The sequence below is a fragment of the Streptomyces sp. NPDC002784 genome (assembly GCF_053592135.1).
Genome location: NZ_JBSFVD010000011.1, coordinates 168,013 through 216,856, shown reverse-complemented (window position 1 = coordinate 216,856; position 48,844 = coordinate 168,013). Strand labels below are relative to the sequence as shown.

Sequence of the window (48,844 nt, the reverse complement as noted above, 5' to 3'; positions counted from 1 at the left end):
CTGTCGAAGCAGATGGTCCTGGTCCGCCGGCTCGTGGAGCTGGGCCGTGCCACGCGCGCGGAGTCGGGGGTCAAGACGCGTCAGCCGCTGCGGCGCGCGCTGATCGCGGCGACCGGCTTCGGTGCCCTCAACCCCGAGCTGCACACGCAGATCACCGAGGAGCTGAACGTCGAGGCGCTGGCGTCCCTCTCCGAGGTCGGCGGCAGCCTGGTGGACACGACCGCGAAGGCCAACTTCCGGGCCCTGGGCAAGCGGTTCGGCAAGCGCGTCCAGGACGTGGCGAAGGCCGTCGCGAACGCCGACGCGGCCGCGCTCTCCCTGGCCCTGCGCGAGGGCACGGCGTCGGTCGAGGTCGACGGTGAGACGATCACCCTCGCCCCGGACGAGGTGATCATCACCGAGACCCCGCGCGAGGGCTGGTCGGTGGCGTCCGACTCGGGCGCGACGGTCGCCCTGGACCTGGAGATCACCGAGGAGCTGCGCCGCGCGGGCCTGGCCCGTGACGCGATCCGCCTGATCCAGGAGGCCCGCAAGAACAGCGGCCTCGACGTGGCCGACCGGATCGCCCTGCGCTGGACGGCGACGGACCCGGCGACGGTCGCGGCCCTGTCGGAGCACGCGGACCTCATCGCCGACGAGGTCCTGTCGACGGACTTCGCCCAGGGCGAGGCGGACGCCGGCTACGGCTCCCCCTTCACCGACGAGGGGCTGTCCCTGACGTTCCGCCTGCGCAAGGCGTAACCGGCACGCAAGGGCCCGGTCTCCCGAGCGGAGGCCGGGCCCTTGGTCGTGCGCCTCGGCCGGCCGTCAACGCGAGTAAAAGGGGCGAGCCCCGGACCGGAGTCCGGGGCTCGCCCCTTTGAACGCTGCCGACGCCTGAGGCGTACTACTGGCCGTCAGTTGTCGTCCTCGTCGATCAGGAACCCGCGCATCGGCGAGGGAGCCTGACCCATCGGGGACGGACCCTGCGGACGGACCGGAGCCATCGGCTGGGTCATCGCGGGGGACATCTGCTGCTGGCTGCCGTAGGACGGGCCGGCCTGGCCCGGACCGCCGCCCATGCCCTGGTTGCCGCCGTAGGACGGGGCGCTCGCACCGGCCGGAGCCATCGACGGCGCCGGGGACGGCGGCAGCGAGGCGGTGGCCGGAGTGCGCGGCGGGGCCAGCGAGTCGTCGGCCTGGGTCTCCAGCTGACGCAGCTGCGACTCCAGGTAGGACTTCAGCCGGGTGCGGTACTCGCGCTCGAAGCCGCGCAGGTCCTCGACCTTGCGCTCCAGCGTGGCGCGAGCGGACTCCAGGGAGCCCATCGCGACGCGGTGCTTCTCCTGCGCGTCCCGCTCCAGGGCGTCGGCCTTGGCACGGGCGTCACGCTCAAGACCCTCGGCACGCGAACGCGCCTCGCCGACGATCTTGTTGGCCTCGGAACGGGCCTCGGCGATCGCCTGGTCGGCGGTCTGCTGGGCCAGCGAGAGGACACGGGCGGCGCTGTCGCCGCCGGGGCCCTGACCGGGGCCGCCCATCGGACCGCCCATGGGGCCGCCCATCGGACCGCCCATCTGCTGCTGCATCGGGGGCTGGCCCATGGGACCGGGACCCTGGCCCATCGGACCGGGACCCTGCGGGCCACCCTGTCCGCCGGGACCGGCGGGCAGCTGCGGGGCACCGCTCGGCAGCTGGGGCGGGCCGCCCATGGGGCCGCCCATCTGCTGCTGCGGCGGGCCCGATATGCCGGCCGGCACCGGGGCGCCCGGGCCGCGCATGCCCTGCTGCGGCATACCGCCCTGCTGGGGCATGCCCTGCTGCTGCATGCCGCCCTGCTGCATACCACCCTGCTGCTGCATGCCACCCTGCTGAGGCATACCCTGCTGCTGGTCCTGCGGCTCCGGGGGCTTGCGCATGTTCTGCTGGTTCTGGGCAGCGGCGCGCGTGGCCGCGGCCAGCTTGGCGCGCAGGTCCTCGTTCTCGCGGAGCAGGCGGGTCAGTTCGGCTTCGACCTCGTCGAGGAAGGCATCGACCTCGTCCTCGTCATAGCCTTCTCGGAGGCGGACGGTCGTGAACTGCTTGTTCCGCACGTCCTCGGGGGTCAACGGCATCTCTTCACCTCAACGTAGTCGTCGGCATTCGGCAAGACGGTAGTTCACATCGCTCACAGCCGGCTCACGATCGAGATCAGGATGTAGACGATGATCATCAGTACGAAGAAGGACAGGTCGAGCGCCACGCCCCCGAGACGCAGCGGCGGAATGAACCGCCGCAGAAGCTTGAGCGGTGGATCAGTGACAGTGTAGGTGGCCTCCAGAACGACCACCATCGCCTTGCCGGGTTGCCACGAGCGGGCGAACTGGAAGACATAGTCCATGACCAACCGGAAGATCAGCACGATGAGGAAGCACATCAGCGCGATATAGACGACATCCAGGACCACGCTCATGACCCTTGCTTCCCTCTCCCCATGTTCCGTGCTGCTGCGGTACTGCGTTGTGTTGCTCTGTACTGCTGATCCGGTTGTGCGTCTCAGCTCTGGTTGAAGAACCCGCCCTCTGCGATACGGGCCTTGTCCTCCGCCGTGACATCGACGTTAGCAGGCGACAACAGGAACACCTTCTGCGTCACCCGCTCGATGCTGCCGTGAAGACCAAACACCAAACCGGCCGCAAAGTCGACAAGTCGCTTCGCGTCTGTGTCATCCATCTCAGTCAGATTCATGATCACCGGGGTGCCCTCACGGAAGTGTTCCCCGATGGTACGGGCCTCGTTGTAGGTCCGCGGGTGAAGCGTGGTGATCCGGTACGGCTCTCGTTCCGACACGACCTTGGGCATGATCACCGGCGCGTTCTTCTCCAGGCTCTGGCGTTCTTGTGTGATGGATGCCACGGGCGCGATACGCGCGGGGCGCCCGGATTCCGCGCCCAGCGAAGCGGCGTGGGACACCGGTTCGCGCTGCACGGACGGCTGCACCACTCGTACCGATTCGTCCCTTTGGGACTGATGTGAACCGTGCGGCTGGTGCGACGGTTCGTGCCGTCGGTGGTCCCGCTCGGGCTCAGGGTCGAGTTCGGGTTCGAAGTCGTCGTCGGGATCAAAACCGCGGCCGTCGTACCCATCGTCCTCCACGAGGCCGAGGTAGACCGCCATCTTGCGCATCGCGCCGGCCATTCTCTGAGTCCTCCGCTCTGTGGTGGATCGGCTGACGACTGCCAAGTGCCCGCGATCCACGAGGTCGTTCCGCCCGCTGTTCAGCGGTAATGACCATATTTTCTGCTGTGGTCCGACTTCCTGGCGACGTTACCCGAGCCTCGGGCGGACTCCGAGTACCGCGGTACCGACGCGCACATGTGTCGCTCCGGCCGCCACGGCCTGTTCGAGGTCCGCACTCATTCCTGCCGAGACCATGTTCGCAGCCGGATGAGCTCGGCGCAGGTCGGTCGACAAATCCATCAACCGCTCGAACGCCGCCAGTTCACGTCCCGCGTACTCCCCGGTCAAGGGTGCGACCGTCATCAGTCCGTCGACCCGCAGCCCCGGCGCCCCGGCGATCAGGTCGGCCAACTCCGCGACGCCGCCCGGCGCCACCCCGCCCCGCTCCCCCCGCTCGCGCTCACCGGCGTCGAGCGCGACCTGGATGAGACAGCCCACCTCGCGCTCCGCCCGTACCGCCTCCTTCGAGAGGGCCGTCACCAGCTTGGAACGGTCGACGGACTGCACGAGATCCGCGTAACCGACCACCGATCGCACCTTGTTGGTCTGCAACTGCCCCACGAAATGCCAAGTAAGCGGCAGTTCCGAGCATTCGGCGGCCTTCGGTGCCGCGTCCTGGTCCTTGTTCTCGGCGACATGGCGCACACCGAGCTGCGACAGGATCCGCACGTCGCTCGCGGGGTAGGTCTTGGTGACCACGATCAGGGTCACCTCCTCGCGCTTGCGCCCGGCGGCCGCGCACGCCGCGGCGATGCGCTCCTCCACCTTCGCCAGATTCCCGGCAAGTTCGTCCTTGCGTTCCGTCATGCCCATCAGTCCAGCCAGACATAGCCCGCGAGCCGGCCCGTGGTCCGGTCGCGGCGGTACGAGAAGTGGTCGCCCGACTCCCGCGTGCACACCGGCGACCGCTCCCGGTCGCGCACCCCGAGCCGTTCGAGCTGCGCGTGCACCCCGGCGGTCACATCCACCGCGGGCGTACCCCAGCTCGTCTCGGCATGCGCCGCCGGTTCGACGGCGGCGACCTCGGCGCGCATCTCCTCCGGCACCTCGTAGCACCGGCCGCAGACGGCGGGCCCGGTGCGGGCGACGATCCGGGACGGCTCGGCGCCCAGTTCCGTCATCGCGCGTAGCGCGGCGGGGACGACTCCGGCGACCATGCCGGGCCGGCCGGCGTGGGCCGCCGCGACCACCTTGGCGACGGGGTCGGCGAGCAGCACCGGGGTGCAGTCGGCGGTGAGAACGGCGAGGGCCAGACCCCGCTCGGCGGTGACGATCGCGTCGACCTCCGGCACCGGCCGGTCCCCCCAGGGCCGGTCGACCACCACGACGTCGTCGCCGTGCACCTGGTTCATCCAGACGACCCGGCCCGCGTCGAGTCCGAGCGACTTGGCCGCCAGCTCGCGATTGGTCCGTACGGCGCCGGGGTCGTCGCCGACCGCCCCGCCGAGGTTGAGCTCCTCGTACGGAACGGCGCTCACCCCGCCCCACCTGTCGGTGAAGGCGAAGTGCGCGCCGCTCACGGTGTCGCGCTGTCCTATCACTTCAGGAAGTCCGGCACATCCAGCTCCTCGGCCGCGCTGTCCGAGTAGGACCGGGACGGCGGGACCGGCGGGGCGGCCGGGAGGTCGGCGGCCGGCTCGGGAGCGGGCGCCGGCTCCTCCTTCGGCGTGACGCTGCCGAGCGAGCCGAAGGACGGACGGCTCTCGGTCTGCCGTACCGGAGTGGGCTCCTCGCGCTTGGCCGAGGACGAGCCGAGGACGGTGTCCCGCTTGGAGGGCGGCTGACCGCCGTCGAAGCCGGCCGCGATCACGGTGACCCGGACCTCGTCGCCGAGGGCGTCGTCGATCACCGCGCCGAAGATGATGTTGGCCTCGGGGTGGGCGGCCTCGCTGACCAGCTGGGCGGCCTCGTTGATCTCGAACAGGCCGAGGTCGGAGCCGCCGGAGATGGAGAGCAGCACGCCCCGGGCGCCGTCGATGGACGCCTCCAGCAGCGGCGAGGAGATCGCCATCTCGGCCGCGGCCACCGCGCGGTCGTCGCCGCGGGCCGAGCCGATGCCCATGAGGGCCGAACCGGCCTCGGACATGACCGACTTGACGTCGGCGAAGTCGAGGTTGATCAGACCGGGCGTGGTGATGAGGTCGGTGATGCCCTGGACACCGGAGAGCAGGACCTGGTCGGCCGACTTGAAGGCGTCGAGCACCGAGACCTGGCGGTCCGAGATGGACAGCAGCCGGTCGTTCGGGATGACGATGAGGGTGTCGACCTCTTCGCGGAGCTCGGCGATGCCGTCCTCGGCCTGGTTCGCGCGGCGCCGCCCCTCGAAGGTGAACGGGCGCGTGACCACGCCGATGGTGAGGGCACCGAGCGAGCGGGCGATGTTGGCCACGACGGGCGCGCCGCCGGTGCCGGTGCCGCCGCCTTCACCGGCCGTGACGAAGACCATGTCGGCCCCCTTGAGGACCTCCTCGATCTCCTCGCGGTGGTCCTCGGCGGCCTTGCGGCCGACGGCCGGGTTGGCTCCGGCGCCGAGTCCGCGGGTGAGTTCACGGCCGACGTCGAGCTTGACGTCGGCGTCGCTCATCAACAGCGCCTGTGCGTCAGTGTTGATGGCGATGAACTCGACGCCCTTGAGACCGACCTCGATCATCCGGTTGATGGCATTGACACCACCGCCGCCGACACCGATGACTTTGATGACTGCGAGGTAGTTCTGCGGTGCTGCCACGTCGAAGGCCTCTCGCCTCGAGTTACGTGTCGCCGCTTCGCGGTTGCCCGCGATCCGACGACTGATGCCGAATGGGACGGTCCGTAGCGCCGACCCGAACCCTAACGTTGAAGTTTAGGGTTACCAGTGTGTCCGTTCCTTGAAGTCTTCTGAACAGGACACTAAGTCGACAAGTGGCGCCCGTTCAACGAACACGCCGAACCTCCCGTTTTTCTTTTCACCCTATGTGATCAGCCGTAGCAGTGCCCAACCAGGGTGCTGGCCTGCGCTGATGTGCGTCAACTCCCTGATGACGCAGGGGCGGTGGGAACGCCCACATCGAAGTGCCGCGCATCCGGTGAGGCTTTCATCAGAGCCAGGAGTGTGCGAGCCTTCGCCCCGCCCTTCTCGGCGCTGCCCCAGTCGACGGTCCGTCCGTCGGCCAACTCCAGCGAGATGTCGTCGTAGGAACGGACCTTGAGGGTCCGGGTGTCCCGTGCGACGGTGGCCGGAACGGCGCCGGCGACCCGCACCGCCTCGCGCACGAGCCGGCCCTCCCCGAAGCGGCGCAGGCTGGCGGCGGAGGAACTGGACGGGGAGAGCGCCAATTCCAGTGCGGGAACGCCTTTCGGGGCTTCAGAAACTGTGGCGAAGCGGACACCTTTCCTGTCCACTTCGATGAAGTTCTTGCCCTTTCGCACAATCAGAACCGGGGTCCGCTCGGTCACTTTCAGCCCGATTCCATGCGGCCAGGAACGGCCCACGTCGACCGTGTCGATGCGCGGCAGTTTCCGCTTCAGCCGGTCCTCGATGGCGTCGGTGCCGACGGAGGCCAACGGCGATCCGACCGGGACGTCGGCGGCCTCGCGCACCTGCGCGGGCGTCAGCACCCGGGTCCCCGACACGCTCACCCGCTCCACGCGCAGCCAGCTCGACCCGTACAACACCCAGGCGCCGCCCGCCCCGAACAGCACGAGCGCGACGGCCAGGACGATGATCGTACGAAGCCGAGGGGGCCGCACCCGCCGGGCGGGAGGCGGGCCGGACGACTCCTGCTGACGTTCCCCGCGCTCGGCGGTCGTCGATCCGGCCACGCTTCCTGCCCTCCGTCATGCGGTCCTAGCGTCGGTGCGAGGCGATCGCCTCGTACACCATGCCGACGAGCAGGTCGTCGGCGTCCCGGCGGCCGAACTCACCGGCGGCGCGGGACATCTCGTACAGCCGGTGCGGGTCGGCGAGCACGGGCAGCACGTTGTGCTGCACCCACTCGGGCGTGAGTTCCGCGTCGTCGACCAGCAGGCCGCCGCCGGCCTTGACCACCGGCTGGGCGTTCAGCCGCTGTTCGCCGTTGCCGATGGGCAGCGGGACATAGGCGGCCGGGAGCCCGACGGCGGAGAGTTCGGCGACGGTCATCGCGCCCGCGCGGCAGAGCATCATGTCGGCCGCCGCGTACGCGAGGTCCATCCGGTCCAGGTAACTTACCGGGATGTACGGGGGCATTCCCGGCATCTGGTGCACCTGCGGCAGTTCGTTCTTCGGGCCGACCGCGTGCAGGATCTGGATCCCGGCCTGCTGCAGCCAGGGCGCGACCTGCTGGACGACCTCGTTCAGCCGCCGGGCGCCCTGGGAGCCGCCGGTGACCAGCAGGGTCGGCAGGTTCGGGTCGAGCCCGAAGGCGGCGCGGGCCTCGGGGCGTACGGCGGCCCGGTCCAGGGTGGCGATGGAGCGGCGCAGCGGGATGCCGATGTAGCGGGCGCCGCGCAGCTTGCTGTCCGGGGTGGAGACGGCGACCTGGGCGGCGTACCGCGAGCCGATCTTGTTGGCCAGGCCCGGCCGGGCGTTCGCCTCGTGGATGACGATCGGCACTCCGAGCCGCTTGGCGGCGAGGTAACCGGGCAGCGCCACATAGCCGCCGAAGCCGACGACGCAGTCCGCCTTGGTGCGCTCCAGGATCTGCTCGGCGGCCTTGATCGTGCCGCGCAGCCGGCCCGGGACGGTGATCAGCTCGGGGGTCGGCTTGCGCGGCAGCGGTACGGCCGGGATCAGCGCCAGCTCGTAACCGCGCTGGGGGACGAGCTGGGTCTCCAGACCGCGCTCCGTGCCCAGGGCCGTGATCCCCACGGTCGGGTCCTGCCTGCGCAGGGCGTCCGCGAGGGCGAGCGCGGGCTCGATGTGGCCCGCGGTTCCTCCGCCGGCGAGTACGACATGCACCGAAATTCACCGCTCTCCGGACGTACGCGCCGCCGAGGCGCGCCGTCGCATCGTGTTCCATCTCCGGGGCTCCCTGATCGCAGCAGAGCCCCCGGCACCCCGCTTTCTACCAAAGCGGGGTTGCCGCATCGAAAGCGCCGCCCGCGCAGCGGGCTCGTCGCGTGCGAAGGCGATCAGCAGCCCGATGGCGAACATGGTCGGCAGCAGGGCGGATCCTCCGTAGGAGAACAGCGGGAGAGGCACACCGGCGATCGGCAGCAGACCGAGCACCGCACCGATGTTGATCACCGCCTGAGCGGTGATCCAGGTGGTCACGCCTCCCGCGGCATACCTGACGAAGGGGTCCTCCGTGCGTCCGGCCACGCGGATACCCGCATAGCCTAGAGCCGCGAAGAGGGCGAGCACCGACAGCGTCCCCGCCAGACCCAGTTCCTCACCGGTGACGGCGAAGATGAAGTCGGTGTGGGCTTCGGGGAGTTGCCCCCATTTCTCCACACTCGCACCGAGCCCGGATCCGAAGATCCCGCCGGACGCGAGCGCGTAGATGCCGTGCACCGCCTGCCAGCAGCTGTCCCCCGGGCCCGGGTCGGTGGCGCCGATGCACTGCAGGCGGGCCATCCGGTTGGGGCTGGTCTTGATGAGGATCAGGCCGAGCAGACCGGCGATCGACAGCACCCCCACGAACAGCCGGGTGGGCGCTCCGGCCAGCCACAGCAGCCCGAACAGGATCGCCGTCAGGATGATCGCCGTACCCATGTCGCCGCCGAGCATGATCAGACCGAGCAGCATGAAGGCGACCGGGACCAGCGGCACCAGCATGTGCTTCCACTGGGTCAGCAGCTTCTTGTCCTGTTTGCGGGCCAGCAGATCGGCGCCCCACAGCACCAGGGCGAGCTTGCCGAACTCGCTGGGCTGGAGCAGGAAGGGGCCGCCGACGGAGATCCAGTTCTGGTTGCCGTTGACCGAGACTCCTATCCCCGGCACCTGCACCAGGGCCATCAGGAAGACGGCGCCCGCGATGATCGGGTAGGCCAGCGCCCGGTGCAGCTTGACCGGCATCCGGGAGGCGGCGAACAGCAGCCCGGCGCCGATGAGCGCGGCCAGCAGCTGCTTGCGGAAGAAGTACGAGCCGGGCAGCGACATCTGGAGCGCCTTGATCTGGGAGGCCGAGTAGACCATCACCAGACCCAGCACGGTGATCAGCAGACTGCCGCCGAGGATCAGGTAGTACGCCGTCAGCGGCCGGTCCCAGGCCTTCCTGGCGCGCGTGGAGAGCCGCAGGAGGGGGTTCTCGCGCGGGGGCCGGGGAGCGGCGGGTCCCCGGACGGCTCGCTGGGCCGGCGGACGGCCCGTACGGCTACTGGACATCACCGGCTCCTCGCCCGCACCCACCGAACCCGAGCCACATCCGAGTCACCGTCCCTCCAAGGGTCCCGAAGCACCCTAGGTGGCCGAGACCCCGCCGTCAGGCGCCGGCTCCGAGTTCGCGGACGGCCGCCGCGAACGCGTCACCGCGCTTGTTGTAGTTGGCGAACATGTCCATCGAGGCGCAGGCCGGGGCCAGCAGCACCGTGTCGCCCGCGGTGGCGAGCCGCCGGGCCTCCTGGACAGCCGCGAGCATCGCCCCAGTGTCGGTCCGGTCGAGGTCCACGACCGGGACTTCCGGGGCGTGTCGCGCGAGGGCTTCGCGGATCAGCGCCCGGTCGGCGCCGATCAGGACGACCCCGCGCAGCCGCTTGGCCGACTTGGTGACCAGCTCGTCGAAGGTGGCGCCCTTCGCGAGGCCGCCCGCGATCCACACGATCGACTCGTAGGCCGCCAACGAGGCTTCCGCGGCGTGGGTGTTGGTGGCCTTGGAGTCGTCGATGTACGCGACGCCGTCCACGTCCGCCACGTGCGCGATGCGGTGGGCGTCCGGGGTGAAGGCCCGCAGGCCGTCGCGTACGGCCTTGGCGGGCACGCCGAAGGCGCGCGCGAGGGCCGCCGCCGCAAGGGCGTTGGCGATGTTGTGCGGGGCCGGCGGGGTGACGTCGGAGACCTCGGCGAGCTCCTGGGCGTTCTTCTGCCGGTTCTCCACGAAGGCGCGGTCGACCAGGATGCCCTCGACGACGCCGAGTTGGGACGGGCCCGGGGTGCCGAGCGTGAAGCCGATGGCCCGGCAGCCCTCCTCCACGTCCGCCTCGCGCACCAGGTCCTCGGTCGCCTTGTCCGCGGCGTTGTAGACACAGGCGACGCGATTGCCCTCGTAGATGCGCCCCTTGTCGGCGGCGTACGCCTCCATGGAGCCGTGCCAGTCGAGGTGGTCCGGGGCGAGGTTGAGCACGGCGGCCGAGTGGGCGCGCAGGGAGGGCGCCCAGTGGAGCTGGTAGCTGGACAGCTCCACGGCGAGGACGTCGTACTCCTCGTCGCCGAGCACCGCGTCCAGCAGGGAGACGCCGATGTTGCCGACGGCGGCCGTGCGCAGGCCGGCCGCCGTCAGGATCGAGGCGAGCATCTGGACCGTCGTGGTCTTGCCGTTGGTGCCGGTGACCGCGAGCCAGGGCGCGGCGCCGGGGCCGCGCAGCCGCCAGGCGAGTTCGACGTCGCCCCACACCGGGACGCCCGCCGCGGCGGCCGCCGTGAACAGCGGCTTGTCCGGCTTCCAGCCGGGGGCGGTGACGATGAGCTCGGTGCCCTCGGGCAGGGTCGCGCCGTCGCCGAGGCGGACCGTGACGCCCAGCGCCGCCAGCTCCGCGGCCTGTTCACGCGCGCGTGCGTCGTCGCCGTCGTTGACGACGGTGACCCGCGCGCCCAGGCCGTGCAGCACCTTGGCCGCCGGGATGCCGGAGACGCCGAGCCCGGCGACGGTGACGTGCTTGCCCTGCCAGTCGAAGGACTCCGAGGAGGTCACTTTTCTGCTGCCCATCCCGCGTAGAAGAGACCCAGGCCGACGATCACACAGATGCCCTGGATAATCCAGAAACGGACCACCACGAGCACCTCGGACCAGCCCTTGAGCTCGAAGTGGTGCTGGAGTGGCGCCATCCGGAAGACCCGCTTGCCGGTGAGCCGGAACGAGCCGACCTGGATGACCACCGACATGGTGATCAGCACGAACAGGCCGCCGAGGATGGCGAGCAGCAGCTCGGTACGGGAGCAGATGGCGAGACCGGCGAGCACACCGCCGAGCGCCAGCGAACCGGTGTCACCCATGAAGATCTTGGCCGGCGAGGTGTTCCACCACAGGAAGCCCAGGCAGGCGCCCATCAGCGCGGCGGAGACCACGGCGAGGTCGAGCGGGTCGCGGACCTCGTAACAGGCGCCGGGGTTGGTCAGCGTGTTCGCGTTGGCGCAGGACTCCTGGTACTGCCAGACGCCGATGAACGTGTAGGCGCCGAAGACCAGCACGGAGGCGCCGGTGGCCAGTCCGTCCAGACCGTCGGTGAGGTTCACGCCGTTCGACATCGCGAGGATCATGAACAGCGCCCACACCACGAACAGCACCGGACCGATCGTCCAGCCGAAGTCCGTGATGAACGAAAGCTTCGTGGAGGCCGGGGTGTTGCCGCGGGCGTCGGCGAACTGGAGCGAGAGCACCGCGAAGGCGATACCGCCGAGCAGCTGTCCGGCCATCTTCGCCTTGGCCCGCAGACCCAGCGACCGCCGCTTGACGATCTTGATGTAGTCGTCCAGGAAGCCGACCAGGCCCATGCCGACCATCAGGCCGAGCACCAGCACACCGGAGTAGGTCGGCGGCTTGCCCGTGATGAGCTTCGACAGGAAGTACGCCGCGACCGTCGCCAGGATGAAGGCGATACCGCCCATGGTCGGCGTACCGCGCTTGCTGCCGTGCGTGCGCGGGCCGTCGTCCCGGATGTACTGGCCGTAGCCCTTGCGGGCGAGGAGTTTGATCAGCAGCGGGGTGCCGATCAGCGTCAGGAAGAGGCCAATGACTCCTGCGAACAGGATCTGCTTCATCATCGGGCGGAAACCTCACCCTCGGCACCGGTCTCGGCGAGCGCCTGCGCCACGCTCTCGAGGCCGACCGACCGGGACGCCTTCACGAGTACGACGTCCCCTGGGCGCAACTCGCTGCGCAACAGGTCGACCGCCGCCTGTGCGTCGGACACGTGCACCGACTCCTCACCCCACGAACCCTCGTTATATGCGCCCAGTTGCAGCCAGGACGCTTCCCTGCCCCCGACCGCGACGAGCTTGCTGACGTTGAGCCGGACGGCGAGCCGTCCGACCGCGTCGTGCTCGGCGAGCGCCTCGTCCCCCAGCTCGGCCATCTTGCCGAGCACCGCCCACGTACGACGCCCCTTGCCCATCGCCGCGAGCGCGCGCAGGGCGGCTCGCATGGACTCGGGGTTCGCGTTGTAGGCGTCGTTGACGATCGTCACGCCGTCCGGGCGCTCGGTGACCTCCATCCGCCAGCGGGAGAGGGAGCCCGCCTCGGAGAGCGCGGTGGCGATCTCTTCCGCGGACATGCCCAGCTCGTGGGCGACGGCGGCCGCGGCGAGCGCGTTCGACACGTGGTGCTCACCGTACAGGCGCATGGTCACTTCGCTTGCACCGGAGGGTGTGCGAAGCAGGAAGGCGGGCTGTCCGCTGTCCGTGACTCGCACGTTCTCGGCGCGTACGTCCGCTTCGTCGCACTCTCCGAAAAGGAGCACCTTCGCCTGTGTACGGGAGGCCATGGCCCGTACCAAGGGGTCGTCCGCGTTGAGGATCGCGGTGCCGCCGTCCTCCGCCGGCGGCAGTGCCTCCACCAGTTCGCCCTTGGCCACGGCGATCTGCTCGCGGCCGCCGAACTCGCCGATGTGGGCGGTGCCGACGTTGAGCACGAGGCCGACCTTCGGGGGCGTCAGCTCGGCGAGGTAGCGGATGTGGCCGATGCCCCGGGCGCCCATCTCCAGGACGAGGAAGCGGGTTTCCTCGGTGGCGGACAGGGCGGTCAGCGGCAGCCCGATCTCGTTGTTGAGCGAGCCGGGCGTGAACACCGTGGGCGCCTTGCGCCGGAGCACCTGGGCGATCAGGTCCTTGGTGCTGGTCTTGCCCGCGGACCCGGTGAGGGCCACGAGGGTGGCGCCGAGCCGTCGTACGACGTGCCGGGCGAGGGCGCCGAGGGCGCTCTGGACGTCGTCCACGACGATCGCGGGCACGCCGACGGGCCGGGAGGCCAGCACGGCCGCCGCGCCCGCCTCGACGACCTGGGCCGCGAAGTCGTGGCCGTCGACCCGCTCGCCGACGAAGGCGACGAAGAGGCTGCCGGGCTCCACCTCACGGGAGTCCCGGACGACCGGTCCGGTGACCAGTACCGACGGATCCGGTATGTCGTACGTCTGCCCGCCGACGACTTCTGCGATCTCGGCGAGAGAGAGGGCGATCACAAGTTCATCCCTGGGTCTGCTGGATAGCTTCGCGAAGCACCTGGCGGTCGTCGAAGGGACGCACCACCCCGGCGATGTCCTGGCCCTGCTCGTGGCCCTTGCCCGCGATCAGCACGGTGTCCCCGGGCCGGGCCCGGGCGACGGCGGCGGCGATGGCGGCGGCCCGGTCCTCGAAGACCTGGACCTCGCCGCGCTGGTGGGAGGGCACGGACGCCGCCCCCTGCAGCATGGTCGCGAGGATCGCGAGGGGGTCCTCGGAGCGGGGGTTGTCAGAAGTCAGTACGGCGGTGTCGGCGAGGCGGGCCGCGGCGGCACCCATCGGCGCCCGCTTGGTCCGGTCCCGGTCGCCGCCGCAGCCGAGCACGATGTGCAGGCGACCGCTCGTCACCTTGCGCAGGGCCCGCAGCACGGATTCGACCGCGTCGGTCTTGTGGGCGTAGTCGACGACCGCGAGATAGGGCTGGCCCGCGTCCACCCGCTCCAGCCGGCCGGGCACGCCGGGGACGGCGGAGATGCCGTCGGCGGCGGCCTGCGGGGCGAGGCCGGCGACGGCCAGGGCGGCGATCGAGGCGAGGGTGTTGGCCACGTTGAACGGGCCGGCCAGCGGCGAACGGGCGCTGATCCGCTCGCCCTTCGGGCCGATCACCGTGAACGTCGAGTCCATCGGCCCGACCTGGACGTCCTCGGCGCGCCAGTCGGCGTCGGGGTGGCCCTCGGCGGAGAAGGTGACGACGGGGACCGTGGCTTCCTTGGTGAGCCTGCGGCCGTACTCGTCGTCGAGGTTGACGACCCCGAGCCGGCTGCGCCGCGGTGTGAACAGCTGCGCCTTGGCCTGGAAGTAGTCCTCCATGTCGGAGTGGAACTCCATGTGTTCCGGGCTGAGGTTGGTGAAGACGGCGATGTCGAAGACGCAGCCGTCGACCCGGCCGAGGACCAGCGCGTGGCTGGAGACCTCCATGGCGACCGCCTCGACACCGCGTTCGCGCATCACGGCGAAGAGGGCCTGGAGGTCGGTGGCTTCGGGGGTGGTGCGCTCGGACTTGATGCGCTCGTCGCCGATGCGCATCTCGACCGTGCCGATCAGGCCGGTGGACCTGGCGGTCTTCAGGCCGCCCTCGACGAGGTAGGCGGTGGTGGTCTTGCCGGAGGTGCCGGTGATGCCGATCTGGAGCAGATCGCGGCCGGGGTGGCCGTAGATCGTGGCCGCCAGTTCGCCCATCCGGCCGCGCGGGTCGTCCACGACCAGCACGGGCAGGCCGGTGGCGGCGGCGCGTTCGGCGCCGGTCGGATCGGTGAGCACGGCGACCGCGCCGAGGCCCGCGGCCTGGGTGACGAAGTCGGCGCCGTGCAGCCGGGCGCCCGGCAGAGCGGCGTACAGGTCGCCGCGACGGACGGCGCGCGAGTCATGGGTGATGCCCGTGACCTCCGCGTCCTGACCCGGCCGCGCGGCACCCAGCTGGTCGGCGAGTTCCGCGAGGGGTGCGGCGGAGACCTGGACCGGCCTGGGCGGCCCGGGATATGTCACGGGTGCGCCCTTCTGGGTGATTTGGGACTGATCAGCGTGTGGCACGGCGGTGAGCGTACCGGGCCCACCCGCCTCGGAGCGAAGCGAGGCGGCGGAGGGTCCGTGGTTCCCGGGATCGGGGGTGATCGTTGTCACGAGGTGGTTCCTGGCTGCTCGGGGCTGATCAGGGCGTGAAGGTGACCGGGAGCTTGGCGGCCGGAGCCCCGGTCGGCGGGACCTGGAGGGTCTTCAGGGCGAACTCCATGACCTTCTTGTAGACGGGTCCGCAGATCTGGCCGCCGAAGTAGTTGCCCTCGGTGGCGTTCTGGATGGCGCAGTAGACGGTGATCCGCGGCTGGTCGGCGGGGGCGAATCCGGCGAACGACGAGGTGTAGCCGCGGTACTTGCCGGTGGCCGGATCCACACGGTTGGCCGTACCGGTCTTGCCGGCGACCCGGTAGCCGGCGATGCGGGCCTTGGTGCCCGTGCCTTCCCGGTCGTCCACCACCGACTCCAGCATCCGGGCGAGCGTCTTCGCGGTTCTGGCACTGACCACCCGTGTCTTCTCGGGCTTCTGGGCGGGGGTGAAGCGCCCGTCGGCCCCCTTGGTGCCGCGCACCAGGGTGGGCTCGACGCGTACGCCGCCGTTGGCGATGGTCGAGTAGACGGAGGCCGCCTGCATCGCGTTGATGGAGACGCCCTGGCCGAAAGGAATCGTGTACTGCTGCGAGGTCGACCACTGCTCCGGCGGGGCGAGGATGCCCTTGGTCTCGCCGGGGAAGCCGAGCCCGGTGTAGCTGCCGAGGCCGAACTTGCGCAGGTAGGAGTAGAGGACCTTGTTGGACTCCGGCTGCGTCTTGCCGAGCTGTCCGGTGGCCAGGATGGTGCCGATGTTGCTGGACTTGGCGAGCACGCCGTTGAGCGTGAGGTACCAGGTCTCGTGGTCGATGTCGTCCTTGAAGAGCCGGTCGCCGCGGTGCAGCCGGTTGGGCACGACGACATGCGTGTCCGGGGTGGCGACGCCCTCCTCCAGCACGGCGGCCATCGACATCACCTTGGCCGTGGAGCCGGGCTCGTAGGCGTCCTCCAGGCTCCAGTTGTGCAGGGAGGCCCCGTCGGCCTTGGAGAGGTCGTTGGGGTCGAAGCCGGGTGAGTTGGCCATGGCGAGGATCTCGCCGGTCCTGGTGTCCTGGACGATCACATAGCCGCGGTCGGCCTTGGACTCCTCCACCTGTTCGCTGATCGCGTTCTGCGCGGCCCACTGGATGTCGCGGTCGATGGTGAGCTCGACGTCGCTGCCGGGCACGGCGGGCGTCTCGGTGGAGCCACCGGCGGTGGGTACCTGGCGGCCGCCGGACTGGGCGTAGCGGATCTTGCCGTCCTTGCCGGCCAGCTCCTCGTCGAACTGCTGCTCGACGCCGCCGCCGCCCTTGCCGTCGTAGTTGACCCAGCCCAGTATCCCGGCGGCGAGCTCGCCGTTGGGGTACACCCGCTTGCTGCTGGCGACCGAGAAGACGCCCGCGAGGACGTTGGCGGTGCCGGGGTCGGTCTCCGCCTTGGTGGCGAGCGCGCTCTTGAGGTCCTTGATCTGCTGCCAGACCTGCGGGGTCTGCCGCCGGGACAGCAGGACGTACTGGCCCTTGGCCTTGAGCTTCTTGGTCAGCGCCGCCTGGTCCTGGCCGAGGATCGGGGCGAGCAGCGCGGCGGCCTGCTCGGGCCCGTCACCGACCTTCAGCGCCTTGCGCGTGAACAGCGTGGGGTCGGCGGTGATGTCGTACGCGTCCACGCTGGCCGCGAGGGCCACGCCGTTGCGGTCGGTGATGCCGCCGCGCTCGGCGGCCAGCGTGTAGCCGACGTACCGGTTCTTCTCGGCCTTGGCGGCGTAGGTGCCGGCGTCCACGGCCTGGACCTGGAGGAGGCGTACGACGAAGGCGATCAGGACGAGGGTCAGCGCCAGGCTGACCATGCGCAGCCGGGGCCGGGGGCTGCCCAGCCGGAGCGTCTGGGGGGCCGCGGGGCGGGACGGCGCCGGGCGGCGGGCCGGGCGGGCGCCGGGGCCCGGGACGCGTCGGCCGGCCGGGCGGCCGGGCCGTGCGGGCCCGGGCACCCGGCGGCGCGGCGGTTGCTTGCCTGAGTCGGCCACTCTTCCGTCACCTGCCGGGGATCGTGGGGGTCGGGGGCGGGGTCGCGAACGCCTCGGGGGCCAGGACCAGCGGATCCTGTACGGCCGTCTGGTGGACGTCGGCGGGGGCCGGAGCGGGGACGCCCCGGACCGTACCGTCGGGGTCGAGGAAGGCGGGGTCGCCGCCCGGCACCATGCCGAGCTCAAGAGCCCGGCGCTGGAGGGCCTCGGGGGCGGAGTAGGCGTCGACGTCCCGCTGGAGCGCCTGTTCCTCGTCGGTGAGGCTCTTGGTCTCCTTCTGGAGGTCGTCGAGCCGGAACGCGCCCTCGCTCAGGGCGGAGTTCAGCACCAGCAGTCCGATCAGCCCGCCGCCGAGCAGCAGGACGACCAGGAGGACGAAGGGGGTACGGGCGGCCTGCCCCCGTCCGGTCGGGAAGAGCCGCGCGAGCCGGGCGGCCCTGCCCCTCAGTTCGGGTTTCCTACTCACACGCCCTCCCGTGAGTACGGCTCACTCGACGTCCTTTCTGATGCGCTCCGCCCCGCGCAGCCGCGCCGGTGCCGCCCGGCGGTTCTCGGCGACCTCTTCCTCGGCGGGAAGTTCGGCACCGCGCGTGAGCAGCTTGAGCCGCGGCTGGTACCGCTCGGGGACGACGGGCAGACCGGGCGGCGCGGTGGTGGCGGCGCCGGCCGCGAAGACCTGCTTGACCAGCCGGTCCTCCAGTGAGTGGTAGGAGAGCACGGCGATCCGCCCGCCGACGTCGAGGGCCTGCACGGCGGCCGGTACGGCCCGTTCCAGCACGGAGAGCTCGCCGTTGACCTCGATGCGCAGGGCCTGGAAGGTGCGCTTGGCCGGGTTGCCGCCGGTGCGCTTGGCGGCCTGCGGCAGCGCGTCCCGGATCAGCTCCACGAGCCGTGCGCTGCGGGAGAAGGGCTCCTTCTCGCGCTCGCGCACGATGGCGGACACGATCCGCTTGGCCTGCTTCTCCTCGCCGTAGGCGCGCAGGATCCGGACCAGTTCCCCGGGGGGGTAGGTGTTGAGGACCTCGGCGGCGCTGACGCCGGTCGTCTGGTCCATGCGCATGTCCAGGGGGGCGTCCTGGGCGTAGGCGAAGCCGCGGTCGGCCTCGTCGAGCTGCATGGAGGAGACCCCGAGGTCGAACAGGACGCCCTGCACGCGCGCGAGGCCGAGCCGCTGCAGCACCTCGGGCAGTTCGTCGTACACGGCGTGCACCAGGGTGGCCCGCTCACCGAAGGGGGCGAGCCGCTCGCCGGACAGGCGCAGCGCCTCCGTGTCCCGGTCCAGGGCGACGAGGCGGGCCTCGGGGAACCGCTGGAGGAGGGCCTCGCTGTGGCCGCCGAGGCCGAGGGTGCAGTCGACGACGACGGCTCCGGGGGCCTGGAGGGCAGGGGCCAACATGTCCAGGCACCGCTGGAGCATCACCGGAACATGTCGACTCTGGCTCAAGGGGCCCTCTCAGGTCCGGCGTGGCGGTACGCACCGGGCGGGGTCCCCGCCCCTCCCCCGGTGACGGGGGGCCTGCCGGCGCCAGGAGCGTCAGCCGGCCGGGAGCGGGAGGAGGCCGAGCCGTACGTACGCGCCGCGCACGTGGGGAGAATCTCCGGCGGGCGCGCCGGGTCCTACGGGAAGTTCGGTCCAGCGGGGAGGCCTCGCCTCCCGCTTCGCGTCACTTTAGTCCACCCTGTCTCGCGGTCAATCAACCGGCCTGCGCGTCGCGGCCCGGGGTCGGCGCGAAGCGGGACGAGGGGGGAATTCACTCCTACAGGCGTGGTCGCGTGGCCCTTGTGGGTTACCTCACAACAGCTCTCATTGACGTTCTTTGTCCCCTCTCACAACGGGACGGGACCGGGGGTGACCAGTACCGTCATAGGTATGACGACTTCTGCATCGGTTCCCGCGAGTCCCCAAGGCGCCACCGCCGCCGACGGCACGGTCACGGATCGCATCGTCGAGGCGAACGAGCGGTACGCCGCCGCGTTCACCGACCCGGGCCTGGAGGCCCGGCCGGCACTGAACGTGGCCGTGGTGGCCTGCATGGACGCCCGGATCGACCTGTTCCCCTCGCTCGGCCTGGCGGTCGGCGACTGCCACACCATCCGTAACGCCGGCGGCGTGATCACGGACGACGTGATCCGCTCGCTCACCATCAGCCAGCGGGCCCTCGGCACCCGCAGCGTGGTCCTCATCCATCACACCGGCTGCGGTCTGGAGACCCTGACCGAGGAGTTCCGGCACGACCTGGAGCAGGAGGTCGGCCAGCGCCCGGTCTGGGCGGTGGAGTCCTTCCGGGACGTCGACCAGGACGTACGGCAGTCCATGCGGCGCGTGCGGACCTCGCCGTTCCTGCTGCACACCGACGATGTGCGCGGCTTCGTCTTCGATGTGAAAACCGGCCTGCTGCGCGAGATCGACCCCGCGTAACCTGCCGCTGAAGCTGTCGTTTCGCTGTTGATTTCCGGCTTGGGGCCGTCCAAAAGGCGGTAAGACCGACATAACGCGAGCAGTTGTCCACAGGCGAGTGACACGAAACGGTAACGGCAGCAAGAATGCGGGTGTGGCGTCACGCGGAACTTTTCCCGGGTGATGTCCGTGTTTCGGGGTGGGCCGGTCCGCACGCAGAGCGTCGGCCCGGAAAGAACGGGGCCGAGGAGGGCCGGGTGACGACCTATGACGATCGAGCGAGCCTCACTGATCTGACCGCCACCGTCGAGCGTGTCCGCAGTTCGGTGGAGGGAGTGATCGAGGGCAAGCCCGAGGTCGTACGGCTTTCGCTGACCGTGCTGCTCGCCGAGGGACATCTTCTGATCGAGGATGTCCCCGGCGTCGGCAAGACAATGCTGGCCAAAGCGCTGGCACGGTCGATCGACTGTTCGGTACGGCGTATCCAGTTCACCCCTGACCTGCTGCCCTCGGACATCACGGGTGTGTCCATCTGGGACCAGCAGCGCCGGGACTTCGAGTTCAAGCCGGGCGCGATCTTCGCGCAGATCGTGATCGGCGACGAGATCAACCGCGCCTCGCCCAAGACCCAGTCCGCGCTGCTGGAGTCCATGGAGGAGCGCCAGGTCACCATCGACGGGCAGACCTATGAACTGCCCAGCCCCTTCATGGTGGTGGCCACCCAGAACCCGGTCGAGATGGAGGGCACCTACCCGCTGCCCGAGGCCCAGCGCGACCGCTTCATGGCCCGGGTCTCCATCGGCTATCCGAGCCCGGAGGCCGAGCTGGAGATGCTCGACATCCACGGCGGGGTGAACCCGCTGGACGACCTGCAGCCGGTGGCGCACGCGCACGAGATCGTCAAGCTGATCGACGCCGTCCGCGGTGTGCATGTCGCCGAAGCGGTGCGGCGCTACGCCGTGGACCTGGTCGCCGCCACGCGTACCCACCCGGACCTCAGACTCGGCGCCTCCCCGCGCGCGACGCTGCATCTGCTGCGCGCGGCGAAGGCGTCCGCCGCGCTGAGCGGCCGGGAGTACGCCCTGCCGGACGATGTGCAGGCACTCGCCGTGGCCGTGCTGGCCCACCGGCTGCTGCCCACCGCCCAGGCACAGCTCAACCGCCGTACGTCGGAGCAGGTCGTCCAGGAGATCCTGCAACGCACCCCGGTGCCCGCCGCCCCGCAGCAGCAGAGCGGCTTCGGCGGCCTCGGCCGCGGCGCCCCGGCGTATCCCCAGCAGCCGCCGCGGAGGCTGTGATGAGCACCGGGGGGACGGGGCAGGCGGAGGCGGACCGGGATGAGCAGGGCGGGATGCGCACCGCGCTGTCCGGTCTGACCACCCGCGGCCGCTCCTTCCTGGCCGCCGGGGTGGCGGCCGCGGTCTGCGCGTACGTCCTCGGGCAGAGCGACCTGCTGCGGGTGGGGCTGCTGCTCGCGGTGCTGCCCCTGGTCTGCGCGACCGTGCTCTACCGCACCCGCTACCGGGTCGCCGGCAGCCGCCGGCTCTCCCCCGCGCGCGTGCCCGCCGGCAGCGAGGCCCGGGTCCATCTGCGGATGGACAACGTCTCCCGGCTGCCCACCGGCCTGCTGATGCTCCAGGACCGGGTCCCCTACGTCCTCGGCCCGCGCCCCCGCTTCGTGCTGGACCGGGTGGAGGCGGGCGGCCGCCGCGAGGTGTCCTACCGCGTCCGCTCCGACCTGCGCGGCCGCTATCCGCTCGGCCCGCTCCAGCTGCGGCTGAGCGACCCCTTCGGGATGTGCGAACTGACCCGGTCCTTCTCCACGTACGACACCCTCACGGTGATCCCGCGCGTGGAGCCGCTCCCCCCGGTACGGCTCAGCGGCGAGGCCAACGGGTACGGCGACGGACGGCAGCGCTCGCTGGCGCTGGCCGGCGAGGACGACGTGATCCCGCGCGGCTACCGCTACGGCGACGATCTGCGCCGGGTGCACTGGCGCTCCACCGCCCGCTACGGCGAGCTGATGGTGCGCCGCGAGGAGCAGCCGCAGCGCGCCCGCTGCACGGTGCTGCTGGACAGCCGGGACCTGGCCTTCCAGGGCGCGGGCCCGGACTCGGCGTTCGAGTGGGCCGTGTCCGGCGCGGCCTCCGTCCTCGTACACATGCTGGAGCGGGGCTTCTCGGTACGGCTGTTGACGGACACCGGCAGCTCGGTGCCCGGCGAGGGCGCCGACGGGTTCGCCGGTGCCAGCCAGGAGACGGCGGACGCGGCCGGGCTGATGATGGACACCCTCGCGCTGATCGACCACTCCGACGGCACCGGCCTGTCCCGGGCCTACGACGTGCTGCGCGGCGGGAACGAGGGGCTGCTGGTGGCGTTCTTCGGCGACCTCGACGAGGAGCAGGCGGCGGTGGCCGCCCGGATGCGCCGGCGCAGCGGGGGTGCGGTCGCCTTCCTGCTGGACAGCGACACCTGGGTGCGGGAACCGGCCGGCGTGGCCGGTGCGCCGGACCAGGGCGGGGAGCGGCTGCGGATGCTGCGCGAGGCGGGCTGGACGGCCCTGAGCGTGCCGCGGGGCGCTTCGCTGGAGGAGCTGTGGCGGCAGGCGGACCGTGAGCGCACGGGCGTGGTCGTCGCGAGTGGTGGGGAGGGACCGGTATGAGCGGGCGGGCACGACTGGCGCTGTGCGCCGCCGTGGCCACACTGGCCGCGGCCTGCGCCCTGCTGCCGCTCGTCGAGGAGCCCACCTGGCTCTTCCAGGCCCTCTTCCTGCTGGCCGTGCAGACCGGCGTGGGCATGGCGGCCCGCCGGGTGCCGCTGGCCCGGGCGCTGACCGTCGCCGCGCAGGCCCTGGTGACCCTGCTGCTGCTGACCCTGGCCTTCGCCCGCGAGCAGGCCCTGTTCGGGCTGGTGCCGGGCCCCGGGGCCTTCGCGCACTTCGGCGATCTGCTCCAGACGGGCACGGACGACGTCGGGCGGTACGCCATCCCGGCGCCGCTGTCCGACGGCATCCGGCTGCTGCTCGTGGGCGGTGTGCTGGTCATCGGGCTCGCGGTGGACATCCTCGCGGTGACCTTCCGCAGCGCGGCCCCGGCCGGGCTGCCGCTGCTCGCGCTGTACTCGGTCGCGGCGGGCCTGTCCGACGGCGGCGCCGACTGGCTGTGGTTCCTGGTCGCGGCGGCCGGCTATCTGATGCTGCTGCTGGCCGAGGGCCGGGAACGGCTCGCGCAGTGGGGCCGGATCTTCGGCGGCACCCCGCGCACGCCGGGCGGCGCCGTCGCGCCGGTGCGCGCCGGGCGGCGGATCGGCGTGGTGGCCCTCGGCATCGCCCTGGTGGTGCCGCTCGGGCTGCCCGCGATGAATGGCGGCCTGCTGGACGGCGCCGGGACCGGGGTGGGCTCCGGGCCCGGGGGCGGCGGCACCATCTCCGCGGTGAACCCGCTGGTGTCGCTGCGCGACAGCCTGAACGTGGACGAGGACCGCCAGGTCCTCTCCCTGCGCACCAGCACCGACGACCTGTCCAACATGTACTTGCGGATCGTCTCCCTGGACGACTTCGACGGCACCACCTGGAAGCCGTCCAAGCGGAACATCACCTCGGTGCCGCGGGAGTTCCCCACCCCCATGGGGCTCGGCCCGGACACCGAGCGCGCGGAGATCGAGACCCGGATCTCGGCCGCGAACTGGTACGCCCAGGACTGGCTCCCGATGCCCTACCCGCCGAGCGGCGTGGACATCGAGGGCAACTGGCGCTACGAACCGCTCGGCATGACCCTCGTCGGCGACCACGGCCAGAACACCCGCGGGCTGACCTACACGGTGCGCAGCCTCGACGTGCAGCCGACCGCGGAGCAGCTCGCCGACGCGCCGGAGCCGTCGGCGGCCATCAAGCGGGAGTTCACCGAGCTGCCCTCGTCGCTGCCGGAGGAGGTGGCGCGGACCGCGCGGGAGGTCACCGACGGCGCGGCCGGCCCCTACGAGCAGGCGGTCCGGCTCCAGGAGTACTTCGCCGTCACTGGCGGCTTCCAGTACGACACCGAGGTGCAGGTCGGCAGCGGCTCCTCCGCGATCGTCCGGTTCCTGCGGGACAAGCAGGGCTTCTGCGTCCACTTCTCCTTCTCGATGGCGGCGATGGCCCGCTCGCTGGGCATACCCGCCCGGGTGGCGGTGGGCTTCGCGCCCGGCACCCCGCAGGGCGACGACACGGTGTCGGTGGGCCTGAAGGACGCCCACGCCTGGCCCGAGCTGTACTTCGAGGGCGTGGGCTGGACCCGCTTCGAGCCGACCCCGACCCGGGGCTCGGTGCCGTCGTACACCCAGACGGAGGCGCCCGGCAGCACCCTGCCGGACGTGGGGCGGCCGACCCGGTCGGCTAGCTCGGCCCCCAGCGCGGCGCCCTCGGAGAGCGAGAGCTGCGCGGCGGGCGGCAACCCCGAGCTGTGCGCGGGCGAGGCCCCGCAGGCCGCGCTGGCCAAGGACGACGACGGCCCGAAGTGGTACGTCGCCCTGGCCTGGTCCCTCGCCGGACTCGCGGCCCTGCTGATCCCGCTCGCGCCGCTGCTGTGGCGGCTGCGCACCCGGGCGGTACGGCTCGGAGCGCACGGCCGCGGCGAGGCGGACACGGCGCCGCACGTCCTGGCGGTCTGGCAGGAGCTGACCGACACGGCATGGGACTACGGGATCGCGCCGGACGAATCGCAGACCCCGCGCAAGGCGGCGGCGCGGATCGTCCGGCTGGGACACCTCGACCCGGAGGCCGCGGCCGCGGTGCACCGGGTGGCCTACGCCGTGGAGCAGGTGCTGTACGCGCCGCGGCCGACTCCGGTGGCGGGGCTCGCGGCGGACGTCCGCCGGGTGGTCGCCGCCCTGCCGACCACGCTCAGCCGGGGCACCCGGGTTCGAGCATTGTTCCTGCCGCGTTCGACCGTGCGTGTGGTGTGGGCGGCGGCCGGATGGTGGGCCGGGGTCAAGACGCGGGCCTCCGCGGCCCGGCCGCCGGTGGGCAAGCCCTCGGGGCAGCGGGGCTGAGACCCGCGCGAGAGCGCGCGTGAGGGGGCGACCACCCTGGGGTGGTCGCCCCCTCATACGGGAGCTGCGGGTCGTAGCGCTAGTGGCCCTGTTCGTCGCGGCGCCGCTGCCAGCGCTGCTCGATACGGTCCATCATGGAGCGCTTGGTCCGGCCCTGAGGGCTGGCCTGGGGACCGCCTGCCGGCTGTTCACCCGGCTTGGGGGCCTTGCGCCAGCCGGTCACCGCGAGAACCGCACAGCCCAGCATGACCAGGAAGCCCACCACGCTGAGCCAGACCTGCTTGGCGACCATTCCAGCCATGAGGAGCGCGATACCCACGAGGAAGCCGGCCACCGCCTGGTACACCCGGCGACGGGTGTACGTGCGCAGCCCGCTTCCCTCAAGCGCTGTCGCGAACTTGGGATCTTCGGCGTACAGCGCTCGCTCCATCTGCTCGAGCATGCGCTGCTCGTGCTCCGAGAGCGGCACGGAGTCCTCCTCATCGTGCAGTCGCCGGGGCGACCCGGGGGGTCCCTTAAGGATAGGCAGGGAATCGCCCCCGTGAAACCCGCCCCTCTACGCCAATTGGCCAACCGGGATCCCGCCATGGACGTCCCGGCCCGCTGAGGTCTGCATTCCCCAGAGGCCGACCCGTCATGCCGGGCGGTCTCCCTCGATCATACGGCGCTGAGCGCCCGATCGGGGGGCCTGTGGCGTACTCCATGTGCAGCCAAGTACCTGATCAGCGGCGCGCCCCCAGGAGCCGGCTCACGCCTCGACGGTCCCTCGAGTCTCGCCGAGCACATGGAGCTGGGTGGCAACGGAGTGGAACGCGGGCAGCTCGGCCGCCGCCTCCTCCAGCTTCAGCAGCGCCTCCATGGCGCCGGGCTCGGTGTCCACCAGGACGCCGGGCACGAGGTCGGCGAAGACCCGGACGCCGTGCACGGCGCCGACGCGCAGGCCCGCTCCCTCGACCAGCGCGGTGAGCTGTTCGACGGTGAAGCGGTGCGGCATGGGATCGCCGGCGCCCCAGCGGCCGTTCGGGTCCTCCAGGGCCTGCTTGGCCTCCGTGAAGTGACCGGCGAGGGCGCGGGCGAGGACGGCGCCGCCGAGCCCGGCCGCGAGCAGGCTGAGGACGCCCTCGGGACGCAGGGCGGCCACGGCGTTGCGCACCCCTTCGGCCGGGTCGTCGACGTACTCCAGGACGCCGTGGCACAGCACCGCGTCGTAGCCGCCGCGCTCGACCACGTCGAGCAGGCCGTGGGCGTCGCCCTGGACGCCCTGGACCCGGTCGGCGACGCCGGCCTCGGCGGCGCGGCGCTCCAGGGCGAACAGGGCGTTGGGGCTGGGGTCGACGACGGTGACGCGGTGGCCGAGGCGGGCGACCTGCACGGCGAACCTGCCGCTGCCGCCGCCGGCGTCGAGGACGTCCAGCGCCTCCCGGCCCGTGGCCTTGACCTGGCGGTCGAGGGCGTCCTTGAGGACCTCCCAGACCACGGCGGTACGGAGAGAGGCGCGGGGTCGCATCGGGTCCGACACGGCTGTTGACTCCTCGGCGCGGCACCGCCTCTGGTACGGCGGAGCGATCGGGGTGCCGACCGGCCCGGAGTACCGGAGCGGGACGGCTTCAGGCGTGTCCCACCCTATTGCCTCCGGTGCCGGTCCTGGTCACCGCGGTGCCGTCACCCCGCGTCCGGAAAGCCGTGGCCCGGGGCCTCCCCCTCCTCGTGGTCGGTGTCCTGGCGGGGCTGCGGCAGGACCGGCTGGAGGACCAGCATCCGCTCGACGAGGCGCAGGAACATCGCCACGTCGCGTATCAGGTCGTCGGCGTCCCGGCGACTTGCCGCGCCCTGGATGCCCGCCTCGGCCCGGGCGCGGCGCCGGGCCCCCGAGGCGAACAGCGCGCTCCATTCGGAGAGCTCGGGCGCTATCTCGGGGAGCACTTCCCAGGCGCTCCGGATGCGGGCCCGGCGTCGGGACGTGGGCTCCGGGCGTCCGCGCGCGGCGAGGACGGCGGCGGCGGTGCGCAGGGCGGCGAGGTGGGCGGTCGCATAGCGCTCATTGGGGGTCTCCAGGACGGCGGCTTCGTCGAGTCCGGCACGGGCCTGGGCGAGCAGGTCGAGGGCGGCGGGCGGGGCCGTGGCCCGGCGGAGCACGGGGTGCACATCGCTCGCCGGGCCGGTCAGTGAGGGGGCAGGGCCGGTGGCGCGGCGCCGGCGGGCGGCGGCTGCGTGGTAGCTGGCCATGACGAACCTCCTGTCGTCGTGTAACGGCGATGGGTGCCGTATGTGCCCATCGTGAGGTATGGCACTGACAATCCGTTCTGACCTGGGCTTTTGCCTCGATCGACAGTTCGGGCTAGTTTTTGCACTGACCAGTCAGTTCAAAACCAGAGGGGTGGGGGAACCGTGGCCGGAGTCGGCGTCACGGTCCGGGGCCTCGGTCTCGAAGGGCCCCGCGGATGGGCGTTCCGCTGGGTCTCCTTCGAGGCGGAGCCGGGCTCACTGATCGCGGTGGAGGGGCCGTCCGGATCCGGGCGCACCTGTCTGCTGCTCGCGCTCACCGGACGGATGAAGCCCACCGAGGGCACCGCCACCGTGGGCGGGGCCGGGCTGCCGAAGCAGCTGTCGGCGGTACGGCGGTTCAGCGCGGTCGCCCATGTCCCGGGCGTCACCGACCTCGACCCCGCCCTCACCGTCGCCGAGCATCTGCACGAGCGGGCGCTGCTCCAGCGGCGGTTCGGCGGCCCGTTGCGCGGGCTGCTGCGCCCGCGCGCGGAGCGGGTCGCGCTGACCCGGCTGCGGATGGAGCGTGCCCTGGCCGCCGCCGGGCTCGACCGGGAGGCCCTGCCGAAGGGCTCCAGGACCGCCGTACGCGATCTGGAGCGGGTGGAGGCGCTGCGGCTGTCCGTGGCGCTGGCGCTGATCGGTGAGCCGGGGCTGCTCGGCGTCGACGACACCGACCTCAAGCTCTCCGACGCCGAACGGGCCGAGGTCTGGGCGCTGCTCAGGTCGATCGCGCAGGCCGGGACCACGGTGGTGGCGGTGTGCAGCGAGGCCCCCGAGGACGCCGTCGCGGTGTCCACCGTGCCCCGGGACGAGACGGAGGAGGTGCCCGCCGATGCGCTCGCCGAAGCTGGCCGCGCTTGAGATACGGCGCTTCGGGCGCGGGAAGCTGCCGCGTGCCGCCCTGGTCGCGCTGCTCGTGCTGCCCCTGCTGTACGGCGCCCTGTACCTGTGGTCCTTCTGGGATCCGTACGGCCGTCTGGACCGGATCCCGGTGGCTCTGGTCAACGACGACAAGGGCGCGAAGGCCGACGGGAAGAAGATCACGGCCGGCGACGACATCGTGCGGGGCCTGCACGAGAGCGAGGTCTTCGACTGGCACGAGGTGAGCGCCGAGGAGGCACGCGCGGGCGTGGAGGACGGCAGGTACTACCTGTCGCTGACCCTGCCGGCCGACTTCAGCGGGCGGATCGCGTCCAGTTCGGGCGACTCCCCGGAGACCGGCGCCCTTCAGGTGCGCACCAACGACGCCAACAACTACATCGTCGGGCAGATCTCCCGGACGGTCTTCAGCGAGGTGCGCGACGCCGCGTCGACCAAGGCCTCGCGGTCCTTCCTGGACCGGATCTACATCTCCTTCTCCGACATCCACGGCGCGACCGTGAAGGCCGCCAAGGGTGCCGACAAGCTGGAGACCGGCATCGGGAAGGCCGAGAAGGGCTCGCGGGACCTCGCCGACGGGCTCAAGGACGCCAAGAGCGGCAGCGGCAAGCTGGCCAAGGGGCTGAAGAAGCTCGACCAGGGCGCGGGCGATCTGGAGGACGGCTCGAAGAAGGTCGCCGAGGGCACCCAGGCGCTCGCCGACAAGGTCAACACGGCCGCCGAGAAGGTGGGCCCGTTCCTGAAGGACAACGAGAAGGGCATCGGCGACACCGCCCAGCTCGTCGCCGACGCCTCCGGCGCGATCCGCGACAACCTCGACGCCCTGGTGGAGCGCGCGCCGTCGGCGGCCGAGGAGGCCCGCACGTCCGCCGACGACCTCGCGAGCGTCCACAAGGCGCGCTGCGAGGACGCCGCCCTGCCGGACACCGCCTGCGCGGACCTGAAGACCGCCCGGGACGCCGCCGCGGACGTGGCCGGCATCGCCGACGACGTCAACACGCTGATCGGCGACCAGGACGGCAACCTGGACAAGCTCGACAAGCACCTGGCCACCCTGGAGAAGCAGGCGCAGGCCCTCGCCGACCGCGCGCCCCGCCTCTCCGAGGACCTCGACGACGCCGTCACCAAGATCAACGACCTGAACGAGGGCGCCGCGAAGGTCGCCGCCGGTGCCGACAAGCTCCACACCGGCCTCGGCACCGCCCACACCGGGGCCACCGACCTGGACAAGGGCGTCGGCGACCTCAAGACCGGCGCGGGGGACCTCAAGGCGGGCCTGTACAAGCTCGTCGACGGCTCCGGGGACCTCTCGGACGGGCTGCACGACGGCGCCGGGCGGATCCCCGACTACGACGAGCGGGACCGCGACGAGCGCACCGAGGTGATGTCGGACCCGGTCCGGCTCGTCTCCGAGGACCTGCACAAGGCGCCGAACTACGGCACCGGATTCGCCCCGTACTTCATCCCGCTGTCCCTGTGGGTGGGCGCGATGGTGGCGTACATGCTGATCGCGCCGATGAACCGGCGTGCGCTCGCGGCGGGCGCCTCCGCGTGGCGGATCGCGCTGGCGGGCTGGCTTCCGGTGGTGGTGATCGGGGTGGCCCAGACGGTGGCCCTGATGTCGGTGCTGCACTGGGCGGTCGGGCTGCAGATGGCCCGCGCGGCCGGGACGGTGGGCTTCCTGTTCCTGGTGACGGCGTGCTTCGCGGCCCTCGTGCAGTGGCTGAACGCCCGCTTCGGGGCGGCGGGCCGGATCCTCGTCCTCGCCCTGCTGATGCTCCAGCTGACGTCCGCGGGCGGCACCTACCCCGTGCAGACCAGCCCGGGCTTCTTCAACGCCCTGCACCCCTTCCTGCCGATGAGCTATGTCGTCGAGGCCCTCAGAAGGCTCATCACGGGCGGCGGCCTGGGACCGGTCTGGCACGCGTGCGTGGTGCTCGTCGCCTTCACCGCGGGCGCCCTCGCGCTGACCGCCCTGTCGGCCCGCCGCCGCCAGGTGTGGACGCTCGACCGGCTGCACCCGGAGCTGACCCTGTGACCGCGCGCGGGACAATCGTGGCCATGGAAAGCAGCAGCGCCGCGTCGGGCGGCAGCACCCGCCGTGAGGCCACCCGGCAGAAGCTCTACGAGGCCGCCGTCACGCTCATCGCCGAGCAGGGCTTCTCCGCCACCACGGTGGACGAGATCGCCGAGCGGGCGGGGGTCGCGAAGGGCACCGTCTACTACAACTTCGCGAGCAAGTCCGTCCTCTTCGAGGAGCTGCTGCGGCACGGCGTGGGCCTGCTCGCCGCCTCCCTGAAGGAGGCGGCCGAGGGCACGGCCCGGGACGGCGGCAGCAAGGTGGACGCCCTGGACGCGATGATCCGCGCGGGGCTCGGCTTCATCGCCGCCTACCCGGCCTTCACCCAGCTCTACGTGGCCGAGCTGTGGCGCACCAACCGGGCCTGGCAGTCCACGCTCATGGTGGTCCGGCAGGACGTCGTCGCCGTGGTGGAGGGCGTGCTGCGCGACGGCGTGGCCAACGGCGAGTTCAGCGACGAGATCGACATCCCGCTGACCGCCGCCGCCCTGGTCGGCATGGTCCTGGTGGCCGCCCTGGACTGGCAGTCCTTCCAGCCGGAGCGCTCCCTGGACGACGTGCACGCGGCCCTGTCCCGGCTGCTCCAGGGCCGGGTCAGCGGCCGGGGCTAGGCCCGCGACGCCGGGGGGACCCGAACCGGGCATACGGAAGCGCCGGTCCGCGGTGGCAGCGTCCCCCGCGTGCCATGCGAACCGGCGCTTCCGCCGTACTCCCCCGTTCCCCCGTCGGCCCCCGTCCGGTCGTTCCCCCGGTTCCCCGTGTCTCGCTTCCGCCGACGCGCGGGCCGGCGGAAGGAGCGGATCCAGGGCGGCTCCGTTCCGGCGCCCCGTGTCGCCGGTGCCGGAGCCGGTCCCTTTCTCCGTGCCTCCACTGTCTCGTTCCCGCAGGTCGCGGCCCATCCGCGCGCGTACTCATCTCACCGGCTAGGTACGCGTACTCAGCCCTGCGTGCGCGGGCCCACACCGGGCCGCCGCCCACTGGTTACGATCGCGTCCGTGTCGGTACTCCCTCTGGTCTTCACCAGCGGCTGGGCCAGCGGCATCAACGCGTACGCGGTGGTGCTGCTCCTCGGCCTGTTCGGCGCGACGGGACTGAGCGAGGAGGTCCCCGAGTCGCTCCAGCGCCCCGAGGTGCTGATCGCGGCGGGCGTGCTGTTCCTGTGCGAGGCGGTCGCCGACAAGATCCCGTACGTCGACTCGGCGTGGGACACGGTGCACACCGTGATCCGCCCGGCCGCCGGCGCCTGGGTGGGCGCGCTGCTCGCCGGGCAGAGCGGGTCGCTGTCGGACGTGGCGGCGGGCCTGGTCGGCGGTTCCTCGGCGCTGGCCAGCCATGCCGTCAAGGCCGGGACGCGGATGGCGGTCAACACCTCCCCGGAGCCGTTCAGCAACGTGATCGTGAGCCTCGCCGAGGATCTCGGGGTCGCCGGGATCGTCACCTTCGCGATGTTCAACCCGCAGGCGGCCGCGGTCATCGCCGGTGTGCTGCTGCTCACCGGTCTCACCGTGCTGGTCTTCCTCGCCTCGCGGATCCGGCGGTTCCTGCGGCGCAGGGCCCAGCGGCGGGAGGAGAGACGGCTGGCGGCAGGGGCCGGCCCGCCTGCGCCGCCGTGACTGTCAGTGGTGGCGGATAAAGTCCCTGGCATGGCACGGATTGCGGTGATCGGCGCCGGGACGGGCGCGATGGCGGCCGCCGCCCGGCTGGCCGTCGCGGGCCACCGGGTGGCGGTGTACGAGCGTACGGAGACGTACGGCGGAGCGGTGCGCCGCTTCGAGCGGGACGGCTTCTCCTTCGACACCGGCCCCGGTCTGCTGACCCTGCCCGCCGTCTGGCGCGATCTGTTCGTCAAGACCGGCAAGGAGCCCCTGGAGGACTGCGTCGAGCTGGTCCAGGTCGACCCGTCCTCGCGGCATGTCTTCGCGGACGGCACCGAGGTGTCCCTGCCGAACGCCTCGCGCGCGGGAGTGGTCGCGGCCCTGGACGAGGCGCTCGGCGCGGGCGCGGGCGGGCGCTGGGGCGACTTCCTGGTGCGGGCCCGCGAGACCTGGGACCGCAGCCGCAGACCGCTCCTGGAGGAGCCCCTGTGGCCCAACTGGGAGGTGCTGGCCGGGCGCGAGCCCTATCCGGCGGTCCCGCACAAGCGTCTGCTGCGCACCCGCCGGGCCGCCACCCTCGCCGAGGTCGGCGCCTGGGAGCTGCGCGACCCCCGGCTCACCGCCCTGCTGGAGAGCCACGCTCTCGGGTACGGCCTGCATCCCGAGGCCGCCCCGGCGAGCGCGGCCGTGCTGCCGTACATGGAGCACGCCTTCGGCACCTGGTACGTCCTCGGCGGTGCCCGGGAGCTGGCGCGCGCGGTGCACGAGCGGTGCCTGGCCCGGAAGGTCGAGTTCCACTTCGGCGCCGAGGTGACCGGGGTACTGGAGAAGGACGGCCGGGCGGCAGGGATCGAGCTGGCGGACGGGACCGTGGCGCAGGCGGATTTCGTGGTCGGCACCCGGCCGTGGGGCCTGACCGGCCATCAGCTGTACGGGACGGCGGACGTCGGGCCCCGGCCCGAGGGGGCCGCCCCTGGCCGGGTCGTGGTCTGCCTGGCGCTGCGCGGGGCGCGCGAGGCGGGTGCCGCGCACCGGACGGTGGTGCACGCCCCGGACCGCAGGGCCGAGTTGGACGCCCTCGGGCGCGGTGAGCCGCCCGCCCGGCCGACGGTCCGCGTCGACCGCCCGGACGACCCCGCCCTGCGGCCCGACGAGGAGCACGAGTCGGTGGTCCTCACCGCGACGGTGCCCTCACGCACGGTGTACGACTGGGCCGCGCCCGGCGCCGCCGGCTCCTTCGCGGACCGGATGGCCGAGGCCGCCGAGCGGGCGGTACCGGGACTGCGCGAGCGGACGCTGTGGCGCGAGGTGCGTACCCCGGTGCACACCGAGGCGGAGACGGGCGCCGAGGGCGGCGGGGTGCCCGCGCCCGCGCTGGCCGCGGCGGAGGGAAACTTCCTGTACCCGGCCAACAGCACCCGGATACCGGGCCTGTTCGGTGTCGGCGGCTGGTCGCATCCCGGCGGCGGCCTGGCGCACGCGGGCATGTCGGGCGCGCTGGTCGCCGGACTGATCGTGGAGGGACCGGACTTCCGGGGCTCTCAGTGACAACGGGCCGCCGAAAAGGGGCGGGCCGCTAGAAGCCGCTAGAAGCGGTACTGCTCGTCGTACCCGCCCTGCTGCCCCTGGCCGCCCTGGTACGGGTACGGCTGCTCCGGCGGGAGTTCACCGCCGTAGGCGTCGTCGGTGTTGCGCTGCTGCGGGACCCACACACCGCCGGGCGGGGTGCCCTCGCCGGCGTAGGTGCCGGTGACGTACTGGTCCTGGGCGTAGTCCTGCTGGCCGTACTGCTGGCCGTAGCCCGCGTCGTAGGAGCCGCCGCCGTAGGTCTGGGTGCCGATGTAGGGGTCGGAGTAGGCGGCGTACTGCTGCTGACCGGTCGTGTCGTAGCCGTACTGCTGCTGGTCGTACCCGGTGTAGCCGTCGTAGCCGTAGCCCTGGTCGGTGCCCTGGGCCGTGGTGGCGTACTGGTCCTGGGGCTGGGCCGCCGCGTAGGAGGGGTCCGGCTGGGTGCCGTAGACGCCGTAGGAGCCGGTGTCGTCGGGCAGGGGCTGCGGCGCGTAGATCGCGGTGGTCTCGGCGGCCGAGGGCCCCGCCGGGCGGGCGGGCGTGAAGACGTCGTCGCGGTCGCAGGAGTCGTCCTGGCCGTAATCGGCGCGGTCCCGGCCGTAGCCGCCGTCGTCGCCGTAGTGGCCCTCGCCCGCTTCGAGGCCGGAGACCTCCAGGGTCGGGTCCTGGTGCTCCAGCTCGCCGCGGCGGCGCTTGGAGCCGGCCAGCGCCGGAGCGTTCACCGCCCAGCCGGAGGCGAAGCCGCGGCGGAACGACAGCGTGACGTAGGTCTGGCCGACCGCGAAGGCGGCGGCGCCCAGCCCGATGACGATCACGGACGGGATCAGCACCCCGAGCACCACGCCCAGGAAGCCGACGAAGGCGAGCAGCCGCCAGCGCAGGCGTGCCTTGTACTGCAGCAGCACCTCACCGAGCAGCCACAGCGCGACGATGCCGAACGCGATGTAGAGGACCGTCCAGCCCATGTACGCCCCTCTCCCAGTGGCCGTTACGCAGTGTGTCGTACACCGGTGCGGCCGGTCTAGGCCTGCGGAGGATGGTGCAGGCCCAGGTTCTCGTAGATCTCCAGGGTCGCCGTGGAGTTGTTCAGCGTGATGAAGTGCAGACCCGGCACTCCCTCGGCCAGCAGCCGTGCGCAGAACTCCGTGGCGAAGTCGATCCCAATGGAGCGTACAGCGGCCGGATCGTCTTTGGCTGTGAGGATCCGCTCTTTCAGGGCCGCCGGGAAGGCCGCGTTGGTGAGGGACGGGATCCGGTCCAGCGTCTTCACGCTGGCGATCGGCATGATCTCGGGGATGATCGGGGTCGGGCAGCCGGCCGCGTCGACCCGGTCGCGCAGCCGCAGATAGTCCTCCGGGTCGAAGAACATCTGGGTGATCGCGTAGTCCGCGCCGGCCCGGCACTTGTCGACGAAGTGCCGGACGTCCGTCTCCCACTCCGCGGAGCGCGGGTGCATCGCCGGGAAGGCCGCGACGCCCACGCAGAAGTCGCCGGACGCCTTGATCAGTTCGACGAGTTCGGCGGCGTAGGTCAGGCCCTGCGGGTGCGGGACCCAGTCGCCCATGGGGTCGCCGGGCGGGTCGCCGCGCAGCGCGAGCATGTTGCGGATCCCGGCGTCGGCGTACTGCCCGATGATGTTGCGCAGGTCCGCCACCGAGTGGTCGACCGCCGTGAGGTGGGCGATCGGGGTGAGCGTGGTGGTGGAGGCGATGGCCTCGGTCGCCTTGACCGTGCCGGCCCGGGTGGTGCCGCCCGCGCCGTAGGTCACGGAGACGAAGTCGGGCGCCACGGCCTCGACCCGGCGCAGCGCGTTCCACAGGTTCCGCTCACCCTTCGGGGTCTTGGGGGCGTAGAACTCGAACGAGTACGTCGTCTTGCCGGTCGCGAGCATGTCGCGCACGGTACGAGCGTGGTCCGACCTGGTGGATGCGGTGCCGAGGGCCATACCCGCAGGTTAGCCAGGGGGCGACGGTCCCCCAACCGGATGCCGGATATTTGCCCGAATTGTCGGGTTGTTGTCCAGTCCGTGGACAGACGGCGGCCCGGGAGGAGCGGCTACCCCTGCCGCAGCCGCTTGGCGAACTCCGCCGCCGCGGCGCCGGGGTCGTCCGCCTCCGTGATCGCCCGGACGACGACGACCCGGCGGGCGCCCGCTTCGAGCACCTCGTCGAGGTTGCCCAGGTCGATGCCGCCGATGGCGAACCAGGGGCGGCCGGTGCCGAGGGCGGCGGTCTGCCGGACCAGCTCCAGGCCGGGGGCATGGCGGCCGGGCTTGGTCGGCGTGGGCCAGCAGGGGCCGGTGCAGAAGTAGTCCACGCCCTCCTGGACCGCGGCGGCCCCGGCCTCGGACCACGCGTGCGTGGAGCGGCCGATGACGACGTCGTCGCCGAGGATCGCCCGGGCGGCCGGCACGGGCAGGTCGCCCTGGCCGAGGTGGAGGACGTCGGCCCCCGCGGCATGGGCGACGTCCGCGCGGTCGTTGACCGCGAGCAGCTTGCCGTGGCGCGCGCAGGCGTCGGCGAGGACCGCCAGGTGCTCCAGCTCCTCGGCGGCCTCCATGCCCTTGTCGCGCAGCTGCACGATGTCGACCCCGCCCGCCAGGGCCGCGTCCAGGAACTCGGCGAGGTCTCCCTGGCGCTTGCGGGCGTCCGTGCAGAGGTACAGCCGGGCGTCGCTGAAGCGGTCGCGTGCGGTGGCGGGCATACGTGTTCCCCCGTGCTCGGTGGTGTACGGGCCCCGGGCGCCCCGCGGCCCGTACACCGGGACTGTTGATCGGTTCAGACGGCGAGCGCCTGGGCGCGGCGCTTCACCTCCGTGCCGCGATTCTCGCTCAGGGCCTGTGCGGGGGTGCCGGGCAGGCTCTCGTCGGGCGTGAAGAGCCACTCCAGCATCTCTTCGTCGGTGAAGCCGTCGTCCCGGAGCAGCGTCAGGGTCCCGGCCAGGCCCTTGACGACCTTCTGCTCGGCCCCGTCGATGAAGGCGGCGGGGACGTGCAGCGCGCGGTTCTCACCACGGCGTACGGCGATGAGCTGGCCGTCCTTGACCAGCTGCCGCACACGCGTCACCTCGACGCCGAGCTGTTCGGCGATGTCGGGGAGGGTGAGCCAGGCGGGGACGAGAGCATCGATCTTTGCGTCAATCTCGGTCACGGAACCAAGCCTGCCATCCCGCACTGACATCAGGAAGCCAGGCCGCTCCGAGCCGGGACGCCGGGACGGTCCGGACAGGAGGCCTAGGCCGTCGCCTTCTTCAGGGGCCTGGCCGGGTCCTCCAGCAGGGCCGGGTCCATGCGGGTGCCCGATTCGATCAGGCGGCGCCCCTGGGCCAGGTCCCGGGGCCGGCCGACCGCGAGCAGGGCGATCAGGCGGCCCTCGCGGAGCCAGCAGACCGTCCAGGCGGGGCCGGCCGGGTCGCCGCGCCACACGGTGGTGTCGGCCGTCGCGTGGTGGCCGGCGTACTGGACGAAGCGGCCGAACTGCTCGGACCAGAAGTACGGGACCGGGTCGTAGACCAGGGGGGCCTCGCCGACGATGTCGGCGGCGACCGTGCGCGGGCCCTGCAGGGCGTTGTCCCAGTGGTGGACCAGGAGGCGCTCGCCGTAGCGGGCGGAGGGGAAGGAGGCGCAGTCGCCGACCGCGTACACGTCGGGCACCCGGGTGCGCAGATGGTCGTCGGCCACCACCTCGCCGTGCGCGCCGAGCACGACGCCGGAGCCGGCCAGCCAGGCGGTGGCGGGGCGGGCGCCGATGCCGACCACGACGGCGCCCGCGGGCAGCAGTGAGCCGTCGTCGAGGACCACCGCGCCGGGCTCGACGCGTGCCACGCGCGCGCGGGTGCGCAGATCGGCCCCGCTGTCGGCGTACCAGGCGGTCATCGGCGCGGCCACCTCGGCGGGCAGCGCGCCCGCGAGCGGCCGGTCCGCGGCCTCCACGACCGTCACCGAGCAGCCCGCCTCACGCGCGGCGGTGGCGAACTCGGCGCCGATCCAGCCCGCGCCGACGACCACGACGTCGTGCTGCCGGGCGAGTACGGGCCGCAGCCTCTCGGCGTCGTCGAGCGTGCGCAGCAGATGGACTCCGGGCACGCCCTCGGCGCCCGGCAGCCGGACCGGCTCGGCGCCGGTGGCGACGACCAGGACGTCGTAGGGAACCGGGCCCGCGGCGGTGTCCAGCTCGTGGTCGGCCGGGCGGACGCCCAGGACCTCGCGGCCGAGGTCGAGTTCGATGCCGAGTGCCTCGAAGTCCACGTCGAAGGCGGATCCCTCGGCCTTGCCGAGCAGGACGGCCTTGGACAGCGGGGGCCGGTCGTAGGGCTGGTGGGGCTCGGCTCCGATCACCCGTACCGTGCCCGTGAAGCCCTGTTCACGCAGGGCGACCGCGGTCTGCACGCCGGCCATGCCCGCGCCGACCACCACCACCCGCCGCTGCGACGTCGTCGTCTGCTCGCTCACCTGATCACCATAGACAACTGACAATCTGTCAGTCAGCTGTCATGCCGCGTGACCTGCTCCACAACACTGGTTCCCCGGCCCGGCTGGGACTCCCACTCCCAGCTCTCCTCCAGCCGCACCCGCCCGTCGGGCAGCTCCACGACCGCCGACACGCAGTGCCCGGACGAGGTGGTCCCGTCCCGCTTGAGCTGCACGTACCGGAAGTCCAGCCGGTCACCCGCGCGCGTGCCCACCAGATGCCCGCGTACGACATCGCCGCCCGCGTAATCGGCCCAGATCTCCCCGTCCTTCTCGTGGTAGGTGAAGCGGGTCCGCGTGCCCACCTGACCTGGGGCCTGGTCGGCGACAGGGGCGAGGACGAGGCCGTCGAGCGAGCGGGGCATGGGGCGAGGCTCCCTACAGAGGCGCGGAACGAGCGGTTAGGGTGGCCAACGTACAAGCACTCGCGGGAGCCCGGACGCACCGGGCTGAGAGGGAGGCTGGCGGCCTCCGACCGTACGAACCTGATCCGGGTCATGCCGGCGAAGGGAGGGGCTGGACGCCCATGTCGCCTACGCGTTCGTCAGACGTCCTCGTCCTCGGGGGCGGAATCATCGGCCTGGTCACGGCGTGGCGGGCCGCACAGCGCGGGTTCGCCACGGCCGTGGTGGACCCCGAGCCGGGCGGCGGCGCCGCCCAGGTGGCGGCCGGCATGCTGGCCGCCGTCACGGAACTGCACTACGGCGAGCAGACGCTGCTCGGCCTGAATCTCGCCTCGGCGCGCCGCTATCCCGCGTTCGCGGCCGAGCTGACCGACCTCACCGGACAGGACCTCGGGTACCGGCAGTGCGGCACCCTCGCGGTCGCGCTGGACACCGACGACCGGGCGCATCTGCGGGAACTGCACGCGCTGCAACGGGAGTCGGGCCTCGACTCGGAGTGGCTGTCGGGGCGGGAGTGCCGGCGGCTGGAGCCGATGCTCGCGCCGGGCGTGCGCGGCGGGCTCCGGGTGGACGGCGACCACCAGATCGACCCTCGGCGCCTGGCGCGGGCGCTGGTGACGGCCTGCGAGCGGGCGGGCGTGGTCTTCCACCGGGCGTGGGCGACGCGGCTGTCGGTGGTGCAGGGGCGGGCGGCCGGGTGCGTGACGGACGACGGCACCGTGCTCGGCGCCGGGCAGGTGGTCCTGGCGGCCGGCAGCCTCAGCGGGCGGCTGGCGGGCGTCCCGGAGGCCGTCCTGCCTCCCGTACGGCCCGTCAAGGGGCAGGTGCTGCGGCTGACCGTGCCGAAGCGGCAGGCGCCGTTCCTGAGCCGGACCGTCCGCGCGGTGGTGCGCGGCAGCCAGGTCTACCTGGTGCCGCGGGCCGACGGCGAGCTGGTCGTCGGCGCGACCAGTGAGGAGCTGGGCTGGGACACGACGGTGACCGCGGGAGGCGTGTACGAGCTGCTGCGCGACGCGCACGAGCTGATGCCCGGCATCACCGAGCTGCCGCTCACCGAGACCCGCGCGGGGCTGCGTCCCGGGTCCCCCGACAACGCGCCCCTGCTCGGCCCGACCGAGCTGGACGGCCTGCTGCTGGCGACCGGCCACTACCGCAACGGCGTGCTGCTCACCCCGGTCACCGGGGACGCCCTCGCACACGCCCTGGCCACCGGTGAACTCACCGACGAGGCCCGTCCCTTCAGCCCGAAGCGGTTCGCACGCACGGAGCAGCCCGTATGAACATCTCGGTCAACGGCGAGCGTCGGCGGATCGAGCCGGGCACGGCTCTCGACACGCTCGTGCACTCCCTCACCGCGGCGCCCTCCGGAGTGGCCGCCGCGCTCAACGAAACCGTCGTCCCGCGCGCGCAGTGGTCCTCGACGTCCCTCTCCGAGGGGGACCGGGTCGAGGTCCTGACCGCCGTCCAAGGAGGCTGACCCATGGCCGACGATGCCTTTGTCCTCGGCGGTACGTCCTTCTCGTCCCGGCTGATCATGGGGACGGGCGGCGCGCCCTCCCTGGAGGTGCTGGAGCGGGCGCTGGCCGCGTCCGGCACCGAGCTGACCACGGTCGCGATGCGGCGGGTGGACGCCTCGGTGCACGGCTCGGTGCTCTCGGTGCTGGAGCGGCTCGGCATCCGGGTGCTGCCGAACACGGCGGGGTGCTTCACGGCCGGGGAAGCGGTGCTGACGGCCCGCCTCGCGCGGGAGGCCCTCGGCACCGATCTGGTCAAGCTGGAGGTCATCGCCGACGAGCGGACCCTGCTGCCGGACCCGATCGAGCTGCTGGACGCGGCGGAGACCCTGGTGGACGACGGGTTCACGGTGCTGCCGTACACCAACGACGACCCGGTGCTGGCGCGGAAGCTGGAGGACGTGGGCTGTGCGGCGATCATGCCGCTGGGCTCGCCGATCGGCTCCGGGCTCGGGATCCGCAACCCGCACAACTTCCAGCTGATCGTGGAGCACGCGCGCGTGCCGGTGATCCTGGACGCCGGAGCCGGTACGGCCTCGGACGCGGCGCTGGCGATGGAGCTGGGGTGCGCGGGTGTGATGCTCGCCTCGGCGGTGACGCGGGCGAAGGAGCCGGTCCTGATGGCCGACGCGATGCGCCACGCGGTGGAGGCGGGACGGCTGGCGTACCGGGCGGGCCGGATTCCCCGGCGGCACTTCGCCGAGGCGTCCTCCCCGTCGGCGGGACGGGCGGTGCTGGATCCGGAGCGGCCGGCGTTCTGACCGGCCGTGGGTTGCGTCACAGGTCGGCTTCAGTCCCGCCACTGTCCCGGACGGAGAGCCGGCGGTGTCAGTCGCTGCTCGTACACTCGCCTGCGTGGATACGACCCTTCAGGACCCGCTGGTCGGGCAGGTGCTCGACGGACGCTACCGCGTCGAGGCGCGGATCGCCGTCGGTGGGATGGCCACGGTCTACCGGGCCGTGGACACCCGGCTCGACCGTGTGCTCGCGCTGAAGGTGATGCACCCCGGGCTCGCCGCCGACGGGACCTTCGTGGAGCGGTTCATCCGCGAGGCCAAGTCGGTCGCCCGGCTCGCGCACCCCAATGTCGTGCAGGTCTTCGACCAGGGGACCGACGGGTCGTACGTCTATCTCGCCATGGAGTACATCGCCGGCTGCACCCTGCGTGACGTGCTGCGCGACCGCGGGGCGCTGCAGCCGCGTGCCGCCCTGGACATCCTGGAGCCCGTCCTCGCCGCCCTCGGCGCCGCGCACCGGGCCGGGTTCGTGCACCGGGACATGAAGCCGGAGAACGTGCTGATCGGGGACGACGGCCGGGTCAAGGTCGCCGACTTCGGGCTCGTGCGTTCCGTGGGCTCGGTCACCAGCACCACCGGTGCCGTCCTCGGCACCGTCTCCTACCTCGCGCCGGAGCAGATAGAGCAGCCGGGCACCGCCGACGCCCGTGTCGACGTGTACGCGTGCGGTGTCGTGCTGTACGAGATGCTGACCGGCGAGAAGCCGCACGACGGGGACTCCCCCGCGATCGTGCTCTACAAGCATCTGCACGAGGACGTCCCGCCGCCGTCGGCCACCGTGCCCGGCCTGGCGTACGAGCTCGACGCGCTGGTCGCCTCGGCCACCGCGCGCACCCCTGACGTCCGCCCGCACGACGCGGTGGCGCTGCTCTCCGAGGCCCTAGCGGCCCGCGCCACGCTCAGCGAGGCCCAGCTGGACGCGCTGCCCCCGCAGGCCCTGTCCGCCGAGCACGACGGCGCCGAGGACCGCACGAGCGTGATCCCGCGCTCGCTGACGGTGCCGAGCCCGCTGCCGGTCGACGAGGACGAGGACCGGTTCCACCGCACCAGCCGGCTGGAGTCCGCCGCCCCGCTCCCGCCCTCCCCGGCCGGACGCCGGACGTCCCGGCGCGGCCCGTTCGCCCTGGTCGTCGCCGTGCTGCTGGTCCTCGGCGTCGGCGCGGGCGTCTGGTACATCAACTCCGGCCAGTTCACCCGGGTCCCGGCGCTGCTGACCCAGACCGAGGCGAAGGCCAAGGACCGGCTGGGGGATGCCGGTCTGGAGGTCGGCTCGGTCGAGCGCGCCTTCAGTGACACCGTCGAGCGCGGCCGGGTCATCAGCACCGACCCGGGCGTCGGCAGCCGTATCCGGCACAACGACGCGGTGAACCTGGTCGTCTCCAAGGGTCCGCAGGTCGTGGAGGTGCCCGACCTGGAGGGCTACCGGCTGGACAAGGCGGAGGAGCTGCTGAAGAGCGCGGGTCTGGAGCCGGGCATGGTCACCCGGGAATTCAGCGAGAGCGTCGCCCGTGGCTCCGTGATCTCCACCAGCCCCGAGGCCGGCACCGAGCGCCGCTCGGGCTCCGCCGTCGCGCTGGTGCTCAGCAAGGGTCGCCCGGTCGACGTTCCGGACGTCACCGGCGAGAGCCTGGAGGACGCCAGGGCCGAGCTGACGGAGGCGGGCCTGAAGGTGCGGATCGCCACGGAGGAGGTCACCTCGTCCGAGTACGACAAGGGCGAGGTCGCCGAGCAGACGCCGCAGGCCGACACCCAGGCCGTCGCGGGCGACACCGTGACGCTGACGCTGTCCAAGGGCCCGGAGATGATCGAGGTCCCGGACGTGGTCGGCGACAGCGTCGACGACGCCACGGCCGCGCTGGAGGCCGCGGGCTTCGATGTCGACGAGGACCGCGGGCTGCTGGGGCTGTTCGGCGACACGGTCGAGAGCCAGTCCGTGGAGGGCGGCGACACCGCTCCCAAGGGCTCGACGATCACCATCGAGATCCGCTGACAGGACGCACGCACCGATGACCGTTCCGCACCTCCGCAACCCCGTCGGCGGCCATGTCCCGGTGGCCGGCGGGCTGAACTCCGTCGGCCTGGCCTACGCCCGTGACCTCAAGGCGGAGACCGTGCAGGTCTTCGTCGCCAACCCGCGCGGCTGGGCCACGCCCGCGGGGAACCCGCGCCAGGACGAGGAGTTCCGCGCGGCCTGCGCGCAGGGGTCCATCCCGGCGTACGTCCATGCCCCGTACCTGATCAACTTCGGCTCGCACACCGAGGCGACCGCCGAGCGGTCGGTGGAGTCGCTGCGGCACTCCCTGCGGCGCGGGCGGGAGATCGGGGCGCTGGGCGTGGTCGTGCACACGGGCAGCGCGACCGGCGGCCGGGACCGCTCGGTGGCACTGCGGCAGGTCCGGGAGTACCTGCTGCCGCTGCTGGACGAGCTGACCCACGACGACGATCCGTTCCTGCTGCTGGAGTCGACGGCGGGCCAGGGCTCCTCCCTGTGCTCCCGCACCTGGGACTTCGGGCCGTACTTCGAGGCGCTGGACGCCCATCCCAAGCTGGGTGTCTGCCTGGACACCTGCCACATCTTCGCCGCCGGGCACGACCTGACCGGCCCGGACGGCATGCACCGGACCCTTGATCTGCTGGTGGAGACGGTCGGCGAGGGACGGCTGAAGCTGATCCACGCCAACGACTCCAAGGATGTGGTCGGCGCGCACAAGGACCGGCACGCGAACATCGGCTCCGGCCATATCGGCGAGGACCCGTTCCGCGCGCTGATGACCCACCCGGCCACCGAGGGCGTACCCCTGATCATCGAGACGCCCGGCGGCAAGGAGGGGCACGCGGCGGACGTGGAGCGCCTGAAGAAGCTGCGGGAAAGCGGAGAACGCTAGGCAGGGCCTAGAGCTCGGGCCCGTCCCCCGGCTCCTCCTGGTAGGAGTAGCGCTGTTCCTTCCACGGGTCGCCGATGTTGTGGTAGCCGCGCTCTTCCCAGAACCCGCGGCGGTCGGCGGTCATGTACTCCACGCCCCGGACCCACTTGGGGCCCTTCCAGGCGTACAGGTGAGGCACCACCAGCCGGAGCGGGAAGCCGTGTTCCGCGGTGAGCAGTTCGCCGTCCTTGTGCGTCGCGAAGATGGCGCGCTCGTCGGCGAAGTCCTCCAGGCGGAGGTTCGAGCTGAAGCCGTACTCGGCCCAGACCATCACATGGGTGACGGTGTCGGCGGGCGGGGCGAGGTCCAGGATGGTCCGGGCCGGGATCCCGCCCCACTCGGCGCCGAGCATGCTGAACTTGGTGACGCAGTGCAGATCGGACACCACGGTGGTGTACGGCAGGGCCGCGAACTCCTCATGGCTCCAGCAGCGCTTCTCGCCGTCGGCGGTGGCGCCGAAGACCCTGAACTCCCAGCGCTCGGGGCGGAACTTGGGGACCGGTCCGTAGTGGGTGACCGGCCAGCCGCGCTGCAGGCGCTGCCCCGGCGGGAGCTCCGGCTGTACCGCTCCTCCAGATGCGCTCTCCACCGGCTGACCCATGTATCCATCCTGACAGACCCGAGGCAGTGCACTTGACCAGCTGTGCGACAAACAAGGCAAAGCGGTCACATTCAAACTAAGCATGCACTTACTTACTAAGTGAAGACTTACTGGACGATCTTCGATACCGGTGCAAGGATGCGGCGCAACCTGCCAGTTCCCCCAGTTCCCCCGTTCTCTTGGAAGGAGCCTCTGCGATGCAGGGCGACCCCGAGGTCATCGAATTCCTCAATGAGCAGCTCACCGGCGAGCTGACGGCGATCAACCAGTACTGGCTGCACTACCGGATCCAGGACAACAAGGGCTGGACCAAGCTCGCCAAGTACACGCGTGAAGAATCCATCGACGAGATGAAGCACGCGGACAAGATCACCGAGCGCATCCTGATGCTCGACGGTCTGCCCAACTACCAGCGGCTGTTCCACGTCCGGGTCGGCCAGACGGTCACCGAGATGTTCCAGGCGGACCGGCAGGTGGAGGTGGAGGCGATCGACCGCCTCAAGCGCGGGATCGAGGTGATGCGCACCAAGGGCGACATCACGTCCGCGAATCTCTTCGAGTCGATCCTCGAGGACGAGGAGCACCACATCGACTACCTGGACACCCAGCTGGAGCTGATCGACAAGCTCGGCGAGGCGCTCTACCTGGCCCAGCAGATCGAGCAGCCGAGCTGAGCGGGAGCCCCTGAGCGGAGCCGCTACGCGGCTTCTTCCAACTGCTCCAGCTCGGCGAGGACCGGATGGCCCTGGTCGGCCAGCTCACGGCGGGGGCACGCGCCCCGGCCCAGCAGCGCCTGGATCCGGCGTACGCACGAACCGCAGTCGGTGCCCGCCTTGCAGGCCGACGCTATCTGGCGGGGGGTGCAGGCACCGTCCTCCGCGTGCTTCTTCACCTGCTGCTCGGTGATGCCGAAACAACTGCAGACGTACACGCGGTTCACCTCCCGCCGGGCTCGATACGTGGTGCCGTCCCGATTCATGGTCGGTGAGGCTAACCTAACCTTACCCGGCGCACAGGAACCCGAAAAGTGGCGTGGGGCGCGGATCGTATGTGATCCGCGCCCCACTGTGCTCCTGTGTAACAGCCGAACCGGCTACTGGTCCCTGTACATCTCCGCGACCAGGAAGGCCAGGTCAAGGGACTGGCTGCGGTTCAGGCGGGGGTCGCAGGCCGTCTCGTAGCGCTGGTGGAGATCGTCGACGAAGATCTCGTCGCCGCCGCCCACGCACTCGGTGACATCGTCACCGGTGAGCTCGACATGGATGCCGCCCGGGTGGGTGCCCAGCGCCTTGTGGACCTCGAAGAAGCCCTTGACCTCGTCGAGCACGTCGTCGAAGCGGCGGGTCTTGTGGCCGGAGGCCGCCTCGAAGGTGTTGCCGTGCATCGGGTCGGCCACCCAGGCCACCGTGGCGCCCGAGGCGGTCACCTTCTCGATCAGCTCCGGGAGCTTGTCGCGGACCTTGTCGGCGCCCATGCGGACGATGAAGGTCAGCCGGCCCGGCTCACGCTCCGGGTCCAGGCGCTCGATGTACTGCAGCGCCTCCTCGGCCGTCGTCGTCGGGCCGAGCTTGATGCCGATCGGGTTGCGGATCCTCGAGGCGAACTCGATGTGCGCGTGGTCCAGCTGCCGGGTGCGCTCACCGATCCACACCATGTGCGCGGAGACGTCGTAGAGCCGGCCCGTGCGGGAGTCCACGCGGGTCAGCGCCGACTCGTAGTCCAGCAGCAGCGCCTCGTGCGAGGAGTAGAACTCGACCGTCTTGAACTCCTCCGGGTCGGCCCCGCAGGCGTGCATGAAGTTGAGCGCCTGGTCGATCTCGCGGGCGAGCTGCTCGTAGCGCTGGCCGGACGGGGACGACTTCACGAAGTCCTGGTTCCAGGCGTGCACCTGGCGCAGGTCGGCGTAGCCGCCGGTGGTGAAGGCGCGGACCAGGTTGAGCGTGGAGGCGGAGGCGTTGTACATCCGCTTCAGGCGCTCGGGGTCCGGGATGCGGGCGGCCTCGGTGAAGTCGAAGCCGTTGACGGAGTCACCGCGGTAGGTCGGCAGCGTCACGCCGTCGCGGGTCTCGGTCGGCTTGGAGCGCGGCTTGGAGTACTGACCGGCGATGCGGCCGACCTTCACGACCGGCACCGAGGCGGCGTACGTCAGCACGGCGCCCATCTGGAGCAGGGTCTTGAGCTTGTTGCGGATCTGGTCGGCGGACACCGCGTCGAACGCCTCGGCGCAGTCGCCGCCCTGGAGGAGGAACGCCTCTCCCTTGGCGACGGCCGCCATCCGGGCGCGCAGCTGGTCGCACTCGCCCGCGAAGACGAGCGGCGGATACGACTCGAGGTCCGCGATCACTGCGCGCAGAGCCTCGGTGTCGGGGTACTCGGGCTGCTGCGCCGCGGGCAGGTTTCGCCAGGTGTTGCCAGCGCTCGCGCTGGTCTTAGCGTTCACGGTCACGACGTCAACACTACGGGGTTGTCCCCGCCGTCCATTCCCTGGCTCACCAAGTGAGACGCGCCGCGGGCCGCCAGGGCCAGCCGCCGATGGGTGCGCCGGAGCATCAGGCGGGCCATGAAGGGGTGCGCGTGGCGGACCACCGACCAGTACAGACGACCCCGGCCGTTGTGGATCCGGACGACCGAGCCGAGGGTCACCGTCCGGGCCGCCGTGTCCACCAGGACCGAGACCCGGTAGTCGAGATGCCCCGCGTCCTGGCCGAGCAGGACCTCGTGGTCCGTACGGCCGAACACCGGGGTGCCCGGCAGGGTGCCCTCCCAGGCTTCCGCGTCGGCCGGCATCCCCGGGCGCAGGTCCAGGGCGTAGGCGTCGGTGTAGTCGGTGGCGGGGAAGGCGGCGTGCAGCAGGGCGGCCCCCTCGGGCACCTCGGCGGTCCTCGGGCGGTCCCAGGTGAGCCGCTGGAGCAGGCGGACGTAGCGGCCCCGGCGCACGGGGCGGGCCACGGACCCGGTGGCGGCCCGCTCGGCGTTGTCGAACAGCTCCTCGATGACCGTGCCATGCAGCGCGCGCACCGCGAGCAGCCAGCCCAGGCGCTCCCGGGGCGGCAGGGACTGCTCCAGGACGTGCCGGATGCGGCAGCGGCCGGGGCCGAGCGGCTCCACGGAGAGTTCGTGGAACCCGGTGCCGGGCGGGTCGAAGGCGAAGCGGACCCGGCGGCCGGGGTCGTACTCGGCGACCGAGTAGCGCACCGGGCCGTGTCCGCCGGCGGCGCCGACGGCGAGCGGCCGGTCCAGGCAGAGGGGGGCCCAGGCGGGACTCGGGAACAGCGGGTCGTCGGGGCCGGAGAGCCGGTCCAGGAGAGGGCCGACCCGCTCGGCGGGCGCGGCCAGGATGCGGTCGTGAACATTGCGAACAGTGCCCATCGGAGCACCTCCATACGGTGGCGTATGGTCAACCGTACGGTCATGGTGCAACGCCCCCCTCGCAAGACCTCCGGCAAGACCCCCGGCAAGCCCCGGCTCAGCGCCGACGACTGGGCGGACGCCGCGCTCCTCGCGATGGGCGAGGGCGGGCTCGCCGCGGTCGCCGTGGAACCGCTCGCCACCCGTCTCGGCACCACCAAGGGCAGCTTCTACTGGCACTTCGCCAACCGGGACGCGCTGATCGAGGCGGCGCTGGAACGCTGGGCCGAGACCCAGACCGAGGCGCTCATCACCGAGCTGGAGACGGAGCCCGACCCCGAGCGGCGGCTGCGCCTGCTGTTCGCCGCGGCGATCGGGTCGGCCGCGGACGACGTGCTGGAGGTGACCCTCCTGGCGACCGCGGACGACCCGCGCGTCGCGGCGGTGCTCGGCCGGGTCACCGAGCGCCGGGTCGCCTATGTGGCGCGGCTCTTCGCCGAGGCCGGTTTCCCCGAGCCGGAGGCCCGGCGCCGCGGACTGCTCGCGTACAGCGTCTACCTGGGGCACGCCCAGCTCGCCCACGCCGTCCCGGCCACGCTGCCGGAGGGGGACGGGCTGACGGGCTATCTCGACCGCGCCCTCGATCTGCTGCTGATGCGTTAGGGTCGGGGCATGTTCGCGCACTCGACCCAGAACCAGAACTGGTGGTGGACCGCTTCTCCGGCGGCCCGCTGACTGCGCGTACTCAGACTTCGCGAAGGCCGCCCGAGGGGCGGCCTTCGGTGTTTTCCGGGGTCCGTTCCTCTCAGACGTCCTCTCAGGAGAAGGAAACGGACCCATGCAGCTGCTCGACCTGCTCGACGATCCCCGCCCGTTCGCCCTGCTGCGCCGCCGCACGCCGGGCCATGACGAGAACACCGTCGATGTCCTCCTCGGCCCGGTCCGCTCCTGCGACCGCCTCGCCGACCTGCCCGACGAGGGCCTCGCGCTGGTGCCCTTCCGCCAGATCCGGGAGCGGGGCTTCGACGTCCGGGACGACGGCACGCCCCTGACGGTGCTGATCCCCGAGGAAACGCACGAGATCCCGCTCGCCGAGGCGCTGGCACAGCTCCCCGCCCATGACGTGCACGTCCAAGGCGGGCGGTTCGACGTCGGCGACGAGGAGTACGCCGAGATCGTCGGGCGCGTGCTGCGGGAGGAGATCGGGCGCGGCGAGGGCGCGAACTTCGTGATCCGGCGGACGTACGAGGGAGACATCCCCGGGTTCGGCAGAGCGGACGCCCTCGCGCTGTTCCGGCGGCTGCTGGAGGGCGAGCGGGGCGCGTACTGGACGTTCGTCGTGCACACCGGGGAGCGGACCCTGGTCGGCGCGAGCCCCGAGGTGCACGTGCGGATGTCCGGCGGCACCGTCGTGATGAACCCGATCAGCGGGACGTACCGCTATCCCGCCGAGGGGCCGGCCCCGGAGCATCTGCTGGACTTCCTCGCCGACGGCAAGGAGATCGAGGAGCTGTCGATGGTCGTCGACGAGGAGCTCAAGATGATGTGCACCGTCGGGGACATGGGCGGGGTGGTGATCGGGCCCCGGCTGAAGGAGATGGCCCATCTCGCGCACACCGAGTACGAGTTGCGGGGCAAGTCCTCGCTGGACGTGCGGGAGGTGCTGAAGGAGACCATGTTCGCGGCCACCGTGACCGGCTCCCCCGTGCAGAACGCCTGCCGGGTCATCGAGCGCCACGAGGTCGGCGGGCGCGGCTACTACGCGGGTGCCCTGGCGCTGCTCGGCCGGGACTCCGGCGGCGCGCAGACCCTCGACTCCCCCATCCTCATCCGCAC

Annotated in this window: 48 protein-coding genes and 1 riboswitch (1 of these 49 cut by a window edge); of the genes, 19 read left to right on the top strand and 29 right to left on the bottom strand. The window is 71.9% G+C overall.

Annotated elements, in window-relative coordinates:
- Positions 1–741 (top strand): DUF5915 domain-containing protein (locus ACWD1Z_RS21135; RefSeq protein ID WP_451120683.1); only part of this gene is annotated, 741 nt, incomplete at its 5' end.
- A gap of 155 nt (positions 742–896) precedes the next feature.
- On the opposite strand, the gene ACWD1Z_RS21130 is transcribed toward ACWD1Z_RS21135, so the two are convergent.
- The 16 genes from ACWD1Z_RS21130 to rsmH all read right to left on the bottom strand — a co-directional run bounded on the left by ACWD1Z_RS21130 (position 897) and on the right by rsmH (position 18,579).
- A complete protein-coding gene (locus ACWD1Z_RS21130; protein WP_451120681.1) occupies positions 897–2,093 on the bottom strand; it encodes a DivIVA domain-containing protein in 1,197 nt (398 codons plus the stop codon).
- 53 nt (positions 2,094–2,146) lie between these two features.
- Positions 2,147–2,431 carry a YggT family protein gene (locus ACWD1Z_RS21125; RefSeq protein ID WP_007448661.1) on the bottom strand — a complete coding sequence of 95 codons (285 nt, stop codon included), beginning with the start codon at positions 2,429–2,431 and terminating at the stop codon, positions 2,147–2,149.
- A gap of 83 nt (positions 2,432–2,514) precedes the next feature.
- Positions 2,515–3,156, bottom strand: coding sequence for a cell division protein SepF (locus ACWD1Z_RS21120; protein ID WP_451120679.1), 642 nt, complete (start codon positions 3,154–3,156; stop codon positions 2,515–2,517).
- A gap of 129 nt (positions 3,157–3,285) precedes the next feature.
- Positions 3,286–4,005: a YggS family pyridoxal phosphate-dependent enzyme gene (locus ACWD1Z_RS21115; RefSeq protein ID WP_451120677.1), complete on the bottom strand. Its 720-nt coding sequence runs from the start codon at positions 4,003–4,005 to the stop codon at positions 3,286–3,288.
- Positions 4,006–4,010: 5 nt separating this feature from the next.
- Complete coding sequence (gene pgeF, locus ACWD1Z_RS21110; protein WP_451120675.1) at positions 4,011–4,739, bottom strand: peptidoglycan editing factor PgeF; 729 nt, start codon at positions 4,737–4,739, stop codon at positions 4,011–4,013.
- Positions 4,736–5,926: a cell division protein FtsZ gene (ftsZ, locus tag ACWD1Z_RS21105; RefSeq protein ID WP_389418557.1), complete on the bottom strand. Its 1,191-nt coding sequence runs from the start codon at positions 5,924–5,926 to the stop codon at positions 4,736–4,738. The genes pgeF and ftsZ overlap by 4 nt, the downstream gene beginning before the upstream one ends.
- Before the next feature lie 278 nt (positions 5,927–6,204).
- On the bottom strand, positions 6,205–6,999 hold the full coding sequence (locus ACWD1Z_RS21100) for a cell division protein FtsQ/DivIB (RefSeq protein WP_451120673.1): 795 nt from the start codon (positions 6,997–6,999) through the stop codon (positions 6,205–6,207).
- A 25-nt stretch (positions 7,000–7,024) separates the two neighbouring features.
- On the bottom strand, positions 7,025–8,116 hold the full coding sequence (murG, locus tag ACWD1Z_RS21095) for an undecaprenyldiphospho-muramoylpentapeptide beta-N-acetylglucosaminyltransferase (protein WP_250070377.1): 1,092 nt from the start codon (positions 8,114–8,116) through the stop codon (positions 7,025–7,027).
- Positions 8,117–8,122: 6 nt separating this feature from the next.
- Complete coding sequence (gene ftsW, locus ACWD1Z_RS21090) at positions 8,123–9,484, bottom strand: putative lipid II flippase FtsW (protein WP_451120671.1); 1,362 nt, start codon at positions 9,482–9,484, stop codon at positions 8,123–8,125.
- A 97-nt stretch (positions 9,485–9,581) separates the two neighbouring features.
- The gene (gene murD / locus ACWD1Z_RS21085; protein WP_451120669.1) at positions 9,582–11,021 is read right to left on the bottom strand and encodes a UDP-N-acetylmuramoyl-L-alanine--D-glutamate ligase; all 1,440 of its coding nucleotides are present in this window, start codon (positions 11,019–11,021) and stop codon (positions 9,582–9,584) included.
- Positions 11,003–12,076, bottom strand: a complete 1,074-nt coding sequence (mraY, locus tag ACWD1Z_RS21080) for a phospho-N-acetylmuramoyl-pentapeptide-transferase (protein WP_250070374.1) — start codon at positions 12,074–12,076, stop codon at positions 11,003–11,005. The genes murD and mraY overlap by 19 nt, the downstream gene beginning before the upstream one ends.
- Entirely contained in the window at positions 12,073–13,488 is a 1,416-nt protein-coding gene (locus tag ACWD1Z_RS21075; RefSeq protein WP_451120667.1) for a UDP-N-acetylmuramoyl-tripeptide--D-alanyl-D-alanine ligase, read from the bottom strand. Before ACWD1Z_RS21075 ends, mraY begins: the two co-directional genes overlap by 4 nt.
- Positions 13,489–13,492: 4 nt before the next feature.
- The gene (locus ACWD1Z_RS21070) at positions 13,493–15,013 is read right to left on the bottom strand and encodes a UDP-N-acetylmuramoyl-L-alanyl-D-glutamate--2,6-diaminopimelate ligase (protein ID WP_451120665.1); all 1,521 of its coding nucleotides are present in this window, start codon (positions 15,011–15,013) and stop codon (positions 13,493–13,495) included.
- Positions 15,014–15,176: 163 nt separating this feature from the next.
- Entirely contained in the window at positions 15,177–17,135 is a 1,959-nt protein-coding gene (locus ACWD1Z_RS21065) for a peptidoglycan D,D-transpeptidase FtsI family protein (protein ID WP_451120663.1), read from the bottom strand.
- Between the two features lie 7 nt (positions 17,136–17,142).
- Positions 17,143–17,601, bottom strand: coding sequence for a hypothetical protein (locus tag ACWD1Z_RS21060; RefSeq protein WP_451120661.1), 459 nt, complete (start codon positions 17,599–17,601; stop codon positions 17,143–17,145).
- 21 nt (positions 17,602–17,622) lie between these two features.
- Positions 17,623–18,579, bottom strand: a complete 957-nt coding sequence (gene rsmH, locus ACWD1Z_RS21055; RefSeq protein WP_451120659.1) for a 16S rRNA (cytosine(1402)-N(4))-methyltransferase RsmH — start codon at positions 18,577–18,579, stop codon at positions 17,623–17,625.
- A 426-nt stretch (positions 18,580–19,005) separates the two neighbouring features.
- Here rsmH and ACWD1Z_RS21050 point away from each other — a divergent pair, with 426 nt between their 5' ends.
- The 4 genes from ACWD1Z_RS21050 (at position 19,006) to ACWD1Z_RS21035 (ending at position 24,561) form a co-directional block, all read left to right on the top strand.
- Positions 19,006–19,554 (top strand): beta-class carbonic anhydrase, encoded by a 549-nt coding sequence (locus ACWD1Z_RS21050; RefSeq protein WP_451120657.1) that lies wholly within the window; start codon positions 19,006–19,008, stop codon positions 19,552–19,554.
- Between the two features lie 236 nt (positions 19,555–19,790).
- On the top strand, positions 19,791–20,831 hold the full coding sequence (locus tag ACWD1Z_RS21045; protein WP_389418547.1) for an AAA family ATPase: 1,041 nt from the start codon (positions 19,791–19,793) through the stop codon (positions 20,829–20,831).
- The gene (locus ACWD1Z_RS21040; RefSeq protein ID WP_451120655.1) at positions 20,831–22,195 is read left to right on the top strand and encodes a DUF58 domain-containing protein; all 1,365 of its coding nucleotides are present in this window, start codon (positions 20,831–20,833) and stop codon (positions 22,193–22,195) included. The genes ACWD1Z_RS21045 and ACWD1Z_RS21040 overlap by 1 nt, the downstream gene beginning before the upstream one ends.
- On the top strand, positions 22,192–24,561 hold the full coding sequence (locus tag ACWD1Z_RS21035; protein ID WP_451120653.1) for a transglutaminase TgpA family protein: 2,370 nt from the start codon (positions 22,192–22,194) through the stop codon (positions 24,559–24,561). Before ACWD1Z_RS21040 ends, ACWD1Z_RS21035 begins: the two co-directional genes overlap by 4 nt.
- A gap of 79 nt (positions 24,562–24,640) precedes the next feature.
- Here the strand turns inward: ACWD1Z_RS21035 and ACWD1Z_RS21030 are convergent, their stop codons facing one another.
- The 3 genes from ACWD1Z_RS21030 to ACWD1Z_RS21020 form a co-directional block, all read right to left on the bottom strand.
- Positions 24,641–25,030 carry a DUF3040 domain-containing protein gene (locus tag ACWD1Z_RS21030; RefSeq protein ID WP_389418544.1) on the bottom strand — a complete coding sequence of 130 codons (390 nt, stop codon included), beginning with the start codon at positions 25,028–25,030 and terminating at the stop codon, positions 24,641–24,643.
- Between the two features lie 279 nt (positions 25,031–25,309).
- Complete coding sequence (locus ACWD1Z_RS21025) at positions 25,310–26,080, bottom strand: methyltransferase (protein ID WP_451120651.1); 771 nt, start codon at positions 26,078–26,080, stop codon at positions 25,310–25,312.
- Positions 26,081–26,223: 143 nt separating this feature from the next.
- Positions 26,224–26,787: an SAV_6107 family HEPN domain-containing protein gene (locus tag ACWD1Z_RS21020; protein ID WP_451120649.1), complete on the bottom strand. Its 564-nt coding sequence runs from the start codon at positions 26,785–26,787 to the stop codon at positions 26,224–26,226.
- 162 nt (positions 26,788–26,949) lie between these two features.
- Between ACWD1Z_RS21020 and ACWD1Z_RS21015 the strand changes: the two genes are divergently transcribed.
- The 5 genes from ACWD1Z_RS21015 (at position 26,950) to ACWD1Z_RS20995 (ending at position 32,931) form a co-directional block, all read left to right on the top strand.
- Positions 26,950–27,690 carry an ATP-binding cassette domain-containing protein gene (locus ACWD1Z_RS21015; protein WP_451120647.1) on the top strand — a complete coding sequence of 247 codons (741 nt, stop codon included), beginning with the start codon at positions 26,950–26,952 and terminating at the stop codon, positions 27,688–27,690.
- On the top strand, positions 27,662–29,746 hold the full coding sequence (locus ACWD1Z_RS21010) for a YhgE/Pip family protein (RefSeq protein ID WP_451120645.1): 2,085 nt from the start codon (positions 27,662–27,664) through the stop codon (positions 29,744–29,746). The genes ACWD1Z_RS21015 and ACWD1Z_RS21010 overlap by 29 nt, the downstream gene beginning before the upstream one ends.
- Positions 29,747–29,769: 23 nt before the next feature.
- Complete coding sequence (locus ACWD1Z_RS21005; protein WP_389418539.1) at positions 29,770–30,399, top strand: TetR/AcrR family transcriptional regulator; 630 nt, start codon at positions 29,770–29,772, stop codon at positions 30,397–30,399.
- Positions 30,400–30,783: 384 nt separating this feature from the next.
- On the top strand, positions 30,784–31,401 hold the full coding sequence (locus tag ACWD1Z_RS21000) for a DUF4126 domain-containing protein (protein WP_451120643.1): 618 nt from the start codon (positions 30,784–30,786) through the stop codon (positions 31,399–31,401).
- A gap of 30 nt (positions 31,402–31,431) precedes the next feature.
- Entirely contained in the window at positions 31,432–32,931 is a 1,500-nt protein-coding gene (locus ACWD1Z_RS20995; RefSeq protein ID WP_451120641.1) for a phytoene desaturase family protein, read from the top strand.
- Between the two features lie 38 nt (positions 32,932–32,969).
- Here ACWD1Z_RS20995 and ACWD1Z_RS20990 read toward each other — a convergent pair whose 3' ends face one another.
- The 6 genes from ACWD1Z_RS20990 to ACWD1Z_RS20965 form a co-directional block, all read right to left on the bottom strand.
- Positions 32,970–33,917 (bottom strand): SCO2102 family sporulation regulator, encoded by a 948-nt coding sequence (locus ACWD1Z_RS20990; protein WP_451120640.1) that lies wholly within the window; start codon positions 33,915–33,917, stop codon positions 32,970–32,972.
- A 56-nt stretch (positions 33,918–33,973) separates the two neighbouring features.
- Positions 33,974–34,897 carry a methylenetetrahydrofolate reductase [NAD(P)H] gene (metF, locus tag ACWD1Z_RS20985; protein ID WP_389418535.1) on the bottom strand — a complete coding sequence of 308 codons (924 nt, stop codon included), beginning with the start codon at positions 34,895–34,897 and terminating at the stop codon, positions 33,974–33,976.
- Between the two features lie 110 nt (positions 34,898–35,007).
- On the bottom strand, positions 35,008–35,655 hold the full coding sequence (gene thiE / locus ACWD1Z_RS20980) for a thiamine phosphate synthase (RefSeq protein WP_451120639.1): 648 nt from the start codon (positions 35,653–35,655) through the stop codon (positions 35,008–35,010).
- A 74-nt stretch (positions 35,656–35,729) separates the two neighbouring features.
- Complete coding sequence (locus ACWD1Z_RS20975; protein ID WP_351981965.1) at positions 35,730–36,101, bottom strand: Rv2175c family DNA-binding protein; 372 nt, start codon at positions 36,099–36,101, stop codon at positions 35,730–35,732.
- A gap of 83 nt (positions 36,102–36,184) precedes the next feature.
- Positions 36,185–37,402, bottom strand: coding sequence for an NAD(P)/FAD-dependent oxidoreductase (locus tag ACWD1Z_RS20970; protein ID WP_451120637.1), 1,218 nt, complete (start codon positions 37,400–37,402; stop codon positions 36,185–36,187).
- Positions 37,403–37,434: 32 nt separating this feature from the next.
- Positions 37,435–37,785, bottom strand: coding sequence for a hypothetical protein (locus ACWD1Z_RS20965; RefSeq protein ID WP_451120635.1), 351 nt, complete (start codon positions 37,783–37,785; stop codon positions 37,435–37,437).
- Between the two features lie 52 nt (positions 37,786–37,837).
- A riboswitch (TPP riboswitch) is annotated at positions 37,838–37,949 on the top strand.
- Between ACWD1Z_RS20965 and thiO the strand changes: the two genes are divergently transcribed.
- The 5 genes from thiO to ACWD1Z_RS20940 all read left to right on the top strand — a co-directional run bounded on the left by thiO (position 37,947) and on the right by ACWD1Z_RS20940 (position 43,020).
- Complete coding sequence (gene thiO / locus ACWD1Z_RS20960; RefSeq protein ID WP_451120633.1) at positions 37,947–39,104, top strand: glycine oxidase ThiO; 1,158 nt, start codon at positions 37,947–37,949, stop codon at positions 39,102–39,104. It overlaps the preceding riboswitch by 3 nt.
- Positions 39,101–39,301, top strand: a complete 201-nt coding sequence (thiS, locus tag ACWD1Z_RS20955; RefSeq protein ID WP_451120631.1) for a sulfur carrier protein ThiS — start codon at positions 39,101–39,103, stop codon at positions 39,299–39,301. Before thiO ends, thiS begins: the two co-directional genes overlap by 4 nt.
- A 3-nt stretch (positions 39,302–39,304) precedes the next feature.
- Positions 39,305–40,099 (top strand): thiazole synthase, encoded by a 795-nt coding sequence (locus ACWD1Z_RS20950; RefSeq protein ID WP_451120629.1) that lies wholly within the window; start codon positions 39,305–39,307, stop codon positions 40,097–40,099.
- 94 nt (positions 40,100–40,193) lie between these two features.
- Entirely contained in the window at positions 40,194–42,125 is a 1,932-nt protein-coding gene (gene pknB / locus ACWD1Z_RS20945; RefSeq protein ID WP_451120627.1) for a Stk1 family PASTA domain-containing Ser/Thr kinase, read from the top strand.
- A gap of 16 nt (positions 42,126–42,141) precedes the next feature.
- Positions 42,142–43,020 (top strand): deoxyribonuclease IV, encoded by an 879-nt coding sequence (locus ACWD1Z_RS20940; RefSeq protein WP_451120625.1) that lies wholly within the window; start codon positions 42,142–42,144, stop codon positions 43,018–43,020.
- Between the two features lie 7 nt (positions 43,021–43,027).
- On the opposite strand, the gene ACWD1Z_RS20935 is transcribed toward ACWD1Z_RS20940, so the two are convergent.
- Complete coding sequence (locus ACWD1Z_RS20935) at positions 43,028–43,660, bottom strand: sulfite oxidase-like oxidoreductase (protein ID WP_451120623.1); 633 nt, start codon at positions 43,658–43,660, stop codon at positions 43,028–43,030.
- Positions 43,661–43,857: 197 nt separating this feature from the next.
- Between ACWD1Z_RS20935 and bfr the strand changes: the two genes are divergently transcribed.
- Positions 43,858–44,334 (top strand): bacterioferritin, encoded by a 477-nt coding sequence (bfr, locus tag ACWD1Z_RS20930; RefSeq protein WP_250070345.1) that lies wholly within the window; start codon positions 43,858–43,860, stop codon positions 44,332–44,334.
- Between the two features lie 23 nt (positions 44,335–44,357).
- On the opposite strand, the gene ACWD1Z_RS20925 is transcribed toward bfr, so the two are convergent.
- The 3 genes from ACWD1Z_RS20925 to ACWD1Z_RS20915 form a co-directional block, all read right to left on the bottom strand.
- Entirely contained in the window at positions 44,358–44,639 is a 282-nt protein-coding gene (locus ACWD1Z_RS20925; RefSeq protein ID WP_451120621.1) for a (2Fe-2S)-binding protein, read from the bottom strand.
- A 114-nt stretch (positions 44,640–44,753) separates the two neighbouring features.
- On the bottom strand, positions 44,754–46,106 hold the full coding sequence (locus ACWD1Z_RS20920) for a class II 3-deoxy-7-phosphoheptulonate synthase (protein WP_451120620.1): 1,353 nt from the start codon (positions 46,104–46,106) through the stop codon (positions 44,754–44,756).
- Positions 46,103–47,029, bottom strand: coding sequence for a DUF2867 domain-containing protein (locus tag ACWD1Z_RS20915; protein WP_451120618.1), 927 nt, complete (start codon positions 47,027–47,029; stop codon positions 46,103–46,105). The genes ACWD1Z_RS20920 and ACWD1Z_RS20915 overlap by 4 nt, the downstream gene beginning before the upstream one ends.
- 42 nt (positions 47,030–47,071) lie before the next feature.
- Between ACWD1Z_RS20915 and ACWD1Z_RS20910 the strand changes: the two genes are divergently transcribed.
- The 3 genes from ACWD1Z_RS20910 to ACWD1Z_RS20900 form a co-directional block, all read left to right on the top strand.
- Entirely contained in the window at positions 47,072–47,671 is a 600-nt protein-coding gene (locus ACWD1Z_RS20910) for a TetR/AcrR family transcriptional regulator (RefSeq protein ID WP_451120617.1), read from the top strand.
- 9 nt (positions 47,672–47,680) lie between these two features.
- The gene (locus ACWD1Z_RS20905; protein ID WP_358864531.1) at positions 47,681–47,743 is read left to right on the top strand and encodes a trp operon leader peptide; all 63 of its coding nucleotides are present in this window, start codon (positions 47,681–47,683) and stop codon (positions 47,741–47,743) included.
- Positions 47,744–47,846: 103 nt separating this feature from the next.
- Positions 47,847–48,844 carry the 5' portion of an anthranilate synthase family protein gene (locus tag ACWD1Z_RS20900; RefSeq protein ID WP_451120615.1) on the top strand. 883 nt of this gene lie beyond the right edge of the window, so 998 of the gene's 1,881 nt are visible here — the first part of the coding sequence; its start codon is at positions 47,847–47,849; the stop codon falls past the right edge of the window.

What these genes read in the sequence shown, in the direction of transcription:
- ACWD1Z_RS21130 (WP_451120681.1), bottom strand. Translation starts at nt 2,093, where the DNA reads ATGCCGTTGACCCCCGAGGACGTGCGGAACAAGCAGTTCACGACCGTC.
- ACWD1Z_RS21125 (WP_007448661.1), bottom strand. Translation starts at nt 2,431, where the DNA reads ATGAGCGTGGTCCTGGATGTCGTCTATATCGCGCTGATGTGCTTCCTC.
- ACWD1Z_RS21120 (WP_451120679.1), bottom strand. Translation starts at nt 3,156, where the DNA reads ATGGCCGGCGCGATGCGCAAGATGGCGGTCTACCTCGGCCTCGTGGAG.
- ACWD1Z_RS21115 (WP_451120677.1), bottom strand. Translation starts at nt 4,005, where the DNA reads ATGACGGAACGCAAGGACGAACTTGCCGGGAATCTGGCGAAGGTGGAG.
- ftsW (WP_451120671.1), bottom strand. Translation starts at nt 9,484, where the DNA reads ATGTCCAGTAGCCGTACGGGCCGTCCGCCGGCCCAGCGAGCCGTCCGG.
- murD (WP_451120669.1), bottom strand. Translation starts at nt 11,021, where the DNA reads ATGGGCAGCAGAAAAGTGACCTCCTCGGAGTCCTTCGACTGGCAGGGC.
- mraY (WP_250070374.1), bottom strand. Translation starts at nt 12,076, where the DNA reads ATGATGAAGCAGATCCTGTTCGCAGGAGTCATTGGCCTCTTCCTGACG.
- ACWD1Z_RS21050 (WP_451120657.1), top strand. Translation starts at nt 19,006, where the DNA reads ATGACGACTTCTGCATCGGTTCCCGCGAGTCCCCAAGGCGCCACCGCC.
- ACWD1Z_RS21040 (WP_451120655.1), top strand. Translation starts at nt 20,831, where the DNA reads ATGAGCACCGGGGGGACGGGGCAGGCGGAGGCGGACCGGGATGAGCAG.
- ACWD1Z_RS21035 (WP_451120653.1), top strand. Translation starts at nt 22,192, where the DNA reads ATGAGCGGGCGGGCACGACTGGCGCTGTGCGCCGCCGTGGCCACACTG.
- ACWD1Z_RS21020 (WP_451120649.1), bottom strand. Translation starts at nt 26,787, where the DNA reads ATGGCCAGCTACCACGCAGCCGCCGCCCGCCGGCGCCGCGCCACCGGC.
- ACWD1Z_RS21010 (WP_451120645.1), top strand. Translation starts at nt 27,662, where the DNA reads ATGCGCTCGCCGAAGCTGGCCGCGCTTGAGATACGGCGCTTCGGGCGC.
- ACWD1Z_RS21005 (WP_389418539.1), top strand. Translation starts at nt 29,770, where the DNA reads ATGGAAAGCAGCAGCGCCGCGTCGGGCGGCAGCACCCGCCGTGAGGCC.
- ACWD1Z_RS20995 (WP_451120641.1), top strand. Translation starts at nt 31,432, where the DNA reads ATGGCACGGATTGCGGTGATCGGCGCCGGGACGGGCGCGATGGCGGCC.
- ACWD1Z_RS20990 (WP_451120640.1), bottom strand. Translation starts at nt 33,917, where the DNA reads ATGGGCTGGACGGTCCTCTACATCGCGTTCGGCATCGTCGCGCTGTGG.
- metF (WP_389418535.1), bottom strand. Translation starts at nt 34,897, where the DNA reads ATGGCCCTCGGCACCGCATCCACCAGGTCGGACCACGCTCGTACCGTG.
- thiE (WP_451120639.1), bottom strand. Translation starts at nt 35,655, where the DNA reads ATGCCCGCCACCGCACGCGACCGCTTCAGCGACGCCCGGCTGTACCTC.
- ACWD1Z_RS20965 (WP_451120635.1), bottom strand. Translation starts at nt 37,785, where the DNA reads ATGCCCCGCTCGCTCGACGGCCTCGTCCTCGCCCCTGTCGCCGACCAG.
- thiO (WP_451120633.1), top strand. Translation starts at nt 37,947, where the DNA reads ATGTCGCCTACGCGTTCGTCAGACGTCCTCGTCCTCGGGGGCGGAATC.
- thiS (WP_451120631.1), top strand. Translation starts at nt 39,101, where the DNA reads ATGAACATCTCGGTCAACGGCGAGCGTCGGCGGATCGAGCCGGGCACG.
- ACWD1Z_RS20950 (WP_451120629.1), top strand. Translation starts at nt 39,305, where the DNA reads ATGGCCGACGATGCCTTTGTCCTCGGCGGTACGTCCTTCTCGTCCCGG.
- ACWD1Z_RS20940 (WP_451120625.1), top strand. Translation starts at nt 42,142, where the DNA reads ATGACCGTTCCGCACCTCCGCAACCCCGTCGGCGGCCATGTCCCGGTG.
- ACWD1Z_RS20935 (WP_451120623.1), bottom strand. Translation starts at nt 43,660, where the DNA reads ATGGGTCAGCCGGTGGAGAGCGCATCTGGAGGAGCGGTACAGCCGGAG.
- bfr (WP_250070345.1), top strand. Translation starts at nt 43,858, where the DNA reads ATGCAGGGCGACCCCGAGGTCATCGAATTCCTCAATGAGCAGCTCACC.
- ACWD1Z_RS20925 (WP_451120621.1), bottom strand. Translation starts at nt 44,639, where the DNA reads ATGAATCGGGACGGCACCACGTATCGAGCCCGGCGGGAGGTGAACCGC.
- ACWD1Z_RS20915 (WP_451120618.1), bottom strand. Translation starts at nt 47,029, where the DNA reads ATGGGCACTGTTCGCAATGTTCACGACCGCATCCTGGCCGCGCCCGCC.
- ACWD1Z_RS20910 (WP_451120617.1), top strand. Translation starts at nt 47,072, where the DNA reads ATGGTGCAACGCCCCCCTCGCAAGACCTCCGGCAAGACCCCCGGCAAG.